We start from the raw sequence: 56086 nt of genomic DNA on the forward strand, positions 1-56086 counted from the left end.
GTCGCTCCCTGCGGCCTCGCCCAACTGTTTCTGCCTGAACTCGCCTTCGACCCCGTCGTGTTCGACCCAGTCGAGGTCGGACTCGTTGATGGGATGCATGTGTACTAATGACGCCACGGATACATATTGGTCAGGGTGCGTTGAGCGGTGCGTCGCGGACGAACGCAACCCTTACCGCTGCGCTCGCGGAACGCCAATCCATGCGCGACCACTTCGAAATCCGTGACGGGGACCTCGCCGGTCGAATCGGCCGCTTGACCGTCCCCCGCGCGGGGGTCACCGTCGAGACGCCGGCCCTCCTGCCGGTCGTCAACCCGAACATCGACACGATTCCACCGGAACGACTCGAATCCGAGTTCGGCGCGGAGATTCTCATCACCAACTCCTACATCATCAAGAAGAACGACCACCTCCGCGAGGAGGCACTCGACGTGGGGCTCCACGAGATGCTCGACTTCCACGGGGCCATCATGACCGACTCGGGGTCGTTCCAACTCGCCGAGTACGGCGAAATCGACACGACGACCGAGGAGATTCTGCAGTTCCAACACGACATCGGCACGGACATCGCCACGCCGGTCGACATCCCGACCCCGCCGGACGTCGACCGTGAGCAGGCCGAAGACGACCTCGAAGTCACGAAACAAGCGATTGCCGACGCCGAAGCGGTCGATACGGGCGAGATGCTCGTCAACGCACCAGTTCAGGGCTCGACGTACCCCGACCTTCGTGAGGAGGCCGGTGGCCATGCGTACGCCTCGGACCTCGACGTGTTCCCTGTCGGTGCTGTGGTCCCGATGATGAACGCCTACCGCTACGGCGACATGGTCGACGCCGTCGCCGCCGCGAAGCGTGGTCTCGGCGTTGACGCGCCTGTCCACCTGTTCGGCGCAGGCCACCCGATGATGCTTGCCCTCGCCGTCGCACTCGGGTGTGACCTGTTCGATTCAGCTGCGTATGCACTGTACGCCCGCGATGGTCGGTATCTGACGGTCCGTGGCACCGAACACCTCGAAGACCTGGAGTACCTGCCGTGTACCTGTCCCATCTGTACCGAGTACACGCCCGACGAACTCCGGGAGAAGGGAGACAAGCAACAGGAGAAACTCCTCGCCGAGCACAACCTGCACGTCACGTTCGCTGAACTCCGGCGCATCAAGCAGGCCATCCGCGACGGCGACCTGATGGAACTCGTCGAAGAGCGCGCTCGGTCGCATCCAGCGATGCTCGACGGCTACCGTGCGCTCCTCGACCACGCCGACCAACTCGAACGAGAAGACCCCGCCTCGAAAGGCGCGTTCTTCTACGTCTCGAACGAGAGCGCACACCGACCAGAAGTCGCTCGCCACCACGACCGAATGGACCGACTGACTGCCGAAGGAAACGTTCTCCTCACGGAGGGTGGCATGCCCTCTGGCGACGAATTCGACGCGGCGTGGCGCGTCGTCCCGCCGTTTGGTCCCTTCCCCCGCGCACTCTCGGAGACCTACCCACTGACCGCGGAAGTTCCGGAGCGGCTCGACCGTGACGCCTACGAACAGGCCGCCCGGGGTGTCGCCCGACTGGTCGAAGAGAACCCCGACGCGACGTTCACGCTCGCCCACGACGACTGGCCGGCGACGGCACTCGACCTCGTCCCCGAATCCGTCGACGTGGAATCGCTCGCAGAAGTCACGGCGCACTTGGCAGAAGCCGCTGCGTCGGAGTCGCAGTCGGAAGACGACACGGCAGAAGAATAACCCCAGAACGCTTCCCTGCGTCTCTCTCGCACCTCTACCTCGCCTCTCGTATGAAAAACTAGATACACGTTGCAGTTTCACCTCTCGTATACAACGATGAGAGGTCACAGTGGGGGGCGAAGGGTGTGGTAGGCGAGCAGTTCGTGCAACTGTTCGGTGACAACCCCGTCGTCCACGGACTCGTCGGCGGGTTCGTCATCGCAGGGTTCAACCTACTTGGTGCCTCGCTCGTGTTCGTCTGGCGAAATCCATCCGAGCGTGCACTGAACGGTGCGCTCGGGTTCGCGGCGGGTGTGATGCTGGCGGCGAGTTTCACGAGTCTCATCATCCCCGGAATCGAGGTTTACTCGAACGGCAACCCGATTCCTGTCCTCGTCGGGATGGCGCTTGGGGCGCTCTTTTTGGACCGCTCGGACATGCTCGTTCCGCACGCGCACTACCTGCTCTCTGGGAGACGACGACTCGACGCGGCGAACCCAAGTGACAAGAGCCCAGTCACCGACGAGCGGCTCGCCGGCGTCGTGTTGTTCATTCTCGCGATTACACTCCACAACATGCCCGAAGGACTCGCAGTCGGTGTCGGCTTCGGGAGTGGTGACCTCTCGACGGCGATTCCGCTGATGCTCGCCATCGGTATCCAGAACATCCCCGAAGGACTCGCGGTGTCGGTCGCGGCCATCAACGCAGGACTGGACAAACGGTTCTACGCCGCGTTCGCGGGGATTCGGTCCGGTGTCGTCGAGATTCCACTGGCAGTGCTCGGCGCGTACGCCGTCCAGAGTGTCTCGGCGTTGTTACCGTACGCGATGGGCTTCGCAGCAGGGGCGATGCTGTTCGTCATCAGCGACGAGATCATCCCCGAGACGCACACGACGGGCCACGAGCGCATCGCAACGTTGGGTACTCTCGTTGGTGCCATCGTGATGCTCTACCTCGACATCTCGCTCGGCTAATTCGCGAGACGTAACCCGGCCCCTCGTGAAGGTATACCAATTCTGGCGACCTATCCCTGAGAAATGTACGATGCAATCCTCTTTCCAACAGACGGCTCGGAGGGGTCCGAGCGGGCGCGAGAACACGCCCTCGCGTTGGCTGCCGACCAGCACGCGACGCTTCACGTTCTCAACGTGGTCGAGGCGACCGCTCCGGGCGCTTCGCTCCACGAGTTAGTCGCCGATAACTTGCGAGAACTCGGCGAGGGAATCGTCAGCGAAGTCGCGGAGATGGGTACGGATCGCGGCATCGACGTCGAAACGACCGTGGTCGAAGGGGACCCAGCAAGGACGATTGTCGCGTACGCGGAATCGAACGATATCGACGTCATCGTCATGCCGACGCACGGCCGTCCAGAGTTGACGAAAGCGATCGTCGGGAGTGTGACGGACAAGGTCATCAGAACCGGCGACGTTCCAGTCACCGTCGTTAAATTAGCGGAGTGAGTCCATAAGTGACAGAAATACCGTATGTTGCCGTGCTCCTGCTGGCGGCCCTCTCCGGTCTCACGACACTCATCGGTGTCACATTGGCGCTCACACTCGGACGGAGCGAGCGCGGTGCAGTCGCGGGGATTGGATTTTCTACCGGTATCATGGTCATCATCTCAGTTCTCGAACTCATACCAGAACCGGCGACCGTCGTAGGAGTGTGGAAGACGTCAGGAGCAGTGGCACTTGGTCTCCTGTTCGTCGCGGTTGCCGACCCGTTGATATCTCACTTCCACATCGTGAAGGAAGAAGGAGTCTACGTCTCTGGCCACGAGTTGCTTCCGATAGCACAGAAATACGGGCGGATGCAACTCTTCGGTCTCGGACTCGTGCTGAGTGTTGTCGCGTACTTGGGACTCCAATTGCTCTTCTAGGTGCCTCGTGGTTCTGTGACCTCCTCCCCGGCGTAAACGGCGGGGCTTCCCACGAGCAAAGCCCGCTGAGTTGGGAGATTTACGGTTTAACACCCGACAAGTGCTGGAAGGGCCACGCTACCGTTACTCCTATCCTACGAAGGACTCGGAGTTATCTTGTTATTTTGCGTCGGTTGGGTCGTCCGAAGGCTTACTTTTTGATGAGGCAAACACCAAGTCAACTGCCAGTTTTCGGACAGTCAATCACGATGGGATACCATCGCAACGACATCCACAGAACCGACGTGTGAGAACTTGTACGTTCGGGTCACAGTGTTCACAACCAGAGACGGTGCTGTATCACCGCCCTGAAGGGCGAGGTTTTAGCACCTGCCAATTAGATAAGGCTCCCGAACGTATCAGCGAAAACGATGGAGGCTGTCCTCTGGTACGTACTCACAGGAACCCGAGGTGGTGAGAACCGCGTGCGTATCCTTCGGATGCTCGAGGCACAGCCACGGAACGCGAATCAACTCGCCGAGAAACTCGACCTCGACTACAAGACCGTTCGACACCACCTCGACGTCTTACTCGACAACGACGTCGTCCAGCGGAGTGGTGACGACTACGGGGCAGTCTATCTCCCGTCGGCACGCTGTCGGGCCAACTGGGAGACGGTCGAGACGATCATCGAGCGAATCGACTAACAATGGAGGAATTTGGGAACATGTACATCAGACAGTCACGGAACGCGGTGAACGAATGAGTATCTGGGTAGACGTCGCGCGGGTCGCAGCCGCACTCAACGTCGTCGTACTAGTCGTCCTGTCGGCGGTTTGGGCTCGAAACTACCTGACGTTCCGGTCGAAACACGCGATTGGACTGCTCGTCTTCGGCGTGTTTCTCCTCGCGGAGAACGCGCTGGCGCTCTACATGTATATTATTGACCCGACGCTCTCGGGATGGTTCGCCACCGACGTCCCCGTCATCGCGTGGCGACTCATGATGCTGCTTCACGTCTTCGAGACGTTCGGACTCGCGTTCCTCGCGTGGATTACGCTGGACTGAACGACTGCCAGCCTCGCCAAACGGGCTATCGCTTCGGCTTTCGCTCGTGGGTCGGGTGGTCCGAGATGAAGACGCTCGTGTTGTCAGGGACGTCTTCTGCGACCCACGAGTTCGCTCCGATACTCACGTGGTCGCCGATGGTGACCGCGCCGAGAACCTTGCTGCCGGCACCGATGACGACGCTGTCGCCGATATCTGGGTGACGTTTGTACCCCTTCTTCAGCGTGTGTTCGTCGTCTTCTTCCTCTTCGAAGTGGAGGGCACCGAGAGTCACGTCCTGATAGATTCTGCCCCAGTCACCGATGTTCACCGTCTCACCGATGACGACGCCTGTCCCGTGGTCGATGAAGAAGTAGTCGCCAATGTTGGCGCCCGGGTGGATGTCGATTCCGGACTCCATCTTCGCGTATTCGGTTAGCTCTCGGGCGTACTCCGGCGCCCCTGCCTCGTAGAATGCGTGTGCAATCCGTTGGATGACGATGGCCTGTAGCCCGGGATACGACCGAATAATCTCGATGTAGCTTCGGGCGGCGGGGTCACCTTTGTAGGCTGCTTCGACGTCTTTCTTCAGCGTCTGACGAATCTCTGGAAGGCGGTCGAAGACGGATTCGACGATGATGGTGGGGTCCTCGTCGGTGTAGGGTACGATGCCGTCGTAACAGAGGGCAGCGAGTTCGACGACTGCTTCACGAAGTTCGCCTTCGTTCTCGGTGTACGACCCGGCGTTCCAGCACCGTGGAAAGATGAGTCGTTTGAACAGGTGGACGTCGTCTCGAAGGTGCTCACGTCGCGGGAAGTTCAAGGACGTGTCCGTTGGAAACGGCTCGTCGTCCTCACGGTACGACGCGGAGAGAGCGAGATGCGCGTCGCCAGTGTAGGTGTAAGACATGTGTTGTCCGTACTTGGACGCCAGCGGCTATTTATTGTGTCATTCTACGCCGGAGTGTCTCCTCCGAGCGATGTTTCGTGACGATTCGACTGGTCATTCTCTCGGAGAAATTGGGATACTGGGGGCACATCGGGGAGAGATTTGGGTGGGAGTTCGGAAAATCTTCTTTTAAATACTGCTCCTAGACTGCGTGTGAGACGAAGGGTACACTGTCTGTGACACTCGTCGTCGCACGGCGTCGCGTCCCTCGCTGACTTCGTATCGGCCTCCAAACGCTCGATTTTCGTACGCCGTGTGGGCACCAAAGCCACCCCTGCACGGCACCCGCCCGCATGGGCATCTTTTGCGATACTGTGGCCGACCCACCAGTCGCAAAGGCTACTTCGACTGGATAGTGAGGTGAACGCATGTCCGGCGTCGTGATTCCTCGTTCGTGGACCGACCCAGATCGTCTGGCAACTGCCGTCGGCGTCCTCGCAGTGGGGATTCTGTACGGATACAGTGCGTCGGCCGAGAGCGGTCTGACTACGGGTGACGTAACTGTGGTTCTCGTCAGCGTGTTCGTTCCGATGTGGGTCGTTCGGTACCTCGCTCGCCGCCTGCGGTGAAGCACACCTTAGCGTGTCGTCTCCATCCGATTCGCGTAGTCCCACGTGTGCAGTTTCGTGGGCCGAATTCGAATCGTCACCTCGTCGCGTTCGGGTGAGAGAAGTCGCTTCGCGAGCGCGCTGTCCGTGTCGCCGAGATATCGGTGGAGGAGTCGAGAGAGGACTGCCTTCTCGTCGTCGGGTTCGATGGTTGCGGTCCCCCGCCCACGAACACCCCGATAGGGTGGGTCGTTCGTCGATATCTCGAACGCCACCTCGTCGTGGGCGCGAAGGAATCGCACCACGTCGGCGTCGGCCGCAGTCGCACACCGGAGTTCGGGTACCTCTGGGTCCCATTCGTACCACAACGAGAGCATCCACGGGTCGTCGGCGGGCGTCCGACAAGAGAGCCGGAGTGGAATCGTCGTCGACGTGAGGAACTCGTCGAGACGGTCACGCGACCACGGGCCAGAGGGCTCGGGGGAGTCCATGGGTGGTGTTCGGAGGCAAGGGGCTAAGTCGTGTCTGCTCGGGTGAGAGTTCGCCACCGAACCACGCCCGCAGAAGGCAAGTTAATTGCCCGTCGGGGGCCGAAAGCGGGTATGACCGACTACTTCGAGGTTCACGCGCGCGACGGCGCCGCCCGAATCGGGGAGCTACGCCTCTCCGACTCGGTGACGACGCCAGCAACCGTGGACGACGTTCTCGAGGACACTGGAAGCCTCTGGGCGGCGGAACGCGAGCTGCCGGAGGGGTCCGAAGACGTGCTGACCGTCCTCCCACACCGTTCGCTCCCCGCCGGCAGTGCAGACGAAGTCCGGGAGTCGTTCTCGGTGGACTACCCCGACGTGGACTATCCCTCTGTTGCCACCGTCACCGCGGACACCGCCGCCGACTACGGCGCAGACGCGTACATCCTCTCCGACGCACAGGGATTCGTTGGCCACGCACGTGCGTTCCGTGACAACATCGTCGAGGCAAAGTCGAACCTCCCGGCCGACACCGCACTGATGCTCTCCGGTGTCGCAACTCCCCGAAACGTCTCGTTGCTCGTCTACGCTGGTGTCGACCTCGTCGACGAGAAACGAGCGCGAGCACGCGGACTCGAAGGATTCTACCTCACGACTGACGGCGAGTACTTCCTCGAAGACCTCGACGAATTCCCGTGTGCGTGTGCAGCGTGTCAGAAGCCTGTTGCCGAGTTCACTCGTGCCGACGCTGCCGACCACAACGCGAACGCCCTCAACGCAGAACTCGCTCGTGTTCGGCGTCGCATCCGTGATGGCCGGCTCCGTGACTACATCGAGGGTCAGGCCCGTCACAATCAGTGGTTGACGGCTCTGTTCCGTCGGTTCGACCAGCAGTACTCGTACATGGAAGAACGGATTCCCGTCATCCGTGATTCGGAACTCATGGCGGCGTCCGAGGAGTCCATCGACCGAGTGGAGATTCAGCGGTTTGCCGACCGTGTGACGTCTCGCTACACGAACCGCTTCGACAACCCACTCGTCTTGCTGCCGTGTTCGGCGAAGAAGCCCTACAGTGAGTCGCAGAGTCACCGCCAGTTCCACGAGGCCGTCCAGTACCGGGCACACATGGTGTCGATGACCTCGCCAATCGGCGTCGTCCCGCAGGAGTTAGAACTGACTTACCCTGCACAGCACTACGACTCGGTCGTCACCGGCGACTGGTCCGAAGACGAGAAGTCGTTCGTCGCCGAGGTCCTGCGTCGATACCTCACTCGCAACGACTACTCGCGCATCATCGCCCACGTTCCGCCGGGCGCGTACACTGAAATCGTCGAACGGGTCGAAGCCGACCTCGACCTCGACGTCGAGTACACCGTCTCCGAGCATCCGACGACGACCGAATCCATCGGCAACCTCATGCGGACGCTCGACGGCGAACCGAAGTTCTCGCGAGATGAACGCGAACACAACGTCGTGAAAGCACTCGCAGACTACCAACTCGGGCCAGAGGCTGGTGACGCGCTCTTCGAGAACGTCGAACTGGAGATGACGAGTCGGTACCCCAAGCTTCAGGTGTGGAACGGCGACGGCGAGCAGTTAGCGACCATGGTACCGCAGTACGGTGTCCTCTCGTTCACACTGGAAGGGGCGAAAGTCTGGCGCGACAGCGACGCGCCGACGAAGACCGTCGAAATCGACGGGTTCGTCCCGCACGGGTCGGTCCTCGCACCGGGTGTCGTCGACGCTGACGACGACATCCGACCGGGTGACGAAGTCATCGTCGAGGGTCCCAAAGCGTTCGCAATCGGCCGTGCCGAGATGAGTGGGACCGAGATGGTCGACTCGACGCGTGGAATCGGCGTCGAGATTCGCCACGTCGAAGAGAAATAGGGCAGCGAGAACTCTCCATAGCTGACTCGCCGGTGTCTTTCGGTCGGGGTGTGGTACTCGGGGAGGACGGCAGCAAGAGTAAACAGCTATTCAATTTCGAACAGTTTCCGGTGGGCACGCTATCTCGGTGAACTGGGCGTTCTGCTTGCCTATGCATTATCGTGGGTATTGTACTCTCGCAGAATTATCAACGTGACATAATTTTAAATACTATTCAGGGTCAACAGGTTACACGATGACAGAGCGACGAGAGGGGAAGTCGGAAGAATTCAGGGAGCTTCCTGACGATGGGGCAGTGGCATGGACGATCACGAAGGCACTGTTGGAGGCGAGCGACGCGACATCACGGGCGCTCGAGATGCACTTGATGCAGACACAGTACGACGCCGACGCTGACACCGACACAGCGAGCATCACGCAATACATCGATGCAGCAATCGAGCAGCACCAACAGATCATCGAGGACCTTCGCCTCGCCCGAGACGGCCTCGATTACGACGGTACCCAATAACTCGCCACACTGAGGCTGCCCTTCCGGTCCCCTCTGCAGTCTGGCGATTATCCATTTTTCAGTATTACATGCTTATTTACCATTTGCCGCAAACATGTGTCTATGAAGTTGGCCGTCCCAACTGACTTCGATATACTGGAGGCGCTCTCCGACGGGAGGCGGAACACAGCCGTCAACCTCTCGTATATCCTCGACAAGAACCGCTCGTACATCAACACACGATTGCCGATACTGGCAGACTACGGACTGCTGGAGCGAGTCGGGCCCGCTCCGAAGTCCGGACTGTACGAGATTACAGAGAAAGGAGTCGTGGTCACCGAGAATCGTGACCAGTACCGAACTGACGGCGTCGATTTCGACGAACTCGTCGCGTCCGAACTCAGGGCACGGACCGACGACGCTGACGAATAGCTAGTCAACTGCGCGCCACAACCGGAGGTCAGGGACGGCCTTCGGAGGCACCCCGGCGCGTTTCACGCGTATTTTTCGGAGAATCCGACTCTTCGGACCCACGTGTGGTGGGTGTACTTCGACAGACCATGACACGGCGTCGCCGCCTTTTTGCTATCTGGTCACTCACTGCACAACATGACTGTGGAAGAACTCTCGCTTGGTGTCCCGAAACCGATTATCGATGCGCTCCCCGAGTCCGATGGAACGGCTGCACAAGACATGCAGAAAGCCGTCGAAGGGCTCGAAACGCGGTTGAATCGCGCGATTTTGAACGCCGAGTCGGAGGCAGACGCCGCAGAGTACGTCGTCGACGCCATCGAACGCCTCGAAGACCACTACGAGAAGTACGACGAGTTCGTCCCCGAACTCCGCGCGTGGGGACAGTCGCCGATTTACGCCATCGCGTGGCGCAATCTCCAGGGCGACCTCATCTTGCAGTTGCAGGAGTACGACTGGCTGAAGCCACACATCGACCGTGAGCGGAACCTCCGAATGGTCGAAGACGGAATCCGCTTCGGAAAGCGCTGAGTCGACTTCGGAGACACGCTTCGATTGCACTCATCGTTTTCAGTGGGAATTCACCCTCGTAGGAGTGGTGCATTTCGGCGATTATAGTTCAATACTATCACAATACTATTTTGGGGAGGGAATATCTGAGAATGCGATTCTCAACGTCTTCAACCGAGTTTGAACCAATATTTCAGTAAATAGTTCTGGGCCTGTCGATTAACAATCTATAAATTGAATTATCTGCGCCCGATGTGGTTGTGATTGTGGTAAAGTGGATTCTAATCTGGAAATAAACTCAGAATTATGGCCTACTTGGCCTAAATATTGGGCTAATTAATTCCATGCCCTTCACACACTCTTGCAACAATCTAGCTTTACTGGTTCTGCACATCTCCCTCTCTCATTCGGTGTCGTCGCTCGTACTCGTCACGACGCGACGTACCCATCACGAGTCAAGTAGTGACTGTACACAGTACAGCTCCCCTACATGACTGCTCACAATCGGTAGCTCGTGCGGAACAGTGGTTGTCCCCCCAATTCGACCCGCTCATACCAAGTTTTATTTTTGTTGTCATACATGTTCTTGTATGGACTACAACGACGAGACAGAACCAGACTCATCCACGTCTGGTTCTGAAGAGGGGGGCTCGTCGTCGCTTTCGGACCTTGCTAAGGACGCGATTTCATCCGAGCCTGCGGCGGACCTATCTGATGCGCACACGCCAACAGAGGGGGGAGACGCGACGACCGAACGAGCGACTGGGGCATCGCTGTCGGACCTCGCAAAATCTGTTCGTGAGAGGGGTACCGCCACGAAAGATGGCGACCAAGGAGAACGAACGTCCGGGGAGTGGGCTTCTATGGTCTCAGACGATGGTCTCACAGAGCCATCAGCTGGGTCTCTCGAACTGAATCCCGACACTGACGACGTGTTCGACCTCGTCGCCGACGAGACCAACGTCTTGCTCCTCGGTCCGAGCGGTACTTCCGCCGAGTACAGTCTCTGTGAACGCGTGATGAAACCAACGTCGCCGACCGGGAACGAACATCAACTCTTGATCTCTATCGACGTCCCACCCGAAGAGCACGCCGAGAACCTTCGCTGCATTCGGAACGATTCGGTCACCAAACAGGTACTCGTCGACGCGCAGTCGTACACCCACTCGACCCCAGGGGAAGACTACGGTGACGGAGTAGAGGTGATGAACGTCGCAACACCGAGTGACCTCCGCCGGATTGGGATCTTGGTCACGAAGGTGTTGACGAAGTGGAGTGACGAAGACGTGCCAATCACGGTCTGTGTGCGGTCGCTGTCGAACCTCCTCGATGCTGTCGGTGACCCCCAGCGAGTGTTCCGCTTTTTACACATCCTTCACGGCCGCGTTCGCGCTGCCGGCGCTCGTGCACATTTCCATATGGACCCCGCGCGTCACGACGAACAGACCGCTCGCACGTTCTACTCACTGTTCGACGCACGACTGGAGTTCGACGCCGACGGGTCGGTCTCGCTCCACTAATCACCAAGCGAGCGGGAGAATAGTCGTCGGGGAAGTCAGGATTGCCACTCGAATTCGCCCTTGTTCGGCGACGAGGCTGTCGACGCCTGGGCGGTTTGCGTCACCGTTTTGCCGTCATCAGTTGTCGTCTCGTCTTCGGTTTCACCAGTGTCGTTTTCGTCGTCGGCCGCACTGACATCGTCGGCGGTTGCATCCGTCTCGTCGCCGGTCTCACTGGTCTCGTCCTCACGTTCACGCTGTTCGGTAGAGTCGGATGTCGAGTCGGGGGCGTTTGCGGGCGATGGTGTCCCGGTCGTCGCAGTGTACCTCGACAAAAAGAGCCACTTCGTCTCCGACTCGACGCCTGTCAGCGTCCGCCCACAGTTTGGACAGTTAGGTTCCGTGAGAAGCGCGAAATCGATGGTCTCACCACACCGTTCACAGTCTGCGGTGTACGTCCCGGCGTCACGTGCATCCTGTCTGATGCGCCGGAGTTGGGCACGCTCGGCTCGAATCTCTCTGAGTTCTGCTCGGTACTGTATCTGGGTCTCTGTGAGTCGGACGTCGAGGCTATCACCCGTCTCTACGAGGTATTCGAGAATCGTCCTGAGGTTGTCGAACTCTTCGTCCAGTCGGGCTTGGAGTCGTTCCTGCTCTGCTTCGAGTGACGTCCGGACGTCCTCGACCGTGTCGGAGACTTCGTCCACCGACGCGTGTTCACCTTCGAACTCGTCGAGTCTCTCCGCCAGCGACTGGACGTCTTCTGTCAGTGTCGACCGTCGCTCAGACTCGGTCTGGAGCGTCTTGTGGAGCGATTCGACGCGTTCGACCAACTCCCCAAACTCGTCTTCGGTCACTGCGGCGCCCGCGTGGGGCGAAGTTTCGCGGTGTGCATCGTCCGACTCGTCGATATCCGCCCCGACGGCGGCCGAGTCCCGTCCGTTCACGACCTGCGTGACCTCCTTGAGCGTCCAATACGAGTCGAGTAACTGTTCGAGAACGTACTCTCGTGAACTGTTAGTTTCGGCTGCCTTCTGGTCTAACCAGTCCTCGAAGGTCGTCGTGGCTATCTCCCGGTCACTGCGGTCCGACGGCTCGTTGGACATGGTTTGGAGACTCTCTCTCTTCCCTGATAGTTCAGCTTCTAGGACAAAAGCTTTGTTGCGCGTTGACATAGACGCAGGTAATGACACCGATTCGTCCAGAACTACGTACACGACTAAACAATGGCTGTTGAAGACCGTCTCAAACTGTTCGTCACACAGCAGGCACGGCCGCTCGTCGTCCTCTTCGCAGTCGTCGGTATCTGCTGTCTCGTCGGCGCGGGCTACGTCTATCTAACCCCGGAGACACAGACCGTCTCTGAAGAGGTCAACGTCCAAACCATCGAATCCTCGGTTGGGACGAGTGCAGTCGTCACTGGTAACTCGACGTTGTACGAGCGAGGAGAGACACTCGAAAACCGGTCTGCGTACTTCGTTCCAACGACGCCGAACCTCTCGTTCCACGTCGAAACGACCGTCCCGTCAGACCAGGATGTGATGGTCACACAGCGACTGACGATGGAGACTGTCGGCGTCCGCGACGGAAAGCCGTTTTATCGGTCTGAAGAGACGCTCCTCTCCGAACAGCGACGTGTGTCGGACGGGAGCACTGTCGCAGTCAGTTCGATAAACGTGTCTTCGATGCGCGAACGACTCCAGACGAAACGGGCCGAAACCGATGGTCTCGGTCGATTTCAGGTCCTACTCACGCTGAGCGTGACCTACCAGACTGATTCGTACGAGGGGACGCTCACGACGAGCGCTCCGTTCGTCATCTCGGGGACAGCGTACTACCTCGATGGTCCAGTCGTCGAGAACCAGACCCATTCGACGACGGTTCAACGCGACGTTCAGCGACCGTCTGACCCCACAGAGTACGGTGGGTTGGCACTCGGTGCGCTTCTCCTGTTCGGACTGTGCGGTGTCATCATCCGCACTGAAGAACACAGTGACCCCGAAGAACTCCGAACTCGAATCTCGCACAGTCGGCACGACGAGTGGATTTCGCGTGGTGAGTTCCCGACAGAGTCAGACAAGCAGTACATCTCGATTCTCACGCTGGAAGACCTCGTCGACATCGCGATCGACACGAACCGTCGTGTCATCTACGATCCGGACATCCAAGTGTACGCCGTCATCGACGGGAGTGAAATCTACTACTACTCTATCGACGACCTCCACGCACACGCCTGGCTCAATCTGTAAGCGTGCGCGGCGGAGACTCTCTATACTCCGCGATTGGTCGATAGCTGGTCTCGTTGTTAAAGCGGCTCGTCGAGATTCTCGAACCGATAGCGTCGATTCGTGAGTGCGTGGTACGCTGCTGAGACGGTGAACAGCACGACGATGACCGTCGGATACGCCAGCATTGGGACCGTCCCCGTCGGGAGCACGCCGGCCCAGAGAGCACCGATGACGAGACTGGAGAGAAGAGAGAGGCCGAGATAGTAGACGCCCCACGGAACCGAGTTCTCGGGGACGATGTCGAGGTAGATGTCGAGTCGCTCCGTTTGATTCGTCAACTCGACTTCGCCGTCTTCGTAGGTGATGATGCCGGCGCGTTCGAGTCGGGGGAGGTGTGTCTGCTGAAGCGACGTGTACACGGTCTTTCGCTCCGCAGACCCGAGTTCGTTTATCGATTTGTCTTTCTCCCACGCCGCAACCTGTTCGGCCAGGTCGGAGAGTGGAACCGCTCCGTCTGCTTGCTTGCAGTGGTGGATAGTGTACCGCCGTCGGTGATTACTCATGAGATCGAAGATCTCGTCTTTGGGGAGGCCGCCACGCTCTTTGGTGGGTTCCCGACTGAGCAACCCGCCGGCACCGCTCTTACTCATCTGTCACCAAATTGTATAGTGTGCGAGTATATATTTTCTCGCTTGAGTGATTGTTTCGACACGCCGTCCTGTGCTCAGTTGTCCGGCCACTCGGTGTGGATTCGGAGTGTCACGTCGTAGTCGTCGCTGTGTGGGAGGTCTTCGAGCGTCTGGGCGTCCCCAGATGGAACGAGGTCGACCTGCAATCCAAATGGGACTGCTTCTCCCGGTTCGAGGACACCGTCGGCGACAGCGTCGACAGGGCTCACAGAAAGGAGGTTATCTCCAGTCGTCCCCGTCGAATCGAGTGTCTTGCCTGCTGTGGTCACCTGCAAGGAGGCCTCTACTGCGTTGAGCGTCGCTGCTGAGAGTACGTCGCTCGTCGCCTCGAACGAGAAGTAGACACCCAGGAGATCTGCTGTTGCGACGTTCGTGAGCAAGACGATGTCTTCGAACCGCGTCACTGCGCGTGTGTTGAGGCCGCCGTCGACACCACCGGGTGTAATCGCACTCACGAAGCCATCAGCGTCTGTCTGGACGTGGACCGGTGGGTCGTTCACCGGAGTCAGTTCGATATCGTTGTCGCCCGTGTCGACGACGCGGAACGACGAACCAGAAGACGACTGGACAACCCCTGTTGCCCCAGACCCAGCGATTCCACCGGCGATGAAGAGATTGCCCAGTGCGAAGAGTGTCTGGCGGCGTGTGGGCATGTGGACTCCGGGAGAGGGATTCGGGTTTACAGTTGGTTTGCGATTGCCGTCACTTCGTCGATGAGGACCGTACTATCGCTGTTGCCGGTGAACGAACCGGCTGTCACCGCGTTCTCGATGCTACTCATCTTGTTCACGTACAGCCCGATAGTTTCGGGCGACCCCGGTGACACAGTCACGAAGTTCGTAGGGTCGTTGTCTTGGTCACCCGAATTTGACGAGACGACCGTCGAGCCATGCGTGAATTCGAACGTGTCGATGACGTCCGACTGTGGAATCGTTCCATCGTCGACCTTCGGACCGAATCCCGTGTAATCGAAGGCAACCTCGTAATCGATGCCGTCGGAGTTGTTGTTCGTGATTTTGAGGATGTCGCCGAAGTTGTGGGCCTCTGCTGCCGTCACCGCGACTTGAATCGTGACCATCTGCCCGTTGTTCTCACTGACAGTCGCCACGGGGAGGTCGCTCGGTTCGAGGCTTCCGAAGTCGATGGTTTGGTTCTTCAGGACGTCCGCCCCCACCGAATCCGCCGGGTCGATTCGAATGTCCGCTCCCGGCGAGACGACGCGGAAACTGCCGTCGCTGTTACTCGAGACCACGTCTACTGCGCCCGTTCCGAGTGCTGTTCCAACCCCGAGGGCGAGCGTTCCGACTGCGGTGAGGACGTTTCGTCGTTTCATGGCACGTTGTTACTGGTTATGTGTCCTTACTGCGAGACTGCGATGATGGTAAGCTCGTCTTCAGTACCACTGAAATCGGTGTTGCCAGTCGTATCAATCTCGACGTTGACAGTGGCGGATTCTCCAGCGGTAAGCGGTACCGCGGGTGTAGTAGAGCTACCAACAGCGGTATCCAAGTAGAACGTCACTCTCGCTTCCTTACCGTTTCCGTCATCGAGCGTCACGGTCGCTTTTCCAGACGTTGGAGTAGAAGGTGGTGAATCGCCTGCCGTGGGGGTGGTCGTTGAGAAGCCGACATCGATGGTTGGCGCACTCCCACTCGAATCTGCTGCAGCGTTGTTCGTTATCGTCAGCACATTGTTGAGTGTCGTTATTGCATCGTCGTTGAAGCCAGAACTCGCCGTATTGTTACCTTCAGCGGTCAGACTAATCTCGAGTTCGTTCGTTCCGGTGTCGTCTACAACGTAGTTGCTACTCGATTCGATTTCCAGATATGCACTCCCATCACCGGTTGTGTTCGCGGTCACCGACCGCGCCGCACTCACGCTACTAAATGCACCAGTTCCGATGAGTGCGCCACCGCCGCCAACAATCGCTCCAAGCCCGAGTAGTATGTTACGTCGATTGATTGCCATTTTGTATATCTCCGTGACACACTGCTGTGTGTCGTTATGCGAACCCTGGTACCCTACCCACTTTGTATTCACGTGCTTGAACAGGTCGCCGTCACCGAGTCAGTGATTCAAGCCCGCCTTTCTGACCTCAAAAACTCGCCTCTGTCTGTCGATTTTCGGAGATAGTGTGCAATTTTGTTCATCGGTGTTTTATATTGCGATGGTATATACTGACTGTCTTCTCTGAGTTGTCACCGTCGCGCCTTCATCTGCATCAGTCACTCCCGAATCGGTCGCCGTCGATTCGACGCGGCATTTTATCATGTCGTCCGACATAACGTTCAGTAACGCGTGAAGGTCTCGGAGCTCGTCGAATACGCGGTGATTGCCGTCCTCCTGCTAGCCGTCGTTGCACTTCTGTTTGGACAGGCACTGGGCCAACCCATCTTGCTCGGCTACGTCGAGACCGGAAGTATGGAACCGACCATGGAACCCGGCGATGGGTTCGTCGCCATTCCATCGGTCCTGACCGACGCCCCGGAAGCGGGGGATGTCGTCGTCTTCCAAGCCGAGGAACTCCATGGTGGCGGGCTCACGACACACCGTGTGGTGAGACACACCTCAGAAGGGTACGTCACACGCGGGGATGCCAATCCGTTTACTGACCAGGACAACGTCGAACCACCGGTCAGAGAGTCCCAAATCGTCGCCGAAGCACTCCAACTGAACGGCGAGGTTGTCGTCATCCCCGGCCTCGGAACCGGTGTGCAGGCACTCCACGGTGCAGTCGGTGCTGTCGCCGGTGTCTTTGCTGGGCTTCCCGGACTCAGTTCGCTCCTGCGTGGAGAGTTCTCGCCGATGCTCCTCGTCGGAATCGGTGGTGGACTCATCGTCCTGAGTCTCGTCGTAGACGTGTTCGGGAGTTCCCGCCCTGCTGGGACACGAAGTCGACGCAGGCCGAACTACCTCTCTATCGGAGTCATTCTGCTCATCCTCGTCGTCCTCATCTCCGCTCCCGCGACTGTGAGTATGGTCCTCGGGTCGGGGACGACGACAGTCGACATCGTCAGTTCGCAGTCGCCGAGTGAGAACCCACTCGTCGTCTCTCCCGGTGAGTCGGCGACTGTCGAGTACCGTCTGATCAACAAGGGGTACGTCCCGATGATGACCGTCGTAGAGGCAGGTCACCCCGACGTGACGTTTGGGCAGACGGTATTCGTCGTCTCCGGGCAAGAGAGTGCCACGACGACACTCACGATTCGTGCGCCCCAACAGACGGGCGCCTACACGCGAGAGATTACAGAACAGCGGTACCTTCCGATTCTTCCGCAATCACTCATCCTCACACTGCACGCGATCCACCCGTGGGTCGCAATCGCCGCCATCGACGTCCTCCTCGTGGTGGGAGCACTCGCGCTCGGAATCGTCACGTTGGGGATGAGTCCAGTTCGACTGCGGACAGTCGGCCGCAACATCTCGTTCGTCGAGCAACTCAAACGCCGCTTTTTGTAGCCGAGATTAGGAACTGACCTGTCCACTCTTGGGAGTACCATCGACTGTCACTCCAGATGGTGTGTAGACGAGCGTGTCGTCTGTATCACTGATGTCCGTTGCCCGAACTTCGAGCGTCGCACTGGTCGTTCCAAGGTCTGCGGTGATGTCACCTTTCGTCGACTTGACCGTCGAATCGTTGAGCAACATGTCGCCCGACGACGCGAGACTGATGTTGTTATTTGCACTGAGAGTGGAATTTCGTGCGTCGAGTGTGCCGGTCGTCGCTTGAACCGAGACGTTCCCATTCGTCGATTTGAGCGTTGTACCTTGAATCGTAACCGATGCTGCGGTGATGTCGATGGAGTTCTGTCTGTTCACACTCGAATTGATGACGACTGCGGCGTCGGTATCGGTAAACGTCGCGAGTTGTGACGCTGTCAGCGTCGTCTCACCCGAATCGTACCCTCCGTTTTCGTTGGCATCGACGAAGGCGACCGTTTTGCTATTACCAGACTGGCAGTCGTACGTCACAGTCGTCGTTACGGTCCCGTCGGTAATCGTCGCCCCGGTGGCCGTCGCTTCGACTGCGATAACCAGTGTCGTCTCAGCGGGGCCACCGCCACTGTTCGGCCCGCACTTGGCCGTCAAACTGACACCGTCCCCGCTCGCGAGGTCCGTCGTAATTGGTTGATTCCCGTTGGTCTTCACCGTCAGCGCCCCGGAGTCGACCACCTCGTACGTGACCGTCGCCAACGAGTCGAGGTTGTTTCGGAGGGTTACACTCACCGGACTCCCTTTGGATACCGTTCCGGTCGCTCCTTCGAGTGCAATCAGTGCGCTGTCGTCTGCTGCAACGGAGACACCGACAGAACGCTCCCCTGCGATGGTGCTGTAGCTTCCCGTCGGAACGATGGCGAACATCACCCCGAACACGACGAACACGACGCCAATCCGCCACAGCGTTTTATTCATGAATCTACGACTGTCGTTCGTTGCGAAATATCAGTCGTCCATCCTCTTGTACACTTCGGGTATCGTGGCTGTACTCGCAGAGGTTGGACTAGTGAAACACGCGTAAAGCTGTTACAGTAGACTAGGTCTCCCAGATTTCAGTAGAACAGCACTCGACTACGCGCCCTGTTTTTCGAGCCACTCGCTCGCGTCGGTGACGACGCTGAACAACTCCTCAGGGAGTGAGTCGTCCGTAGAGAGTTCGACACTCCACGTTACCTTCGCTTGTGCAGCCTGGAGGTTGGTCATGGTATCTTGGTGGTGCGTCGTGAGGACGATTGGAACCCTCGCATCGAACCGACGGACCGCCTTTACCGCCTCTATTCCGTCGAACTGTGGCGGTGCATGAAGACAGATAATCAACTGTGGTGACTGCGTCGTCAACGCTTGTGCTAACTCGTGACTCGAGCTCGTGTATCGAACGTTGACGTCGCTGTCCACAGTCCACGCTCTGTCGGGAGGTGCCCCATAGACGAGGACCTGTGGAGTTACCTCTACAGTGGTTTCTGACACGCGTCAGTAATTTCTCAAAGAAGCTATATGATGCTTTCGCTGGTCGACAGTACTGCCGTCGCCTCACCGAGTCTCGGGTGACTGGACAGACACATCGTACGCTGCGACGTCACCCTCGAGTGTGGCGTCGGTGAGAGATGGCTCGCTGTCGAACCGAGCGCTCGTAAAGCGAGCAGGTCCCCGAACGACGGTTTCTGTGAAGCCAGCACGCGCAGAGACGTACGTGTACGCGAAGTCTAACCGCCCGCCGATCTCGACACCGAATTCGAGAGCCGTGACGGTGCAGTCCGAGAAGTCGACGTTGTCGTTCACTCGCAACGCGTTCCAGTACACTTCTCCACCGAACGAGACGTGGTCGCAGACGACGTTCCGTCCCACTCTGGTTTCGACCATCCGAAACGGCGACTCCGGAGTGAATCGCGCTCCAGACAGTGTGAGTGTCCCCGTGATGGCAGCACGAACGAACGACACGGTTCCGCCACTGAAGTGGGCGTTCTGGAACGAGAGGTGTGTGCTGTCGATGGTGACCGCATCGAAGTACACAGCGGCGTCGAACCGGGCGTATCCAAACTCGAGGTGGCCACCAGTGGCAGTGAACTCGGTGAAATCGACCTCGCCGTCGAATTGGCTACTCTTCGCGTCGACGCCGTGTGCGACGTGCAGGTTCGTCGCGTCGAACGTCCCGCACACGTGAAGATGGTCGAGTAAGAGTTCGGCTTCGACTGTCGAATCCCGGAGGGCGACGTCACCCTCGACCCGGCAATGTGCGAGCGACAGTCGGTCGTGATACACTGCTGCTCCAGTGTCGAGGTGGCCGCCGATGTCGGTGTGCGAGAGCCAGACCGGTCCGTCGACCGTTGCTTGTGTGAAGTCGACCTGTTCGTCGACCGTTCCCTTCCTGACCGAGATGCCGTCGCCGACGTTGACTCCTGTGGCGACGAGTGACGTGCCACTGAATCCGAACGCGTCGAGCCTCCCACCGATTCTTGCATCGAAGAGCAACCACTGACCAGCGGTCTGCAGGTGTCGACACGAGATGTCGCCACTCGTTTCGAGTCGCTGCATGGACAGCGTTCCGCCGACCGATGCCGCGTCTAACTGAAGTGGGGTCTCGATGGTCGCCTCACTGAGGTCGATGTCGTTCCGAACGATAACCTCCCGAAGGTCGACTGCGTCGTCACCACCGAGGCGTTCGCCTGCGAGATCGAGCGCGTCGAACTGTGCACCGATGAACGTCGACGGTTGGTCGGGGTCGTTTATCGCCTCGACGAGCGCTGCAGTGACTACGTCGGTGTCCTTGTCTTCGATTGCTGTGTGAAACAGACAGTAGTCGGTTTCGTCGCTCGCGGGGTGAGGACACTGCCACACTGACTCGTCTGCCGTCTGTGTGTGGTCACTCCCATCAGACCCCACGTCGTGCTCGTACGCACAGCGAAGCGACTCTCCCACGGTTACCTGCAGTTACGTGGGTTCTCACAAATACGTTGTCATGTGTGTGGATTGACTCGCTCGACTGGGCCACGACAGGTGCTGTAACTCCCACACTAGTGTTATAGTTGGGTGCTCACAGAGGCCCTCATCTCGGCACCACATTATCACCTCTCTCGACTGCTCAGGCCGGGCAGCTCAGTTGTTCACCGTCTGCGATGGTCGTCGAGAACACGACTGCAAAGCGGTGGTCGCGTTCGGGGAGGGTGACTGACTCGATGGGTACTCCCGACTGGTTGTGGAGGCAAATGGTCGTCCGGTCGTCACCGAGGTCGATAGAGTAGCCGATTATCGACGGGCGCGAGAAGTGAATCGACCGAAACGACGTGACGTCTTCCGTCGTGGTGTGGTCTGCGGGGTGTTTGAGTTCGACGAGACGGGTGTCGGTCAGTATCACCGTCATCTGGTCGTACTGACTGACCGAGTGGAGGGTCTCGTGGTCGCCAACGAACTCGTGAATCGATTCGTAAACGCTCACACGCTATCCTTCCAGCCAAGACCTATCAATGTGTTCACATGCGGTCGGTGTTCACTCACGCTATTTCGGGGGTACGTGAGGACAGGTTGTCGACATTGAATATTGCCGACGCCAAAACGGAGTACAGGTCTTACCACATGTGGACAGTAGGGAAACGTTCCGTGCATCCCATTGATGACACGATATCACGTTTCGCACGGCGTTTCCCTTTCTGCCATCGAGCCTCGCGTCACTCAGTCGTAAACAGTCTGGTATCACGGAATGTTTATATTGTAGACAATTGAAGCCGAAAATGGTCAGGCGCTTACTAGTCTCGGTGTTTCCCCCTCCCCCCACACACTGAGGCACCTGGCCGTTCTCAGAGCACCAAACACGTTTCCCCTGCCCTGGTCTGTTCTGACCAATCGAACGAGGGAATTCGTTTCTTGGGATTCGTGGATCCCACCTTCGATGCTGACGGCTCGACGTATCTCGAAGTCAATTCCGATTGGTGCAGCCATCGATGTGGTGTTGTCACACCTTCCGACAGTACCGCCTGCAACTACATCGACGCAGATACTTTGCCTATCTTGTTGTTTTGTTGCCACGAACTGTCGACGAAGATACGCTCGGTACCGTGGGTACGCTCGTCACGATGCCAACTCTCTGAGACGAAGCGTTCATTGTACGATAGAAGAACGTTGACACATGTTCGGAACGAGTGGTGTACGCGGTCCTGTGGGGGACCTGATTACACCCGAACTCGCGACGGCGCTTGGGCATGCACTCGCAGTATGTGGTTCAGAGCGTGTCGTCATCGGCCGCGATGCACGAACGACGAGTCCACTACTCGCCGATGCTGCGAGCGCGGCCCTCCGGAGTGCGGGTGTCGACGTCGTCCGTGCTGGTGAGGTGTCGACGCCGACGCTCGCACGTGGTGTCGCATGGACTGATTCGGATGCTGGACTCATGATCACTGCATCGCACAACCCACCCGAAGATAACGGATTCAAGCTGTGGGAGCCGTCGGGGCAGGCGTTTGGTGAAGACCGTCGCGACGATATCGAGCGTGCCCTCGACGCGGACGAACGGGCTCATGCACCATGGAACGCCGTCGGCAACGAGCAAGCCGACGAGCACCTCACTGCGCGACACGTCGATGCACTCTGTGATGCAGTCGATATCGACGGAGAGTGTTCGGTCGTCGTCGACCTCGGCAACGGTATGGGTGGGGCGACTGTCGAAGCCTTGCTCCGCATGGGGTGCGACGTCCAGACGCTGAACGCAGCACCCGATGGTCGCTTCCCCGGGCGGCCCAGCGAGCCCACTGCTGAGACGTGCGAGACGCTGTGTTCTGTCGTGGCGAACACCGACGCCGATATCGGGATTGCCCACGACGGCGATGCCGACCGGATGATGGCTGTCGACGAGACAGGCTCGTTCGTCGAGGGCGACGAACTCCTCGCACTGTTCGCCCGTGAGGTTGTCTCAGATGGTGAGCGTGTTGCTGCCCCTCTGAACACGAGTCTCGTCGTCGACGACGTCCTCGAAACCCAGGGCGCCTCGCTCACACGCACGAAGGTTGGTGACGTGTTCGTCGCCGAAGCGGCCCGTGACGACGACGTCGTCTTCGGTGGTGAGCCCAGTGGCGCGTGGATTTGGCCTGAAGAGACGCTCTGCCCTGATGGCCCACTCGCTGCGTGCAAACTCGTCGAACTCGTCGAACAGCGCGGGTCACTCGCTGCGCAGCGTGACGCGTTGGCGGCGTACCCACTCCGGCGAACGAGTGTGGAGACCGAGCAGAAGGTGGAGGTCATGGCCAGTGTTCGTGACGCACTGTTGCGGACGTACGATACTGACCAAGTCTCGACGCTCGATGGCGTGCGTGTCGAACTCAACGATGGGTGGTTCCTCGTTCGTGCCAGTGGAACACAACCGCTCGTCCGGTTGACTGCCGAAGCACGTGACGAACAGCGGGCAGACGAGTTGTTGGCTGAGGCCCGAGAGTTCGTCGAAGACGCTCGATAAGACGCCGACTTCGGCACCGCTTTTGGTGCTGTACACCCGTGGATTCTCCCGGAAGTAAGCGGTTGATTCACCCGGTAGTGTGGCAGCCATCGAGACACCACACCTGGTGGCCATCGCACACCCCACATTGGCCGTTCTTCGAACCCCTCCTTCAGGTCGAGCGAACGTCACCGAGCGAGGCTCTCGCGTCGAAACACGGGGTGTGAGCAGTCGTCGTGACAGGAACCTGGTAGCTGCGACAACTGCCAAAAAACCGGCTCATTCCCGAATTTCTACTCACCCGATACACCCCACTAACGATGGGGTGTACCGGGGTTTCAGCAACTCGGGCCAGCTCGACGATAGCTAATTCGCGGGTGAATCGACGTTGCGCCGACTTCTTCAGAAATGCAATAATCGGGTTCTACGGGCGCTCGCAGCCAGATATGGGGAATCGACGAAAGCGCGAAATTGGGTGGACGACGTGATTCCAGGGAGTTCGGTACACCCCTGAAGGCGCAAAATCGAGTACACCCTTGCGGGAAAATGGCGTCTGTGTACACCCCTGGAATCCGGGGGTGTAGCGGGCGAGACGGAGCCACATAAATACGCAAATGGGTGTAGAAAACGGGCCATTTTGAGCAACCCTGTAGGTGAGTACAGCGGAAAATCGGACCAAGGAACGCAGCAAACCGTGTAACGAATCGCGTCTGATATCAGTCAGAAATCAGATCTCACTCGCACAGCCACCGAGACTACGAGACGACTTCGAACCGGCCGACAGACAGGTCGAGCGCGAGTTGCTCGCGTGGATAGACGAACTCCTGGTTACCGCACGTCGTCCGAACAGCCTGGTCTGCAATCTCGACGACCGTCTGCTCGTTGCAGAGCGTCGAATGCCGAATCGTCGACCCCTCAGTAATCTCGTGAGGAGCGACTTCGAGTGTCTGAGACATTACTAAACTAGTACTAAGATAGCGGTAAGTAGCTTGGGTCTCACAGAATATTCTCCGCGCTGAACCCCACAATAGAGGGTCTTTTCGGGTCCAACGACCGGTTTTCATCGTTCGTGTCGAACATTTAACCGTGTGGACGACTAGCAAGGGAATATGAACGGCCCAGATACCGTCGACGAAGCAAGCTACTATCTCGACTACGAGATGCAAGTCGACGCGACACGCGATGCCGTGTCGAAACTCGCTCGTGAGGTCCTCCAGTACGAGTGGGCCGACTACCTCCGCGCATACCCACCGGACGGCCCACAGACGTGGGAACACCTCGACTCGGGGAAACCGTGGGGACGCGTCATGCCGCAGGCGTGGGACATCGGCCGTGATCAGGGGTTCGACTTGCACTTCGAACACTATCCCGACCCGCAGGCCCTCCAGCGTGGTCACCTCCGGTTCGAGATGCACCTCGAAGACGGAGTCCACGGAGACGCCGACTTCTCGGGCGACTCGCCGTACGCGGCGCTCCGCGAGCGCATCATCGACGAGCTGACGGCATTCATCGAGGAGTCAGGAGACGTTCCCGAGGGAGCGTTCGGCAGGGGTCGGACGCTCTGGAGTGCCGACTACCGGTTCACTGCAGGCGACACCGTCGCGTACTACGAAGCGCTTCGGTCTGCGCTTTCGGACCACGCAGTGTTCGTGAGCGTGGTGCGTGAGGCAGTGGAGGGCGCAGTCGAGCAGAACGAATAGTCCGCCATCGTGCGTGGTATCTCGCCGATAATGTGATTCTAAGAAAACATTAACTGGATATACCGTGTACGTCATACATGGAACCCGCTCGAAAGCCTGAACTTCACGAAGAACACAACGACGAGGCCGAAATCGGCGAAGTAGCCGACGAAGAGGCAACCGAAGAGTCTGAAGAGCTCGAGGTCGAGCGAGAAGTTATCGTGACCTACTACGACGACGCGATGGCACGGTGTGGCCTGTGGGGCGACGCACGCTGGCGTGACTAGGTGGAAAACACCTCGTCGTCTGCGTGGTCACGAAGTAGCCGTGCGACGTTTTGCTGTCGCTTTCGTTCGTCTTAGCGTGACTCCTGTCTGTGCCGAGCGCGAGTCACGAGCGTCACTACGACTGCACTGACGCCGAGCACGAGTGCGGGCAGCATATCCGTACTCAGATAGAGCCCTGGCGTGGGTGGGTAATACCTCGTCAGCGGCCAGAGCAGTGCGTACGACTGTCCGGTCGGCTTCAACAAGAACGCATCTGCAATGAGGTGTGACGCGGCACCGACTGCGAGGAGTGAGGCGACGCGCACTCGTTCGTTGGAGCGGACTAAGAGGACACCAATGAGGACTGAGCAGACGGCTGCACCAGTCGTGTGCAGTCCGAACCAACTGAACGGAATGCCGAGAAGTTGTTCGACCCGCGCGCTCGAGAACACCAAGTCGACTTTCGCCATATCGGGGATGAACGCCCCAGCCATCGCCACCGTGACGTAGGGGCGAGTAATCCACTCGTAGCGCCACGAGGCGAGCAAGGCGATGGTGTAGGCCAACAACGCGTGTGCGAGCAAGTCAGGCATCGTGGTCCTCCGTGGACTGGCGGGTGTCGACAAGGCCACGACGCAGCGACAATGGGCTCTCTCGAGGTTCTAACGACCACGTCTTCCAGTCGAGTCGCCAGTCTCGAGCGAGTCTCCCGAGCACCCACAGGCCGGCGAGGAAGGAGACACCGTACATGTAGACGTAGTTGGTCGACGGGACGGTGTAGGCGTTGAGTGCCCGGATCGTGTTGTCTGGCTCGACGACGCCGTACAGTGCGAGGGTTTCTCCTTGCTGGGCGTCGACGTCGGCGTCTGTGACCTGGAGGCGAAGGAGCTCGCCAGTCCCGTACTCGCTCACGATGGTGAGTGGGTCCGTCTCGACCACCGTTCCCGTCAGACTGGTCTGTTCACCCACCCACGCATCGTACTCGGGTCCGAGATCTTCTGAATCTGGGTAGGCACCGACCGACGGGTTGGGCGCGAGCGACCCGTACCAGACCAGGAGTCCGAAGAGACAGCCCAGTAAGACGAGGATGCCAACGAGGCGTCGAACCGATGTGGTGGGCATTGGCGTTCGGTACGGCGTCGAGCGACTAAGTGTTCTCGTTGCTCGGCTTGGGTATCTCTGTCATCTCTCGGTCACAGTCACGAAGCAGACGCTCGGCGTCGAGATGCTACTTCTCCGCGATGTACAGCGTATCACGATGACACGGAAACGACTGCTGTCTACCCAAACGGCCCCATCTGATTTGTTTCTTCGAGATGGGCGTCCTCCCACATGCGTCGCTCACGGATTGCGGCCTCTCCCTTTTCACTGAGGGCATAGTAATTGGTGCGGCGGTCGAGATCGCCTTTCTCGAGGTAGCCGCGCTCGACTAACACGTCGAGATTGGGGTAGAGTCGACCGTGATTGACATCTGAGAGCGACGTTATCTCGATGAGGTGTTCCTTGATGTCTTGCCCCGAAGGGTGTGTCAGCTCTGCACTGGCGTATAGTATGTCCCGCTGGAATCCTGTCAGGGCAAACATAGGCCGACAATACGTACTATTTCACCATCAGTATACGTCGCTTTCCTGTAGTTAGTCTGTGACATAATCGAGGGAGGCTCAACCTAACGTAGCTGGGGTCGCTTCACTGGCAGTGAACCGCCTCGGGGTCAAGCCCCGAGGAACTCGCCTTGTTCTTCCTGTAGAAACATCATCGAAATATCAATACTTGGGTGGCCCCACCGAGATCCCTCGTGGTCCGATTTTTCGGATGAGAGTATTGTTTTCAAGTTGAATACTATGTGTGGGCCAGGGCCCTCAACAATCGAGTTTTTGGATATTTGTGAGAGAATATCTGCAGTTGGGAAACAGAACGGGCGACCTATCTGAAAAAAAGCGACTGATTTTAATATCAGAGTAGACCAGTATTGTGTGAATTCACACATATTGTGTTGGCTGTGACGCTCAATCGTTACCGATTTAGCTCTGATAGCTTCTCAGAACTGTAATATTTAAGACAAACTACAACGGAACGGTTCGCAGCCTGTATTAGACATGGATTCAACAAAATATGCGAAAATAAGTAGTTCAACGACACCCGTGGTTCTGGTTTCTCATCATTCAGAAAAACCGTTCTAGTCTTCCTCACGGTGTCGGATTCGAAAATCGCGAGCCAAGAGCCTTCTCAGACCTACGCTGAGCGAACATAAGACACACAACAGAACCCAAATCCCGATATGATGGAAGGGCGACCGAAGGCAGGTTGGTGTGACCGTACGTCAGGTCCACCTTCGCTGCTACGAGGTGCGTTCGAACTCGTCAGTGACCGATGAGAGGGCACCGCCCGTATTGAACAGGAACCTACTGAGGAGAATCCATGTGGGTATCCCGAGAGCGATAAGGACGAGCGTACTGACAAGTGGCGAAAGTGGTGGGAGGAGTCCCCGATAGAACCACACGATCGCGAACGTCAGAGCGATGCGAAGCATCGGCTTCACAGCGATATTCACTGTTCGCCCTCCCCGCTTCCGTCGGCCGCAAGAGCCGGCTCTGCATCGAAGTTCTCGATACTAAACCGTTCGTCGACAGCTTGCTTCATACTTTCCACACCAGCGCCGCGGTCGAATTCGTCGACGTGGATACACGCAGCCTTGTGGCCGCCCGTCGCACCACCGACGTCGTCAAGCGTCGGGTCGACCGTGGTGCACTCTTCGGTTGCGTCGGGACAACGTGGATTAAACGAACATCCCGATGGCGGATCGAGTGGCGACGGAACCTCTCCTTCGAGAACCTCGCGTTGCCGAGCAAGTTCTGGGACCGGTTGTGGAATCGCTTGCAGTAGCGCCCGGGTGTAGGGGTGCTGGGGATTCGTGAAGAGTTCGTCAGCATCCGCGATTTCGACGATTTCACCCAGATACATGACTGCCACCCGGTCACAGGCGTGTCGAATCACACTGAGGTCGTGTGCGATGAACAACAGCGTCAGGTCGAACTCGTCCTGAAGGTCTGTCAGCAGATTGAGTATCTGTGCCTGGATAGACACGTCCAGAGCCGAGACAGGTTCGTCAGCGACGATGAACTCAGGGTCAACTGCGAGCGCACGGGCGATGCCGACGCGCTGGCGTTGCCCACCGGAGAACTCGTGTGGGTACCGGTTCGAATACTGTGGCGGTAACCCGACGGTCTCCATGAGTTCGTTGACCCGGGCGTCGCGCTCGCCCTTGTACAGGCCGTGAATCTCCATCGGTTGTTTGATGATTTGACCGACTGTCTTGCGTCGGTTGAGACTCGATGCAGGGTCTTGGAAGACGATTTGGACCTGCTTACGCATCTCTTTCATCTCGCTCTCCGAGAGCGACGTGAGGTCCGTGCCATCGTATTTGACCGTCCCAGACGTCGGTTCGTCCAGTCGAAGCACGGATCGGGCGGTCGTGGATTTCCCACTGCCAGACTCGCCCACGAGACCGAGGGTCTCACCTTTCGCAATCTCGAAGTCGACACCGTTGACGGCCTTCACCGTTTCGTCGGCACCGAACAAGCGGTCGATGAACCCATCGTTCTGTGTGAAGTGCTTGTGGAGACCGGAAACCGAGAGGAGTGGATCTGTGTTACTCATGGGATTCACCTCCATCGGAGGTGGCTGTCATCTGTAGTCGACCACGGCCTGTCTGTTCTTCCTCGACGACCGTTTCAGAACCGTATCCCTTTGCGCGAATGCACGCAGCCTCGCGGCCGGGTTCGACTTCTCGCAGTTCGGGGTCGACCTTGCGACACTCTTCGGTCGCATGTGGGCACCGCGGATGGAACGAGCAACCGGAGGGAAGGTTGACGAGGTTCGGGACGTCACCTTCGACAGGCGTCAGTCGGTCAGTATCGTCGGTCAGACGTGGAATCGACCGCATGAGGCCGCGCGTGTACGGATGTCGTGGATTCTCGAAGAGGTCGTCGACACCTGCACGTTCGACGATGCGTCCACCGTACGCAACTGCAACACGGTCACACGTCCCGGCAACGACACCGAGGTCGTGCGTTATGAGGATGATACTCATCCCATACTTTTCCTGCAGCTTATCGAGGACATTGAAGATCTGCGTCTCGATAGTCACGTCGAGCGCTGTCGTTGGTTCGTCGGCGATGAGGACGTCGGGCTCACAGGAGATTGCCATGGCGAGCAGTGCTCGTTGACGCATTCCACCACTGAACTGGTGAGGATAGTTGTCAATGCGGGAGGTTGGCTCAGGAATACCGACGTCTTCCATGAGCTCGATTGTTCGCGCTTTGGCTTCTTCGTCCGAAACGTCTTGATGCGTTCGGATGACGCGAGATATCTGGTCACCGACGGTAAAGACGGGGTTCAGACTCGTCATCGGGTCCTGGAACATCATCGCGATATCGTTGCCGCGAATGGAGCGCATCTCCGATTCGCTTTTTTCGAGGAGGTCTTCCCCACGGTAGCGGATGGTTCCGTCGACGATTTGTCCTGGACTGTCGACGAGTTGCATCATCGACAGTGCCGTCACGCTCTTGCCACTCCCACTTTCGCCGACGATACCGAGGGTCTCTCCCTCATAGAGGTCGAATGACGACCCATCGACAGCTTTGACCGTGCCTTCGTCAGTGTAGAACTGCGTGACGAGGTCACGAATTTCGAGTACAGGTTCGCTTGTGCTCATTTTTCTGCCTCCTTGGAGTACCGTGGGTCAAGCGCATCGCGCAGCCCATCGCCGAGTAAGTTGAACCCGAGGATGGTGAGGACAATGACGAGACCGGGGAACACCGAGTACCACCACTCGCCACTGTACAGGTAGCCACGCGCATTCGACAACATCAGACCAAGGCTCGAATTTGGTGGCTGGATTCCGAGTCCGAGGAACGACAGTGCTGCACTTGCTAGCACCGCCGTACCCATGTAGAGCGTCCCTTGGACGACGACCGTCGGCAACGTGTTCACGGCAATATCTTTCACCAAGATGTGCTTGTCACTCGCACCGAGTGATTTCGCGGCGTCGACGTAGTCTTCTTCCATCTCTTTGAGGACAGACCCACGCATGACACGCGCGAAACTAGGGATGTAGACGACCCCAATGACGATGATGACTTTGAGGATGTTCGGGAGCACGAACGAACCGTACTCCGTGTCTCCGACCCCGAGGACCCCGAGCACGGCAATGGCGAGGATGAGACTCGGGAACGAAAAGAGGACGTCCATGAAGCGCATGATGATCTCGTCGATCCACGAGTTACGGTAGTAGCCCGCAATTGCGCCAGCACTCACACCGATTCCCATCGCGAACAGGACGACACCAAGTGAGACGGTCATCAATGTCCGCATGCCGTAAATAATCCGAGAGAGGATATCGCGACCGTGGTGGTCGGTGCCGAGGTAGGCCGTCATCGTGCCGATTTCCTCACCGGCGTTGTTCTCGACGATCATCTCGGTCCCCATCGGCATCGGGTTGTGCTCACCTTCCGGTGCTTGGAACTGAGTCGTCGGGTCCTGCGGTGCGATGAACGGTGCAAACACTGCAGTCAACAGCATCGTGAGGATAATTGCACTCCCCACAAGCGAGAGGGTGTTCTGGCGGAACTCCTTCCAGAACATCTCGAACTGAGAGTGATGCTTGTTGGGTGCCTGTGCGCTTGGGACCGTCTCGGTTGAAGATTGATCTTTCGTTGCCATGTCAGTTCCCACCTTCGTGTCTGATTCTCGGGTCGAGGTAGGCGTACAGGACGTCCACCGCGAGGTTCGCAAACACGAACACCGACGAGATGAACAGGATTAACGCCTGGATGATTCGGTAGTCACGTCTGTCGATTGCCAGAATCAGTAGCTTTCCGACGCCGGGAAGGTTGAATACCGTCTCGGTCAAGATTGCGCCGTTCATCAGTTGGCCGAGGCCGACACCGATTACGGTCACGACAGGAATGAGCGCATTCTTCGAGGCATCTTTGAGGACGACCTCGCGAGTGCTAATTCCCATCGCACGGGCGGTTTTGATGTAATCTTGGCCGAGTGTGTCCAGCATCTCCGAACGCATCATCCGTGCGATGAGTGCCGAGTACGCTGTCCCCAGCGTGATGACAGGGAGGAACAACTGCTGGAGGTTCGCAACCGGGTCGACCCACGGTGGTGTCCACCCACCAGTCGCCCACGGGAACGAAAACTGCACTGCGAAGATCATAATCAGGATGATGCCGAGCCAAAAGTCCGGAATCGAGATGCCGGACAGGGCCGCAACCCGTGCAGCATGATCTGCTGGTTTGTCCTTCCTGATTGCACTGATGATTCCCGCCGGGATGGCGATGAGGATTGCAGTGATCATACTGAGAATGGACAGTTCCACCGTCAGCGGAACGCGCTCCATGATGATGTCCGTCACAGGGGCGCCTTGCTTGACGGTCCATGAGACGCCGAAATCGCCCTGCAGGGCGTCGACAATCCAGAGGCCGTACTGCATGTACAGCGGCTGGTTGAGGCCCATCTCACGGCGAATCTGTCTGACTAGCTCTTCGTTACTGAGCGGGCCGAGCATCACTCGGACGGGACCCCCCGGTGCTAAGTGCACCAATGCGAAGACGACCAGACTGACCCCGAGGAGCACCGGAATACTCAGCAGCAGGCGCTTGAGGACGAATCTGTTCATACTCATGACTGGGACACTCCCACAGCAGCGGAGGGGGCGGACACCAGTCTCAATCTACAGCACATGGAATCTTCACTCGCCCTTCGAGATGAATTGGTAGTTGTCTTCGAACGTACCCACCTCGTAGTCGTTGATGCTGTTGCGCCACGCCTCCAGTTTGTTCACGTAGGCGATGTCGATCTGGATACCGTGTTCGACGAGGTACTCTTCGAGCTCCCAGACGATTTCTTTCTGCTTCTGTTCGTCCGTTGCTGCCTGTGCTTCGCGAAGCTTCGAGACGTACCACTCGTGGCCGTTCGAGAAGTCGCCCTCAGCGTCTTCCGGCGCTGCTGGGCCGCTCGGAGCGTAAATGTCTTCGAGGTCCTCGGAGGGGTGGTGCCAGTTGTTGTGGTTGTGGTTGTTATCGGCGTATCCGGCGTCGAGCCACGACGTGGCAATCGGAATCGACTGCGACCAGTCTTCCATCGCGGCGTGCCACGTACTCGTACCGTAGACTTCGTTGAGAAGGGTGGACTTGTCGACGGCGGTGACGCTGGCTTCGATACCGATTTTCGAAAGCTGGTTCTGGATGACGACAGCTTCGTCTTTGAACCACGACCCCTTCGTCGCGATGATGTCCATCTCGAAGCCATCGGGGTTGCCCGCGAGCTCGAGTTCCTTCTTTGCTTTCTCTGGGTCGTACATGTCCATCTCCTTGAGCTTGGGAGAGGTCCACTCGCTGTCTGGGTACCACGGCCCAGATTGGACTGCGCCTTCTCCGTAGAAGATTTCGTCGAGAATCTCCTGCCGGTCGATGCCGAAGAGGACGGCTCGACGATTGTGACGGTTGCTCATCGGGTTGCCCTCAGCTTCCATCATGTTCACGTACAGAACTTGGGTGAGGTTACCTGGGGCAGATTCTGTAGTGATGTCGGGCTGGTCGCCGAGACTCTCGAAGTCCTTCGGTGGAACCTTGTTGGTCAGGTGGAGCTTCCCAGACCGGAGATTTGCGAGTCGCGTCGAATCCTCGCCGATGAAGTTGAATTTGATTTCGTCGACTGCCGGCGCACCGTCTTTCCAATAGTTCTCGTTCTTCTCGAGGAGGACGTGGCTGCCACTCTTCCACTCGACGAACTTGAACGGACCAGTCCCTGCGCCGCTTGGGTCTTTCGTGAGGTCGGTTGCGAGACCGCTCGGGCCCTTGCCTTCTGCTGTATCACCGCGCGAGCCCTTCGGGACGATTGCCTCCAGACTGCGAGTAAGCCACCAGTTGAGCGTCCCGAACGGCTTCGAGAGGTTCAATCGAAGCGTCCGGTCGCCGACGATTTCCGTGCTCTCGACGAACGGCATCCGGCTCTTGACCGGGGAGTTGTTCTCGGGGTTCAGAATCCAGTCGACGGAGTACTTGAAGTCCTCGACTGTCACCTCGTCGCCGTTGTGGAACGTGATTCCCTCGCGAAGCGTGTATTCGAACGCTTTGCCCCCGTCGATCGGGTCTGGGACTTCGGTTGCGAGTCCCGCCTGGAGCTCCGAATCGGGCGTCAGTTCGATGACTTCGTCGTAGATGAGTCCACCAATCGTGCTCGTTGCAGTGTCCGTCCAGAGTGCAGGGTCGAAGTTCCACGCCTCTGCTGCGATTGCAACGTTGACTCTGACACGCTCGTCTGAACTCGCCGCAGTCTCACCGTCACTGCTCGAAGAGGAGTCTGAGCCACCACCCATACAGCCTGCAAGTGACGCTCCGCCAATCGCGCTTGCCGCTGCCATAAATTGCCGCCTGTCCAAATTAATCTCGGTGAGGTTGTCGTCTGACATGGTTATGTTAGATCGTTCGTACCTTCTACTGGAATGGTACGTATGCTATCTCAGAACATGGAATACCCTTATTTATAACTTTGGTAAGCGCCCTCACAATTGCGATAAACTCACAGGAGTGTGTATCGTTGTTTTTGTTGTGCTACCGCATCCCGAACAGTTTTATCGGGCGATTTCAATCTCGGGGCATGGCGTATGCCAGTTCGCTCTCGCTGAGAGAGTTACGACGAGACATCCATGCCCATCCTGAGTCCGGGTGGAAGGAGTTCCGAACCACTGCCCTCATCGCTGCTGCACTTGACGACCGAGGGTTCACCCTTCATCTCGGCGACGACGCCGTCGTCCGAGAAGAACGACTTGGGGTCCCAAGTGACGACGTGGTGGAAGCCGCCATCGACCGTGCACGTGAGGAAGGCGCACCGGAAGCATATCTAGACCAGATGGATGGCGTCACCGGTCTGGTTGCAGAGAAGACGTTCGGTGACGAATCTGGCCCGACCGTCGGTGTACGCGTCGACATGGATGCACTCGAGCGGAGCGAGTCGACGGACGAGGCCCACCGGCCCGCAGAGATGGGCTTCGGGAGTACCCACCCGTCCGAGATGCATGCATGCGGACACGACGGCCACACCGCGATTGGGCTCGGAATCGCTCGTGAACTCGACGACAGTGGTGGGTTCGACGGGACGCTGAAACTCTTCTTCCAGCCTGCTGAGGAAGGAGGTCGCGGTGGGAAACCGATGAGCGGGACGACCCACCTCGACGATATCGAGTATTTCATGGCACTTCACCTTGGCCTCGGGAATCCGACCGGGACCGTCATCGGTGCGTACGAAAACCCACTTTCGAACGCAAAGCTCGACGTGACGTTCGAGGGCGAACCGAGTCACGCTGGTAACGCTCCCAACGAAGGTCGAAATGCGCTTCAGGCGGCGGCGACTGCGATTCAGAACCTCTACGCAATACCGCGTCACGCTGACGGTGCGACTCGTATCAACGTCGGGAAGGTCGAGTCAGCTAATCCACAAAACATCGTCGCAGAAGAGGCCCGGATGCGTGTTGAGGTACGCGGCAGTAGCGCCGAATTGAACGAGTACATGCTCGAGAAAGCCCGACGCGTGCTCACGCATGCTGCCGGTATGCACGATGTCTCGTTCGAGACGTCACTGTATGGGAAGACCACAACGTTCAGCGCAGACGACGAGATGGTCGATACGGTCGCCGACGTTGCAACATCGCTCGACACTGTCTCGGAGGTAGTCCCGCGAATGGATATCGGGGGGAGTGAGGATGCATCGTATCTCATCCAACAGGTACAGGAAAACGGCGGGAACGCAACGTACGTCGGTATCGGTGCGAGCAACGAGTTTGGCCATCATACTGCGCGCTTCGACATCGACGAGGACGCACTCGCGATCGGTGTCGACGTGGTCAGTCAGACGATTCGCGCACTGTAAACCTTGGAAACACCCCGGTTGCACTGGGTGTTCGAGGTGCCACGAAATCGACACCTCGGACTGCTGAACGGAACTGGGTGGCCGTAGAAACTGCCACCATACCCAAAGGTTATTAATAATTATTTCTGAATTCACCAGAACATGCAGGTTGACCAGCAGCGACTCCGTGAGGACATCGAAACCAACGCCCAGTTTGGCAATATCGACGCGTCGGAGGGAATCGGCCGTACTGTGTTGACTGGGAGTGAGGCAGACCGAAAGGCCCGTGAGTACTTCGTCGAGCAACTGAACGCTGCTGGCCTAGACGTGCGGGTCGACGCGGTTGGAAACATCGCCGGTCGATGGGTCCCCGAGACGGCCGACCCCAGTGCAGCACCAGTTGCGGCTGGGAGTCATCTGGACTCTGTCCCCACCGGCGGTATCTTCGATGGGCCGCTAGGTGTCTATGCGGCACTCGAAGCCGTTCGAACCCTCCAAGAAGCCGATATCGAACTCACCCGACCAATCGAGGTCGTCTCGTTTACCGAGGAAGAAGGTGCACGATTCTCACACGGGTTGCTCGGTTCGTCTGTCACGACGGGACAGCGTGAGACTGAAGAAGCACTCTCACTCCGCGACAGCGAGGGAACTTCACTCGAAGAGCACCTTCGTGCAATCGACTTCCTGGGCTCAGACACGATTGCAGCTGAATCATGGGACTCGTGGGTCGAACTCCACATCGAGCAGGGAACGGTTTTAGAGGACGCAGGGGCAGCCATCGGCATCGTCGATGCGATTACCGGAATCACCACCTGCTCGGCTGAAGTTGTCGGCGAGGCGAACCACGCCGGTGCCACGCCGATGGACGAGCGGAGCGATGCGCTGGTTGCAGCAAGTGAATTCGTCCTCGACTTCCGCCATGCGGCCGAAGCAGTCGTTGACGCCGAAAGTTCGACTGCTGTGGGCACGATTGGACAGTTATCAGTGGCTCCGAATGCCCGAAACATCGTCCCCGGTGCTGTCGAACTGCAGATGGACATTCGAGACGTCGACTACCAGGCCATGAACACGATCGCCGAGCGTGCCGAACAGAGCCTGACACGACTTGAGACTGCACAGCCAGTCGAGACCACGTTCGACCGCTATCGTGACCAGCAACCGAGCCATATGAGCGACGACTGCGTCGAAGCCGCGATACAAACTGCGACCGAGGCGGGAATCGAATTCAAGCGGATGCATTCTGCGGCGATGCACGATACTGCAAACGTCGCCTCGGTCACCAACACCGTGTTGCTGTTCGCGCCGTCTCGTGATGGAATTTCGCACAACCCGCGAGAATGGACGGACTGGGCCGATTGCGCAACCGCGACGACTGTGCTTGCCGGAACACTCGCACGCCTCGCACAAGCGTAGACCTCGCTGCCAGCGGCTATCTCGTCTGTCGTTTTCCGCCCTTGAGAGGGATGTTTTGATATGTGACATCCCGAACTCTGGCATCTCAAAAAGCCGATTTCGAACGATTCTGGGCCACTGCTATGGTCTTAGCCGGGAGCGGCATTGATTTCGAAATGACTGGATTCACGCTGCGTGGCCTCTACAAGCGGACTTCGATTTCACATTCCCCGTAGCACTCGTGTTGTGGGTCGAACGCCAGTCATTGTCACTAAATACAGCGGTCGGTTGTCGACAGTACACCGGGTTCCACGTTGGTGGGTACCTGTTCTCCTTCGATAGGCCGGTTTAATCGATTCCATAGATGTGACACTGTATGCGTTCGTGTGGGTACATCTACATTCACGGTGTGTACGCAGAGTTGTCGGGACTGACCCGGATAATTCGTTGGTATCTGGCGTTCTTCGCGTCGTAGCGCTCGGTGTCTCGATGAGCGACGGTCTCCGGTGTACTACTGTTGAGTGCTAGTACAGACGTTTATACAGTATATAGTGTGATTACGACCTAGTTGCAATATATCCGGAAAACCTAAACCGGATGGTACTAGTTGACATGCTATGACCGAAAGCCCAAACACGGACGCCCCATCTCGAACCTTGAGCACGGTCGATATGTCGGTCAACGTCATCCGGGCACTCGAAGAGTTGAACGGGGCGCGTGCTGCCGATCTCGTAGAGCATCTCGATATCTCGAAAAGTACGGTGTACAACCATCTTGCAACACTCAGCAAGAACAACCTCGTCGTGAAAGAAGATGACACGTATCACCTCAGTCTCCAATTTCTCCTCCTCGGGGAGTACGTTCGTAACCAACAGCTCCTGTACCAGGTCGGCAAAGAAGAGGTCGAATCTCTCGCTGAGAAGACGGGCGAATATGCACATCTCTCGACTGAACAACACGGCCTCAGAATCAGTCTGTTCAAAGTGCGTGGTGAACAGGCAGTTGGGGGTGAATACCAGCGGTCGAAGACACAACGGCCGGACAATCTGCACACGTCGTCGACTGGCAAAGCCATCCTCGCATATCTCCCTCGCAGCAGAGTCGAAGAGATCATCGACCGTCACGGGTTACCCAAGAAGACGGATGCATCGATAACCGACCGTGAGGAACTGTTCGATGAACTCGATACCATTCGCGACCGCGGCTTCGCCTGTAACGACGAAGAAGAGATCGAGGGACTCCGTGCCGTGGGTGCACCGATTCGGGACCGAAACGGGACTGTACTCGGTGCGCTGAGTGTCTCCGCCCCCACTAGCCGAATGAAAGGTGACCAGTTCCACGACGTGATTCCCGGGATGGTCACGAGCACGGCTAACGTCATCGAGGTGAATATGAATATGGCCGTGCGGAGTTCGAATCTGACCCGGTGACTGATCACCAGCCGTCTCGCTTCAGTACCCATGACATCTGTAATCTTGTAATGGGCTTCACAGAAATTCGAGGAGGAAGCCGACATTCTCATCTTCATCTCAGAACGGCGTTTCCGTTACATCAATACACATGTAATTTCAATCGGATAAGTAGTTACTCGACGAACTCTCTTGAAGCTCGTAATGAACGCAAGGCGGAAACCCGCGACTTTAGGCGCGGGAGGAAGCCGACAACCCGTTACACAATCCACGTGTGTAGGCAGGCCGACTCCCCCCTCACGCCAATCCGTGCTATTATAAATACAAGCGTCTACATATGAAATACAGATGGTGGGCGATTTAAGCACTCGAACCGTGCCCATCAAACTCGATGTGGACGAGAGTGCCGCTGACCTCCTCCACCAGACAACCGACCACTTTCTCGACGCCGCCAACTACGTCGTAGACGTCGCGTGGGAACCAGACTGGAAACTTACCAGCAAACAAAAACTCCACAACCTGACCTACTACGATGTTCGAGACGACTCCCCGCTTCCGGCGAACCTCGTGCAAGCCGCACGAAACCGCGCCGCAGAAGCAGTCGATGGTGTCGTCGCACGATGGAAACAAGGCAAGAAAGCCTCGAAGCCACACTTCACGTCACGGTTCGCTAGCTACGACGCTCGAACCGTCACCGTCAACGACGACCACGCCACACTCGCTACGATTGACGGGCGAGTCACCGCAAAGTTCGTCCTGCCCGACGAACAGCGTGACACGCCCCATTCAGCGTACCTGTTCAACGACGACTACAAGGTAAAAGGAGCAACGCTCCACTACGATGATGTTGAGGACTGTTTCTACCTTCATGTGCGGACAAAGCCCGCCGTGGAGAACGATGATGCCGGACAAGGCGATGCCAAGCACGTCTCCGTCCTTGGTGTTGACCTCGGCATCACAAACATCGCAACCATCTCAACCGGACGTTTCTGGAGCGGTAGCGAACTCAACCACTGGCACCGAGAGTACGAGAAGCGCCGAGGTTCGCTGCAACAAACCGGGACTCGGTGGGCGCACGAAAACGTCCAACGAGTTGGTCGAAAGCAAACCGGACGCTTCGAGCAGATGCTCCACACCGTCTCGAACGAACTCGTAGAGGAAGCCCTTGAGAACGAGTGTACGCATATCGTGTTCGAGCAACTCAAAGGCATCCGCGAACGCCTACCGCACGCAAAAGCGGTTCACAAGTGGGCATTCCACCGCTTGTTCGAATACGTCACGTACAAGGCCGAGTCGGAAGGACTTGTGGTGAAGCAGATTAATCCAGCGTACACGAGTCAACGTTGCTCAAAGTGTGGGTTCACCCACGAGGATAATAGGCCGACTCAGAATGGTCAGGATGTGTTCGGTTGTCTGAAGTGCGGGTACGATGTTCACGCGGATTACAACGCGGCGAAGAATATCGGCCTGAAGTATCTCCGCGACCAGCAAAAGTCTGGGCGTGGAGGCGCACCCGTAGGCGTGCGCTTGAACAGCGGGATGTTGAACGTGAACGGCGAGTATTCGTCTACTGTGTTACACAGTTAGAACGGGAGTCCATGCTGAATGCCACGCCCTTCAGGGCGTGGTCGCTTACTCGAAGCAATTGACGCTGCCCACGGCTTGTCGGTTACTTTGCGGACTTCGCCGCACTGCTCGAAGAAGACGCCCACGCGTCGACGGTACGTACCCGCGGTTCCCACCAGGATATGCGCACCGTCTCTCCGTTTTTGAACGGCTATATGACATAATTTAAAGATAGTTGGTATTCATACATCTTGTAACTCAGATGACGCTCTGTAAATAGGACTGAGATTTAAATATTGGCTATAGACTAATTTCATGTACTCAATTGTGGTGTTCTTCTGTCTAAATTAGTTGCTTTTCCCGAATATAGTGGAAATATATGGTTTATCCAAATTATGGGGGGTTTGGGGCTGCTTGATGAATACAGGTTGCACTGTGAGCCGCTTAGACTTGGGTTTTTAGTGGCTAAAGCAGTCGATGGTGAGTATAACTACCTACTCTGAAGAGAGTAACTTATTATAGGATTTCTGGTTGTTTGGCTAATTGGTAATTTATTGTATGTTTATAGAATACGTAGATACTCGACCACTGTCTGCACAATGTCTATCCTTCGAGTAGGCAAGCTCTCTTTCAAAATGGGCGACTTCTCCCACGGCTAACGAAGCGCTTTCGCGATATGTTGAGCTGCTTTCGAGATTAGTGAATCGGTCTTTGTCTGAAGCTGGAATCGACCAGTCGAACCGCTCCATGGTGTATCGACCATATGCTCGTTATACCTCGCACCACGGAGCGTTCAGGCCAAACACAAACAGAAAAGTCGTGAGTCAGTCCGCCACTGCCGGCGACGGATTAGCGCAAGCACGACGAAGAGTGCGCCAACGAACGTGAGGGTCGACAGGGTGCTTGATTCACGCTACGGAAGCCGTCACATCTGGTCTCACAACGGATTCAACTCTGGGTGGAATATCGTGTAACCGGAAATTCAGATATACTTATGATTTTGCCAGTACTCCCAGTAGCTAGCTATTCATGAGTATTGGTAACACACAAAAACGAACACTCTCACGTCGAGACGTGCTCCGAAAGAGTAGTGCTACAGCGCTTCTGCTTGGGCTCGGACTGACAGGCATGTCAGGGCCAGCTGTGGCAACGAGCAAGCCAGAACTGGTTGAGGCGATTGCAACCGAGTCCGGTCTCTCAAAGGCCGATGCCAAGAGAGCAGTAGACTCCCTCCTTTCTACGACGACGAAGGCACTCATAGCAGGGAAGAGTGTCACCGTGGTCAGTTTTGGGATGTTCAGCATCTCGAAGCGATCTGCACGGACGGGACGAAACGATTCCACAACCCGTTCGTCGTTTAGCTTCGAACCGTGCCCAAAGTTTGCGACTGCCCTCGACCTCACTCCAGGGGTGGGTGACGAGCATCGGAATCCGTCCAGTTACCGGTGTCACGACGGTGATGTCGTGGTCGACGCAGAGCAACTGGCACGTGAACACGAGAGACGTGACGCTGACAGCGGGCTCTCGAAAGCTGACGCGAAGCGAGCGCTCGATGCATTCGTCACTGCAACGGCCAACGCGCTGGTCACCGGCGATACTGTTTCCTTGGGCGAGTTTGGGTCGTTCAGTATCTCGAAGCGGTCTGCGCGGACGGGTCGGAATCCACAGACCGGGAAAGAAATCAAGATTCCAGCCAAGAACGAGGTCAAATTCAAGGCTGGTGCTGAGCTCTCGAAATCGGTCAACTAATTGGGATTATAATCCCGTCGAGACACTTCTGCAGAAGAGAGGGCCGTTCAGGAGCTAACGGGTTGCTTATTCGTGGCCGCTGACCGGTGCGAGGAGCAACTTCTTGTTTTCGGCCGCGACGTCCGACCAACTCACACTTCCTTTCTCGACGATTTTCTCAGGGGCCAACGCGGGGTCGCTCAGCACCGTTCCGGCCGTGAATTCGGGTGGTCGTGCGCGCTCGCCACCGGGTGCTTCACCGACCGGGTTTGCACCAGGCCCGGTTGCCGAACCAACGACGATGCGGCCGACCATCCCGAAGAGTTCGTGGGGGGCACACGTGATGTCGTGGACTCCTTCAGTCTCGAACGTGTAGTACCAGGCGTCGCCTGCAGTGAGCACCGGCGACGAGTACGGTGGCGTCTCTTCTGGAACGCGCTGGCGGTAGCCGAAACGAGGGTGGTACGCGTTGATATTGTGGTGTGGTGTTGCAACGTTGAACTTCACCGTGTCACCAGGTTCGATGTGGAGGCCCGTGGGCTCGAAGAAGAACTCCGGAATCTCCACGTTTTCGCGTGGCTGGATGTTCAACTGGATGGTATGGTCGGGTTCGACTGGTGGCTCGTTTCCTCCTTGAGCTTCTGCTGCAGTCTGAACGTACCCAAATCGCGGATCGACGTTCTCTGAATCTGCGGTTACCTCAAATGAAGCCCTCCAGTTCGTCGGTGCAAAACTTGGTGAATTCTGCTTCGGGGATGACATCGACAAACTCGACCTCGGTGATCAGCGGCTGACGTTCTTCGGGGCAACGATTGAGCGCGTGGTCTGGAAAAACCTCACGGTGCGGGCTGGAGTCGTCGATTTCCGGGCAGTCTCGGTCACGGATTCGGCGCGGCTTCAATACGTCACCTTCGATTGCGAGACTGAACTCCGGGGAGCCACTTTCGAAGGGAGCGCCAATTTTCATGATTCCGAGTTTCGGGATGACTTCATGTCTCCGCTTGTGAATTTTCGCACGGGCGCATCCTTCAGAAAGGCGAGCTTCGACGGAGCGCGTACCAACTTCTCCGGGTCAACGTTCGGCGGGAAAGCCGACTTCAGTGAAGCGGAAGGGTCGCCAAACCCCGCACGGTCTCGATATGCCTGTCACGGAGGGGAGGATGTCACACTAGTTGCAGGTATCGAACGAGGCCCCCATTGGGACGAGTGGCAATCCAGCAGCTGTGAGAATCTCTTTTTGCTGTGACATACTTCGAAGGAGAATCGGAACGCCACCGTCCCAGTCTTCACTCCTAATCTTTTGCTCGAATTCTTCACTAATACCCATTCTATTCATCCCTTCGCCATCGACTACAAACTGTAACCACGACCTGAGTTTTACTGGTCGCGAGTCTCGATCTAAATTGTTGAGTGCTTGCCTCAACACGTCAATTCCCAAGTCATTTAGATAGGTCATGAGAACTGGCATATCGTACTCGCCGACGTACGTGAATTCGAACCCTTGACTGTTGTCGATATGTTTGGCAGATAACAATGGTTCTGTCTCTACTACAGTTCTGTCACTCGACAGTTTTGTAACGTGACGAAGCTCTATTAATTCTAATAGCGGGACAGCAGGGGAGACATCTTTAGTTGCCGTGAAAATGAATCGCTGTTCAGAATCTTGAATTCCTTCCGTGACAGCTATTTGGTCTTCATCCAGCGAAACCTGGTCTCTGATATGTGTTATAAAACTTGATTGGAATTGCTCGGTCAACCTCGGTCCGAGGCCAGGTCGGATTTTGTCTGGCTCTAGTTCTGTCGATTCTTCAATCGATTTCCGGAATTCAGAAATGTCTGGTGATCCCCATACGAGGACCACATATGTCGCTGGAGAATTGTCGTACTTTTCTTGATAAATTTTGACGTCTTCATCGGGCGGATCTTCCAAGTTTAACGAGTTTAATACGTTTTCACGGCTCAAATCACCGGGTAGCCGCATAGTTATCGCTTCAACGCTGATTGTGATTGCACTTTGCGCGTCGTCCAGTTCACATCGTGAACTCCCTCCCCCGAGGTCAGGCAGGTTTGAGCTTTGACTTGAGCCTGAGCCTCCACCGGATGTAGCGCCTCCTGAGCATCCTGAAATGGCTGCCATTCCAATTACACTTGCCAATAGCTTCCTTCTTCCTAACATATCAACGTAGAGAACATGATGCGTTATGTACTTTTTACTAAGTATAGCCCGTTCGACAGTTCTTCCGTGGTTATTTGTTGCCCGAATCTGATTGTGATTTTATAAATCAGGCTGTTGCCTCGCACGTAGAAATCACACCCGTTGTGATATCCCTCGTCTGACTCCCCACCGCAAACTCGTTTCTATCTCTTCAACTACTCCTATCCACAGAGGGGCTTTCTCCAGTGCTGTTGCTCATCATACCGTCTTCAACCGTGCTGGTTGTCGACGACCTATGGGGAAGAGTCCGATATTCTCCCGGCTATCACACGCCTCTCAACGCCACCCCATCACAACGTCTGTGATACTCCGCGACGTTGGCGATGTCCCCGCGAGTTCTGAAACTGCGTGCTCGGTGAAGATGACACGCTTGGTTCCACGGCGTTTCACGATTTTCACGGACTCCTTCCCGAAATCATCGAGAAAGTCCATGACGCGCGAGACAGTCTGGGTGTGGGGTGTCCGGCCCTCCTTTGCGTGCAGAACTGTGCGAATCGTACTTGAATCGAGTGCGAAGCCAGCGGGAACCTTGGTCGCGTATTCTTTGATGTCCTTGGCGATGAACCGGGCGCGTTCCTGGTTGGCAGTGAGTTTGGAGACGGCTTTCGGGGGGAGGCGGATGAGTTGGTGGAGTGGGGACGTGGGTTTGTTGACTTCGGTGTTCGTGGTATCTTCTGACTCCAGCGCGTGCAGGCGCTGTTGGAGATGCTTGCGGTGGTCCGTTGCCGAGTCCAGTTTGGTTTCGAGTTCCTGAACACGGGTTTTGTATTGGGTGAGTCGTTCGCGTTGGGACTCAATCGTCGCGGCTTGGGCTTCGACCGTGTCTTCGAGTTGTTGGTTATCCGTTTCGAGGGCATCGACATGATCTTCGAGCTTGTCAATCCGGGCAGCGAGGTCCTCGATGGTGGACTCGGTCATTCGTGGCCCTCCGTAGTGCGGGGTGGCTGTGCGACGAGACCTTTTTGCGTGGGTGGTGTGTTCGGTGACATGCGGTTGAGTTGCCTTTGACCGCACCGGATCCGTGCTCTAACACGGGTCCTTTCTGAGAGGACCAGGTGATCCAGTGAGTCGTTATCCTATTCGACTCAGTCTAACTACTTCAATTTGGTCACTAATTAGTGACTGTTGTCTACATTTCAGTGATTATTATCTAATATATCGGTTCTGTTAACAGGATGTTCTGAATTGGGTCTGTATGCGCAAACGGGGGGATTGGATGAAGCCGACGGATGATCAGATTCTAGAGATACTGGGTGACTCCGGTCTCGTGTTAACGCCTACTGTTATTGCATTCAATGCTGGGTTCGATCGTTCCCATGTGAATAGACGCTTGTCAGAATTCGTCGAGAAGGGACTTGTGACACGCGTTGAACGAGGAAAATACGAAATATCAGACAAAGGCCTCGGCTATCTGTCTGGGGACGTCGATGCATCTGAATTGTAGTAGCTGAGCGATTTCCCCTCCTTACTCTTCTCGTGGATCACTCACGAACTCGAAGAGTCGCGTTGGCTCATGAATGAGCTTCACGTAGCCACGGGCCTCGAGTACTTCGAGGCGGTTGTACACACTGTTTCGTGAGAAGTCAGTTTCGTCGACGAGATAGCCCTTCGTCGCAATTCCCCACGGATCTTCGCCACCACGTCCTCGTTTGAGCACGTCGAGAATTGCTTTGTCTGTCCCAGTGAGGTTTGAGCCACTCATGCTCCTGCTAGATGTGTGTATGCTATAAAGAATGGCATTGTAAATGTGCAAACTAACTATGCATTATGCATAGTATTAAGCCGCTCAAGAACGTAGTTGTAACTGAGAAGCACTGGGTTCGTCTTTCGCAGAAAGGCCGCGTGCTGTAACACGCGACCGGTGGCTTCTCGATTGAGGCAAGAAAGCCAATGTCAACTACGCACACCGCGACACAAGAGCGTACCGTATCGCTAGCCGGCCAACTCACCAACGCCCTCGCACGCTCATTCTCTCTCGGCGTCGACAACGAGGGCTTCACACACCACTACTACCGCCCAGCCGACGCCGTCGTCGTCTCCAATGGCCGCACCCTTGATCTCTACCAGCCACTTGATGGACGGCCTCTTCGCGAATGGCAGGCGTTCGTCTCTCAGAAGCGCGGATGGGCCTCAATCGGCCAGCTTGCACACATTGGACTCCGTGTAGATGCACAGCGCAAGGGGACTCACGCATGAGCGCCCGCGAAGAGTTACAAATGCACCTCACACAAGCGCTGACGCGAACTAACGAGCCTGAGGTGCAAGCACATCTGTATGCAGCGTTGGAGACTTGCAAGGAGTTGCCGGCGACGTTAGGGGAGTGTCCCGTGTGTGAGAAAATGGGGTTGCCAGAACGAATTGAAATACACGACTGTGAGTTAGAATAGCTCCTAACCATGCCGTTCCGTATTCAAATCCCATCATGTGAGGAATTTCAATCGACCTCTCTAGTGACCAATTAGTTTATTTACTGATTGAATAACTATTGCAGAGAAACATCTTGTGGACCGTATGAACCGGAGACATTACATTGGACTCTGTGGTGGGGCGCTCGCTGGTCTTTCCGGATGTACGAGTGACGAACAGCCCGAACAGGTTACGAACACCCCGGAAACGACAAACGGTGATTCGAGCGGGAATCAAGGTAGGGCAGAGGGAACGACGGTAACGCAGACTGAGACGCCGACAGAACAGGTCGCGGAGGCGAAGATAGGCGAAGTGGTGGAAGACAATACTCTCGCGATGATCGTCAAAGGAGTTGAGAAGACCGAGAAAATCGGTAGGTTCCAGGAAGCGGACTCTGGGAAAACTTACGTTGTCGCCGATCTCGCAATCAAGAATCGCACGTCGGACGAGTTTATCGGCTTTTCGGGGCTTCTACAAACGCGGCTCAAGGATGACGAGGACTACACCTACGACCAGACGTTCGCGTCAACGGGGAAAAACCTCGATGGAGGGCAAATTGCGCCTGGAGAAGTTTCACGAGGCGACATCGTCTACGAGGTTCCAAAAGACGCCTCAGGACTCATCATGCAGTTCGATTTCCAAGCCGTTTCGCTGTTTAAATTCTCCCGTGTCGAAATTGACCTCGCTCAGTCGGCAGACAGTATCGCGGAGCTAGAGCAGAATCTACAGGTCGATATGTACGGACCCGGAGATTCCGTGAAATTCAACGAGACAGTCGTAACGGTCAACGGTATTGAGACAGAAACGAGTCTCGGTTCATTCGCAAAGGCTGACGAAGGAAACGAGTTTGTCATTATCGACATAACGACGACGAACAACACCTCGGAGGAACTCAACATCTCGACGCTCCTTCAGATGCTTCTCAAGGATGGCGAAGGATATAGTTACCCAATGAGCATCACCGCACTGTCAGCACTTGACCGTGGCTACGAGCAGGGAAGCCCACTCGCATCTGGGGAGACTCGACGTGGAAAAGTACCATATGAAGTTCCGGAAGGCAAGAGCCCACTCTACTGGGCCTTCGAGTTTAGCGTGTGGGTTGACGGGACGAAGACGTTCTGGCAAGTTCGGTAAATGATTAGAAAATAGGAAACGTTCGGTTCAAAGACAGGTACTCAATCCCCAGAGGGGTGCAGTAATCATCTTGTCCTTTCGAGCTGATGTCTGGGGATCAGATTCCCTATTGGACACTCCTATTAACGCAACGTACCGAAACTCACCGTCGCAATATTATAATTGCAAAATCGGTTCTACAACCTCTGGAGAGTCGAAGCGTTTTCGTCGAATCACCACGCGCCCGTGTGGGTATATCTGTACGATTAAGTCGATTGGACGGCCACGCACGGCATGGACATATTCAACACGGAAAAACCGATTATCGGGATGGTACACCTCCCGCCCCTCCCGGGGGCACCCGGTTTCGACGGTGACCGACACGAGATTCGCACGCGACTCCGACAGGATGCAGCAGCACTCGAGTCGGGCGGTGTCGATGGGATCATGCTCGAAAACTTCGGTGACGCCCCCTTCTACCCAGACCGTGTGCCTCGCCACGTCGTCGCTGACGTCGCGGCACTCGCTGCAACGCTTCGTGAGCACGTCTCGGTGCCGTTTGGGGTGAACATCCTCCGGAACGACGTCCAAAGTGCACTCGGCATCGCCGCTGCAACGGACGGTGCGTTCGTCCGCGTAAACGTCCACACCGGTGCCCGACTGACTGACCAGGGCCTCATCGAGGGGATGGCCCACGAAACCTTGCGACTTCGTGAGCAACTCGATGCTGATGTTGCCATTCTCGCTGATATCGACGTGAAACATTCTGCGCCACTCGCTGAACGCTCACACGATGAGGTGGTTGGCGAACTCGTCGAACGCGGCGGTGCCGACGGAATCATCGTGAGCGGGACTGGCACGGGCGAAGCGGTCGATACGACCGCGCTCGAGCAGGTGGTCGACGCTCGCGATGCTCGCGGTCTCGACGTCCCTGTGTTGATCGGAAGCGGTGTCACACCCGAGACCGCACCAGAGTTGCTCTCGGTCGCCGATGGCGCAATCGTCGGAACGGCCCTCAAGCAGGGTGGCAAGACGACGAACCCCGTCGACGAAGCGGCAGTCGAGCGTCTCGTCGAGGCCGTTCGGTAGATTCCTTTCTCCTAGCTCTGTGGGAATCTTCAGAGTTTGACACGAGTGACGTGCTGAGTTTAGAGGGTGAGTTCAGCACACACGGACTGCGATTCATTCACGTTTCGGAAACTCCGCACGGCTGTGCTTTCGATGGAAGGCTACTATGGCGGTGCTACCGGGTGGCGATGATGACACCGGCTGACTCAGTGATGATCTCGATATCGGTGAGCGTGAACCCTGCCTCAACGAGGAGATTTGCGACGGTTCCCATCGGTGGCAGCGTCTCGTACTCGCTTGGCGACTGCACCTGCCCGAAACGCATCTTATCGGCCACGACCAGACAACGCGGATTCAATGCCGCGAGCCCGTCGACAGCGGCGCGTAATTCGTCCTCGCCCCCTTCGTCGAAGGCCATGTAGAGGGCATAGCTGGCCACGATGACGTCCACCGGTTCGTCAACGTTGGGGTCACGGAACGACCCGTGGCCGAACGAGACGTTCTCGATGCCGCGTTGCTCAGCCTTTTCGCGGGCGTATCGAAGCCACTCGCCGTAGATGTCTCGTCCGAACACGTGGTCGCACTTCGACGCAAGTTCGAGAGCGACGATGCCGGTACCCGTACCGATGTCGAGCACGATGTCGTCAGACTCGATGGGCGCGTGTGCGAGGAGATACGACAGACACATCTGGTACACCTCGTCTGCCTCGCTGTCCGCATCGTAGTCCATCGGGGTGTAGCCGTGGTAGTCGCGTTCCGTGTTGGTCATCCGTAGGGCAAATAGGATGTGCTGATGGATAAGGATCTCAAGAATCATCGCTGACACATACGACCGACTCGCGCCCTGTGTTCAACACAGTCTCAACAAACTATCACCAATTGAGGATCTCAACAGACCTGCTCTCCTCTACTGACTCTCCAAGAACTCACGGACAGCGGATACAGACGGGAGATACCCACGTGCGCCCAACGCAGTACAGTTGAGTGCGGCCGTGGCTGCGGCAAAGCGTCCGGCGTCCCGTGCCGAATAGTCGTTGAGGAGCCACGTGTGAATCAGCCCCGCCGTGAATGTGTCTCCAGCCCCGGTCGTATCGTTCACGTCCACGTCGAACGCCGGAATTTCGGTCACTGTCTCGCCTTCGAGAAGGAGTGCTCTGTCCTTCCCTCGTGTGAACGCAGCACGAGTGGTATTTTGTTCGGTGAGTGTTGCAATGGCTGCTTCTGAGTCGCCACCGAAATACGAGCGTGCCGCAACCTCACCCACCACAAATAAATCGACAACAGGGAGGAGTCGGTCGATCGTTTCTGGTTTCGTTCCTCGGCCTTCGAGCTCTGGGAGTGGACCAGCGAGATCGAAGACGAGTGTCGAAATCCCACCGCGTTCGCGCGCGGTCACCAGCCTCGAGACCGCCTCATCGGGAGCGTAGGCGCTGGTGAAGACGACGTTGGCTTGGCTTGCGTACTCAATGTCCTGATCATCGAGTCGAAGGTTCGGCACGCTCTGGCCACCAGCGACAATCATTCGTTCTCCATCCGGCCCACGCAGAATCAACGTGTACGACGACTCTTCGGCCCCTGACTGAATCCGCGTGCAGTCGATATCGCGTGCCTGGAGGTCAGCTTCGATCTCGGCGGCGGTCTCTTCGCCGACGCGTGTGATGACTCCCGTGTCGTTTCCGAATTCAGCGAGTCCCGAGGCGACATTTGCAGCGACGCCTCCCACATCGGTCGTGTGTTCACGGGCGAAGGCACCGCCATCGGGTTTCGGCAAGTTCGAGAGCGAATAGCTGTGGTCGATCACGGCACTGCCGACCGTTACGACATCGAGTGACGACATTGTGTGTACTCAGCAGTCGGCCTTCTTGAACCTACAGGGGTTGGTGTGCCCTGTGTCTTTTTCGGGGGCTGTCGAATGCCGCAGTCACTGGGCGGGTGGTGAAGCCGTGGTGAACACAGGTCAGCGAAGATTTGAACACTCCCACGCTCGACGTAGCGGTATGAAAATAAGCCAAGAAGACCTCCACGGCGTGCTCATGATCTTTGGGATACTGATGCCCGGAGCGTTTATTTTCATCTTCGTTGGGAATCTGGCGGGCGCATTCCCCGAGTTTGAACTCTCAGTCTCCTTTCTCCGAGGATACCTGATTGCAGTGACGCTGTTTTGTACGGTGTTGTCGCTCCTTTGGATCGGGATCAACCACAGCTCCTCGAAATACATCAACTGAATCGAGCGGTGTGGTCGTGCGTCGGCGTGAGTGGGTCAGTGTGAGAGGGACGCCCGCTTTATTCAGCCCGCGATTTTGGCCACGGTATGGACGATGACCAGCCGCCGGTTAGACGAGACTCTTCCCTTCGAACGCCGCGTCGACGTCGACCTCCATCAGGTCGAGGAGCGTCGGCGTGATATCGTAGAGGTCCACGTCACCGCTAATCGTCGCGTCTTCGTCGTCGATGACGAGCGTCGCGTTGTCGAACGAGTGCATCCCGTTGCGTGGGCCAGTGCCGAACACGTCGTCGTGACCCTTGAAGCCGGACTTCAGGTCGAAGCCGTGGTTCGGGATGACGACGAGGTCCGGAGCGAGATGGTCTTGCGCACCGTGGAACGCTTCTTCTTTGGTGACGACGCGCTCTGCGACCTTCGTGCCGTTCGGTCCTTCGAGTGCTTCGAGTTCAGCTTTCAGCTCGTCGCGGACTTTCTCGTACTCGTCCTGGGGAACAGCCCCGCGTGGGTCACGCCCTTCGAGGTTGATGAAGAAGCGACCGGGGATGAGCGAGTACGCCTTCGAGTCGCCGCTGATGTCGGACAGGGAGTCGTGGTCCTCACTCTCGTAAGAGAGCCAGCCGTTCTGTTCGAGCCAGGTGTTGCAGTGGACCTCGTAGTCGAGCGAGGTGAACCCGTGGTCAGAGGCGACGACGAGGGTCACATCCTCGGGGAGGGAGTCGTGGAGGTCACCGATGTACTCGTCGACCGTCCGGTAGAACTCGAGGAACTCGTCGCTGTAGGTTCCATCTTCGGCGTAATCTTTGAAGAGGAAGTGGTTGACCCGGTCGGTGGTCATGAACACGCCGAAGAAGAGGTCCCAGTCGTCCTTCTCGATGTAGCGCTCGAACGCCTCGTAGCGTCGCTTGAGTGTCTGATGCGCGTTCTCGATGAATGATGACTTGTCGTCGTCGTGGCCGAGCTTGGCGTCGGCGTCGATTCGGTAGTTGTTCGCGTCGAGGTCGTCGGCGAACGACTGTGGGTGAGCGGCCTTGCCGACGCTGGGCGAGAGGAACCCAGAGACCATGCGCTGGACGTCTCGCTGTGGGGGGAACGTCACAGGGACGTTCATCACCGTTGCTTTGCGGCCGGCGTCGGTCACGCGGTCCCAGACACGCGTCGCCTTTACGTGGCTTCCCATCGGAACGTACGTGTCGTAACTGCCTGGCTCGCGGTCCTGGAAACCAAAGACACCCGTCTCACCGGGGTTGACGCCCGTCGTGAGTGCGGGCCAGCAGGCACTCGATTCTGGGGGCACGATGGAGTCGATTGGGGCGCTCGCACCCGCTGCAGCGATTTTGGTGAGGTTCGGGAAGACGTCGGGGTTGTCCTCGATGAGTGAGTACGGTACACCGTCGATGCCGAGGAAGGCGACGCGTGGATCGTCGCTCCCTCCGGTCAAGCGGTCGAAAAGTCCCATGTCGGATTGGTTAGGAGACTGGCGTATGGTCCTTTCTCTTTCTTTGTCTGGTTGTGGAAGGTGCCCTCCGGTGCTTTGCCAGAACGATAGTGCGCAGATGTCTACCGATGTCGTCCGATACGTGTATCGACCTCCCCAGAGCCACACTTCACTTTGCGTAAAACTTGATCGTGACGGGCTTCGTCGCGTACCGACCCACGACTTGGCCCAGTTCGGCGTCAGTCGGCACGTGGTTCTCGATCTCGTTCAGTTGGTAGTCGTACCAGTGGACTTCGAAGTCGAACTCGCTGTACTTCGGAGCCGTTCGAACCTCTGCATAGTCTGCATCAGTCTCGCTCTCGAGACGAATCACCGCGTCGGTGTCGCTGGTTCGGATGGGTTCGAGTTTGAACTCGGTTACGTAGTACACCTTCGCCTTGCCGACGTGTTGAGACTGGATGTAGTTGTGTTCGGCCACGACGATGTCAACGTTGTCGAGTACCGTTTGCCTCGACAGCGGCACTCGGTTCGTGATATCCTCCACTGTGGCGAACTTGTTGTCCTCACAGATAGCCCGGATAGCGACCTCGACTTTCTGTTGTTCGGGGGTGAGTGCCATGTTCGGTGGTGTACCCCTCAACCGTTATCTCTGTTGGCGCAACGTTCGAGGGTTTTCGTAGCAGTCGAACCTCACCGCAGCCGAGTGCAGACTCAACTCCTGTCTCCCAGACCGATCTGAGCAACTCCTGGTTCGGGATTATCCCAGGAGCCAATGTCTGGAGATTCGGGATCGATGTCCGCAACAAAGCGCATTGTCGTGATGTTCATGGCGAGCCCAAGCACCCCGCCGCCGATGATGCCACCTACGAGCCCTATCACTGGGACAGTAACAACGAACGCCGACGCAAACACCGAGATGAAGAGCACGAAGCCACCGTATCCAAGAAAGTATGACAGATATGGTCCGCCTCGAACGGCGAACGAGACAGACCCTCGAATTGCCTCCAGAAGGCTGGTGTCTCGGAGAACAACCAGGTACGGTGTCGCGTACAGCAGATACACTGAGATGAAAAAGAGGACGATGAAGACGCCAATGATGGCGACGAAATCTGTTGGGAGGGTGGTCGCGTTGAGCCCGATACGCAGTGCGAACGGGAGGACGACCACGAATGGGACGATCGTGAGGACGAAAAATGGCGCAAAATAGGACCGCGCACTGGCGACAAAGTCGTACTCTCCTGTCGTGAGCTGGCTTTTGATACTTCCAAAGTAGCCCGCAGCGAGTGCTGCTTTCACCAGGAGCAAGCCAATCACAGAAAGTAAGACCGCTGGACGTCTCCCTACTGGAACGCCGAGGTAGACGTTCAGTCCACTGTTGGGTGGGTTGACGAATTGCCAGACTGTTCCGACCGACATCGGGATTCCGAACGTCAATCCGATATGCAGGCCGTCGGTGGCGAGTACAGACTGAATCTTCGAAACCTCTGTACTCGCCGAATACGATGGGAACCAAGATGAGTGTGAGAGCGTCGAGCGCTCGTTCCCACCCATCTGTGAATCGTTCGTAGAACCCCGGCATTAGTTCAGCACCCGGCGATGCCGCAGACGGTTCATGCACGAGGACTGTGGGGGACTGAGTGGAGAGTCGAGAGGGCATTATTCTCGAACACTCATGTCAACGGCAAATATGGTTCTTCTTTAGTTGGGGAGTCACAGCGTGTTCGTCGAGTCAACACGTCCGTGTGATTTTGCGTCGGAGATTGGCATTACGCTGTTCGCTCGTGGGTTTTTGGTCGAAATGATGTCGTAACCCCATTCTATCTGTTCAAGTCAGTGGCCAGCCTCTTTGAAGTCTGATTGTCCAAGAGGTTGTTCACCATTTGTAACGATGGTTCTGTGCCTCGTTCGGCACGTATTTGTCACTTCGTGAGAGGGCCGACATATGGAAGGCAAACGTGTCCTCGTCACCGGCGGGGCCGGCTTTATCGGGTCAAATTTAGCGAACCATCTCGCCGAGGAGAACGACGTCGTCGCCATCGACGACCTGTATCTTGGCACGCCCGAGAATCTCGATTCGAGTGTGGAGTTCCACGACGTGAGTGTGCTTGACGACGACCTGCCCACTGAGGGTGTCGACGTAGTGTTCCACCTCGCGGCGCTGTCGTCGTACAAGATGCACGAGGAAGACCCGGCGAAGGGTGCCCGTGTGAACATCGAGGGCTTCGTGAACACGGTCGAGCAGGCACGAAACGATGGGTGTGACACAGTCGTGTACGCGACGACCTCTTCGATTTACGGGTCGCGGACCGAGCCGTCGCCGGAGAGTATGGACGTCAAAGCGCGGACGGGCTACGAGGCGTCGAAGTTGGCTCGTGAGCGCTACGCCGAGTACTTCCACCACCACTACGATATGCAGCTGGCGGGGATGCGCTTCTTCTCCGTCTATCAGGGTTTCGGTGGTGCTGAGGAACACAAAGGTGAATTTGCGAATACGGTTGCACAGTTTGCGCATCAGATTGCGAACGGCGAGTCGCCTGAGTTGTTCGGCGATGGGTCGCAGACGCGTGACTTCACGCACGTCGACGATATCGTTCGAGGCCTTGAGATGGCTGCAGACGAGCGACTGCAGGGAATCTTCAATTTAGGGACGGGTGTGAGCTACGACTTTAACGAGATGGTTGGCATGATCAATGAGGTTCTGGGTACGGATGTCGACCCGGTGTATATCGAGAACCCGTTCGAAATCTACGTGCACGACACGAAAGCGGATTACTCGAAGATGCACGAGGCAACCGGGTGGGAGCCGGAGATTACGTTTGAGAAAGGTGTGGAGAAGGTTTGTGAGCCGTATCTGGAGTAGGTGACCTCGGTGTTGTGAGAGAGTACATTTCGTATGCTTTTCTCTACGCTGTCGTTTGATTTTGATTGGTTGACTGAACACACGAAATGCACTGTGCTCGGTTCGTACTCGTGTCTCTGGTCGCTCTGTAACGAGTGAGACAGTACGTTTCGTGTGCTTTTCGTAGTATCGTCGTGCGCTTTCACCGAGGATATGAGCATGCGAACTGTACTCTCGAACCTTCGCCCTCCCCCCACCACTTCATCTGTTCTTTGACCGAGTGAGGGTTCCACTCGTTGCGTGTGGTCGGTTGGTCAAGATTAGGGAATCTACCTGCCAAGATGCTGTATTTCGCCTACAGAGTGTCTGGAAAGCTGGAAAACAAATGAAGACATGGTGTCCTGTGTATGCTGAATCCACTCCATCAGACTGTTCCTTTGAGTCTGATGGGTCTCTTGAGAACAGATGAAGTAGAGGGGCTAGTAAGTATATAAACTCCAGAAACAGATGAAACAGATGAACCGCTGGTTATAATTACTATCAGTGTATCTAACTGGTATGGTTTCATTCGAGTTTTCACAATCAAACGACATTTTCAAAAATCGGGACGTCTTGCGGGAAGATTATACCCCCGAAGAGTTGGTAGGCCGAGACGAGGAACTTGGGGAGTATCATTCTGCACTCCAACCAGTAATCAACAATGAGTTGCCCTCGAACATCTTTCTCTACGGTAAGTCTGGCGTCGGCAAGACAGCAGCAACACGATTCTTGCTCGGCCGACTCCAAGATGCTGCAAGGTCGATAACTGAATTGGACCTCCACGCCGTTCGTGTGAACTGTGACGGACTCAACACGAGCTATCAAGTTGCCGTCGCAATCATCAACCGACTTCGTGACCCCGAGAATCAGATACCAGTCACTGGTTACCCACAATCGAAGATTTACCAGTACCTCTGGGAAGAACTCGACCGATTCGGTACGATACTGATTATCCTCGACGAGGTTGACCACGTCAACGATGACTCGCTACTGTACCAGATCCCACGGGCCCGAGACAACGGGTACGTAGAGTCCGCGAAAATTGGATTGGTCGGCATTTCGAACGACCTTTCGTACCGAGAAGGACTCTCTGCCAAAGTCCAGTCGAGTCTGTGCGAAAAGGAGGTGTACTTCCCCCCATACGACGCCGGTGAGCTTCGTGAAGTGCTCGAACAGCGCACCCAAGTCGCGTTCCACGAAGATGCGCTCTCTGACGAAGTGATTCCCATGTGTGCCGCATATGGTGCGAAGGACTCTGGTGATGCACGGCAGGCGATTAACCTTCTCCTCGAAGCGGGAGATATTGCACGAAACGAGAATGCTCCACAAGTGGCGGGCGAGCATGTCGAACAGGCCAAACGAAAACTTGAGTCAGATCAGATCACGACCGGAGTTTCGAAGCTCACCGAGCACGCTCGCATCACGCTGTACGCACTGACGACCTTCGCTGCGGACGGTGAGACGCCAGTAACCTCGCCAGTCATTCGTGAGCGGTATCTCGCGCTTTG

The 56086-nt window shown here is 57.0% G+C and carries 60 protein-coding genes (2 of these 60 running past the window's edge); 29 read left to right on the top strand and 31 right to left on the bottom strand.

Features of this window, described 5'->3' with window-relative positions; genetic code table 11:
• On the bottom strand, window positions 1-99 hold the beginning of the coding sequence (locus GJR98_RS05175) for a cupin domain-containing protein (protein ID WP_151136119.1). The gene continues 360 nt to the left of window position 1, outside the view; only the first 99 of its 459 coding nucleotides appear in the window; it begins with the start codon at window positions 97-99; its stop codon lies off the left edge, out of view.
• 101 nt (window positions 100-200) lie between these two features.
• On the opposite strand from GJR98_RS05175, the gene tgtA reads away from it, so the two are divergent.
• From tgtA to GJR98_RS05205, 6 genes are all read left to right on the top strand, one after another.
• Entirely contained in the window at window positions 201-1739 is a 1539-nt protein-coding gene (gene tgtA / locus GJR98_RS05180; RefSeq protein WP_151136121.1) for a tRNA guanosine(15) transglycosylase TgtA, read from the top strand.
• A gap of 125 nt (window positions 1740-1864) precedes the next feature.
• Window positions 1865-2692 (top strand): ZIP family metal transporter, encoded by an 828-nt coding sequence (locus tag GJR98_RS05185; protein ID WP_151136123.1) that lies wholly within the window; start codon window positions 1865-1867, stop codon window positions 2690-2692.
• 63 nt (window positions 2693-2755) lie between these two features.
• Window positions 2756-3178, top strand: coding sequence for a universal stress protein (locus GJR98_RS05190; protein WP_151136125.1), 423 nt, complete (start codon window positions 2756-2758; stop codon window positions 3176-3178).
• A gap of 8 nt (window positions 3179-3186) precedes the next feature.
• Window positions 3187-3597, top strand: coding sequence for a hypothetical protein (locus GJR98_RS05195; protein WP_151136127.1), 411 nt, complete (start codon window positions 3187-3189; stop codon window positions 3595-3597).
• A 410-nt stretch (window positions 3598-4007) separates the two neighbouring features.
• On the top strand, window positions 4008-4283 hold the full coding sequence (locus tag GJR98_RS05200) for an ArsR/SmtB family transcription factor (RefSeq protein WP_151136129.1): 276 nt from the start codon (window positions 4008-4010) through the stop codon (window positions 4281-4283).
• A gap of 55 nt (window positions 4284-4338) precedes the next feature.
• Window positions 4339-4644: a hypothetical protein gene (locus GJR98_RS05205; protein WP_151136131.1), complete on the top strand. Its 306-nt coding sequence runs from the start codon at window positions 4339-4341 to the stop codon at window positions 4642-4644.
• Window positions 4645-4669: 25 nt separating this feature from the next.
• On the opposite strand, the gene epsC is transcribed toward GJR98_RS05205, so the two are convergent.
• Entirely contained in the window at window positions 4670-5533 is an 864-nt protein-coding gene (gene epsC, locus GJR98_RS05210) for a serine O-acetyltransferase EpsC (RefSeq protein ID WP_151136133.1), read from the bottom strand.
• A 407-nt stretch (window positions 5534-5940) separates the two neighbouring features.
• Here epsC and GJR98_RS05215 point away from each other — a divergent pair, with 407 nt between their 5' ends.
• Entirely contained in the window at window positions 5941-6141 is a 201-nt protein-coding gene (locus GJR98_RS05215; RefSeq protein ID WP_151136135.1) for a hypothetical protein, read from the top strand.
• An 8-nt stretch (window positions 6142-6149) separates the two neighbouring features.
• On the opposite strand, the gene GJR98_RS05220 is transcribed toward GJR98_RS05215, so the two are convergent.
• Window positions 6150-6611 carry a pyridoxamine 5'-phosphate oxidase family protein gene (locus GJR98_RS05220; protein WP_151136137.1) on the bottom strand — a complete coding sequence of 154 codons (462 nt, stop codon included), beginning with the start codon at window positions 6609-6611 and terminating at the stop codon, window positions 6150-6152.
• Window positions 6612-6722: 111 nt separating this feature from the next.
• On the opposite strand from GJR98_RS05220, the gene arcS reads away from it, so the two are divergent.
• The 5 genes from arcS (at window position 6723) to GJR98_RS05245 (ending at window position 11471) form a co-directional block, all read left to right on the top strand.
• Complete coding sequence (gene arcS / locus GJR98_RS05225; protein ID WP_151136139.1) at window positions 6723-8480, top strand: archaeosine synthase subunit alpha; 1758 nt, start codon at window positions 6723-6725, stop codon at window positions 8478-8480.
• A 235-nt stretch (window positions 8481-8715) separates the two neighbouring features.
• Window positions 8716-8991 (top strand): hypothetical protein, encoded by a 276-nt coding sequence (locus tag GJR98_RS05230; RefSeq protein WP_151136141.1) that lies wholly within the window; start codon window positions 8716-8718, stop codon window positions 8989-8991.
• Window positions 8992-9093: 102 nt separating this feature from the next.
• Window positions 9094-9402, top strand: coding sequence for an ArsR family transcriptional regulator (locus GJR98_RS05235; RefSeq protein WP_151136143.1), 309 nt, complete (start codon window positions 9094-9096; stop codon window positions 9400-9402).
• A gap of 177 nt (window positions 9403-9579) precedes the next feature.
• Window positions 9580-9972 carry a TraB/GumN family protein gene (locus tag GJR98_RS05240; RefSeq protein ID WP_151136145.1) on the top strand — a complete coding sequence of 131 codons (393 nt, stop codon included), beginning with the start codon at window positions 9580-9582 and terminating at the stop codon, window positions 9970-9972.
• A gap of 569 nt (window positions 9973-10541) precedes the next feature.
• Entirely contained in the window at window positions 10542-11471 is a 930-nt protein-coding gene (locus GJR98_RS05245; protein ID WP_151136147.1) for a DUF7504 family protein, read from the top strand.
• 35 nt (window positions 11472-11506) lie between these two features.
• Here GJR98_RS05245 and GJR98_RS05250 read toward each other — a convergent pair whose 3' ends face one another.
• Window positions 11507-12556 (bottom strand): hypothetical protein, encoded by a 1050-nt coding sequence (locus GJR98_RS05250; RefSeq protein WP_151136149.1) that lies wholly within the window; start codon window positions 12554-12556, stop codon window positions 11507-11509.
• Between the two features lie 120 nt (window positions 12557-12676).
• Here GJR98_RS05250 and GJR98_RS05255 point away from each other — a divergent pair, with 120 nt between their 5' ends.
• Window positions 12677-13699, top strand: a complete 1023-nt coding sequence (locus GJR98_RS05255; RefSeq protein ID WP_151136151.1) for a DUF5305 family protein — start codon at window positions 12677-12679, stop codon at window positions 13697-13699.
• Window positions 13700-13755: 56 nt separating this feature from the next.
• Here the strand turns inward: GJR98_RS05255 and GJR98_RS05260 are convergent, their stop codons facing one another.
• The 4 genes from GJR98_RS05260 to GJR98_RS05275 all read right to left on the bottom strand — a co-directional run bounded on the left by GJR98_RS05260 (window position 13756) and on the right by GJR98_RS05275 (window position 16335).
• Window positions 13756-14328, bottom strand: a complete 573-nt coding sequence (locus GJR98_RS05260; protein ID WP_151136153.1) for a DUF7344 domain-containing protein — start codon at window positions 14326-14328, stop codon at window positions 13756-13758.
• A gap of 74 nt (window positions 14329-14402) precedes the next feature.
• Window positions 14403-15020: a hypothetical protein gene (locus GJR98_RS05265; RefSeq protein WP_151136155.1), complete on the bottom strand. Its 618-nt coding sequence runs from the start codon at window positions 15018-15020 to the stop codon at window positions 14403-14405.
• Window positions 15021-15046: 26 nt separating this feature from the next.
• Window positions 15047-15700 carry a hypothetical protein gene (locus tag GJR98_RS05270; protein WP_151136157.1) on the bottom strand — a complete coding sequence of 218 codons (654 nt, stop codon included), beginning with the start codon at window positions 15698-15700 and terminating at the stop codon, window positions 15047-15049.
• 26 nt (window positions 15701-15726) lie between these two features.
• The gene (locus tag GJR98_RS05275) at window positions 15727-16335 is read right to left on the bottom strand and encodes a hypothetical protein (protein ID WP_151136159.1); all 609 of its coding nucleotides are present in this window, start codon (window positions 16333-16335) and stop codon (window positions 15727-15729) included.
• A gap of 330 nt (window positions 16336-16665) precedes the next feature.
• On the opposite strand from GJR98_RS05275, the gene GJR98_RS05280 reads away from it, so the two are divergent.
• Window positions 16666-17826 (top strand): signal peptidase I, encoded by a 1161-nt coding sequence (locus tag GJR98_RS05280; protein ID WP_151136161.1) that lies wholly within the window; start codon window positions 16666-16668, stop codon window positions 17824-17826.
• 6 nt (window positions 17827-17832) lie between these two features.
• Here the strand turns inward: GJR98_RS05280 and GJR98_RS05285 are convergent, their stop codons facing one another.
• From GJR98_RS05285 to GJR98_RS05300, 4 genes are all read right to left on the bottom strand, one after another.
• Window positions 17833-18780 (bottom strand): hypothetical protein, encoded by a 948-nt coding sequence (locus GJR98_RS05285; RefSeq protein ID WP_151136163.1) that lies wholly within the window; start codon window positions 18778-18780, stop codon window positions 17833-17835.
• Window positions 18781-18936: 156 nt separating this feature from the next.
• On the bottom strand, window positions 18937-19332 hold the full coding sequence (locus GJR98_RS17925; protein ID WP_151136165.1) for a response regulator: 396 nt from the start codon (window positions 19330-19332) through the stop codon (window positions 18937-18939).
• Window positions 19333-19395: 63 nt separating this feature from the next.
• Window positions 19396-20781: a hypothetical protein gene (locus GJR98_RS05295; RefSeq protein ID WP_151136167.1), complete on the bottom strand. Its 1386-nt coding sequence runs from the start codon at window positions 20779-20781 to the stop codon at window positions 19396-19398.
• Window positions 20782-20944: 163 nt separating this feature from the next.
• Window positions 20945-21298, bottom strand: a complete 354-nt coding sequence (locus tag GJR98_RS05300) for a hypothetical protein (RefSeq protein ID WP_151136169.1) — start codon at window positions 21296-21298, stop codon at window positions 20945-20947.
• 687 nt (window positions 21299-21985) lie between these two features.
• On the opposite strand from GJR98_RS05300, the gene glmM reads away from it, so the two are divergent.
• Window positions 21986-23305 carry a phosphoglucosamine mutase gene (gene glmM / locus GJR98_RS05305; RefSeq protein WP_151136171.1) on the top strand — a complete coding sequence of 440 codons (1320 nt, stop codon included), beginning with the start codon at window positions 21986-21988 and terminating at the stop codon, window positions 23303-23305.
• 734 nt (window positions 23306-24039) lie between these two features.
• On the opposite strand, the gene GJR98_RS05310 is transcribed toward glmM, so the two are convergent.
• A complete protein-coding gene (locus tag GJR98_RS05310) occupies window positions 24040-24240 on the bottom strand; it encodes a hypothetical protein (RefSeq protein WP_151136173.1) in 201 nt (66 codons plus the stop codon).
• Window positions 24241-24393: 153 nt separating this feature from the next.
• Here GJR98_RS05310 and GJR98_RS05315 point away from each other — a divergent pair, with 153 nt between their 5' ends.
• Window positions 24394-24984 (top strand): acetyltransferase, encoded by a 591-nt coding sequence (locus tag GJR98_RS05315; RefSeq protein WP_151136175.1) that lies wholly within the window; start codon window positions 24394-24396, stop codon window positions 24982-24984.
• Between the two features lie 77 nt (window positions 24985-25061).
• Entirely contained in the window at window positions 25062-25250 is a 189-nt protein-coding gene (locus tag GJR98_RS05320; RefSeq protein WP_151136177.1) for a hypothetical protein, read from the top strand.
• A 71-nt stretch (window positions 25251-25321) separates the two neighbouring features.
• Here GJR98_RS05320 and GJR98_RS05325 read toward each other — a convergent pair whose 3' ends face one another.
• The 8 genes from GJR98_RS05325 to GJR98_RS05360 all read right to left on the bottom strand — a co-directional run bounded on the left by GJR98_RS05325 (window position 25322) and on the right by GJR98_RS05360 (window position 33708).
• Window positions 25322-25822, bottom strand: a complete 501-nt coding sequence (locus GJR98_RS05325; RefSeq protein WP_151136179.1) for a metal-dependent hydrolase — start codon at window positions 25820-25822, stop codon at window positions 25322-25324.
• Window positions 25815-26351 (bottom strand): hypothetical protein, encoded by a 537-nt coding sequence (locus GJR98_RS05330; protein ID WP_151136181.1) that lies wholly within the window; start codon window positions 26349-26351, stop codon window positions 25815-25817. Before GJR98_RS05330 ends, GJR98_RS05325 begins: the two co-directional genes overlap by 8 nt.
• A gap of 158 nt (window positions 26352-26509) precedes the next feature.
• Complete coding sequence (locus GJR98_RS05335) at window positions 26510-26812, bottom strand: PadR family transcriptional regulator (RefSeq protein WP_151136183.1); 303 nt, start codon at window positions 26810-26812, stop codon at window positions 26510-26512.
• 964 nt (window positions 26813-27776) lie between these two features.
• The gene (locus GJR98_RS05340; RefSeq protein ID WP_151136187.1) at window positions 27777-28886 is read right to left on the bottom strand and encodes an ABC transporter ATP-binding protein; all 1110 of its coding nucleotides are present in this window, start codon (window positions 28884-28886) and stop codon (window positions 27777-27779) included.
• Complete coding sequence (locus GJR98_RS05345; RefSeq protein ID WP_151136189.1) at window positions 28879-29943, bottom strand: ABC transporter ATP-binding protein; 1065 nt, start codon at window positions 29941-29943, stop codon at window positions 28879-28881. Before GJR98_RS05345 ends, GJR98_RS05340 begins: the two co-directional genes overlap by 8 nt.
• The gene (locus tag GJR98_RS05350) at window positions 29940-30950 is read right to left on the bottom strand and encodes an ABC transporter permease (RefSeq protein ID WP_151136191.1); all 1011 of its coding nucleotides are present in this window, start codon (window positions 30948-30950) and stop codon (window positions 29940-29942) included. Before GJR98_RS05350 ends, GJR98_RS05345 begins: the two co-directional genes overlap by 4 nt.
• Window position 30951: 1 nt before the next feature.
• Window positions 30952-31914 carry an ABC transporter permease gene (locus GJR98_RS05355; protein ID WP_151139388.1) on the bottom strand — a complete coding sequence of 321 codons (963 nt, stop codon included), beginning with the start codon at window positions 31912-31914 and terminating at the stop codon, window positions 30952-30954.
• Between the two features lie 72 nt (window positions 31915-31986).
• Window positions 31987-33708, bottom strand: coding sequence for an ABC transporter substrate-binding protein (locus GJR98_RS05360; protein ID WP_151136193.1), 1722 nt, complete (start codon window positions 33706-33708; stop codon window positions 31987-31989).
• A 188-nt stretch (window positions 33709-33896) separates the two neighbouring features.
• On the opposite strand from GJR98_RS05360, the gene GJR98_RS05365 reads away from it, so the two are divergent.
• The 5 genes from GJR98_RS05365 (at window position 33897) to GJR98_RS17930 (ending at window position 41260) form a co-directional block, all read left to right on the top strand.
• Complete coding sequence (locus tag GJR98_RS05365) at window positions 33897-35165, top strand: amidohydrolase (RefSeq protein ID WP_151136195.1); 1269 nt, start codon at window positions 33897-33899, stop codon at window positions 35163-35165.
• 141 nt (window positions 35166-35306) lie between these two features.
• A complete protein-coding gene (locus GJR98_RS05370) occupies window positions 35307-36557 on the top strand; it encodes a M20 family metallo-hydrolase (protein ID WP_151136197.1) in 1251 nt (416 codons plus the stop codon).
• Window positions 36558-37153: 596 nt separating this feature from the next.
• The gene (locus GJR98_RS05375) at window positions 37154-37966 is read left to right on the top strand and encodes an IclR family transcriptional regulator (RefSeq protein ID WP_151136199.1); all 813 of its coding nucleotides are present in this window, start codon (window positions 37154-37156) and stop codon (window positions 37964-37966) included.
• A 327-nt stretch (window positions 37967-38293) separates the two neighbouring features.
• A complete protein-coding gene (locus tag GJR98_RS05380) occupies window positions 38294-39532 on the top strand; it encodes an RNA-guided endonuclease InsQ/TnpB family protein (RefSeq protein WP_151136201.1) in 1239 nt (412 codons plus the stop codon).
• Between the two features lie 1008 nt (window positions 39533-40540).
• Window positions 40541-41260: an HU family DNA-binding protein gene (locus tag GJR98_RS17930; protein WP_151136203.1), complete on the top strand. Its 720-nt coding sequence runs from the start codon at window positions 40541-40543 to the stop codon at window positions 41258-41260.
• A 66-nt stretch (window positions 41261-41326) separates the two neighbouring features.
• Here the strand turns inward: GJR98_RS17930 and GJR98_RS05390 are convergent, their stop codons facing one another.
• The 4 genes from GJR98_RS05390 to GJR98_RS05400 all read right to left on the bottom strand — a co-directional run bounded on the left by GJR98_RS05390 (window position 41327) and on the right by GJR98_RS05400 (window position 44372).
• A complete protein-coding gene (locus GJR98_RS05390; RefSeq protein WP_225316367.1) occupies window positions 41327-41830 on the bottom strand; it encodes a cupredoxin domain-containing protein in 504 nt (167 codons plus the stop codon).
• Between the two features lie 109 nt (window positions 41831-41939).
• Window positions 41940-42206 (bottom strand): hypothetical protein, encoded by a 267-nt coding sequence (locus GJR98_RS17445; protein WP_191965495.1) that lies wholly within the window; start codon window positions 42204-42206, stop codon window positions 41940-41942.
• Window positions 42207-42407: 201 nt separating this feature from the next.
• Entirely contained in the window at window positions 42408-43415 is a 1008-nt protein-coding gene (locus GJR98_RS05395) for a hypothetical protein (RefSeq protein WP_151136208.1), read from the bottom strand.
• Window positions 43416-43730: 315 nt separating this feature from the next.
• Window positions 43731-44372: a hypothetical protein gene (locus GJR98_RS05400; protein WP_151136210.1), complete on the bottom strand. Its 642-nt coding sequence runs from the start codon at window positions 44370-44372 to the stop codon at window positions 43731-43733.
• A gap of 298 nt (window positions 44373-44670) precedes the next feature.
• Between GJR98_RS05400 and GJR98_RS05405 the strand changes: the two genes are divergently transcribed.
• The gene (locus GJR98_RS05405; RefSeq protein ID WP_151136212.1) at window positions 44671-44898 is read left to right on the top strand and encodes a MarR family transcriptional regulator; all 228 of its coding nucleotides are present in this window, start codon (window positions 44671-44673) and stop codon (window positions 44896-44898) included.
• Window positions 44899-44919: 21 nt separating this feature from the next.
• On the opposite strand, the gene GJR98_RS05410 is transcribed toward GJR98_RS05405, so the two are convergent.
• Entirely contained in the window at window positions 44920-45156 is a 237-nt protein-coding gene (locus GJR98_RS05410) for a MarR family transcriptional regulator (RefSeq protein WP_151136214.1), read from the bottom strand.
• Between the two features lie 188 nt (window positions 45157-45344).
• Between GJR98_RS05410 and GJR98_RS05415 the strand changes: the two genes are divergently transcribed.
• The 3 genes from GJR98_RS05415 to GJR98_RS05425 all read left to right on the top strand — a co-directional run bounded on the left by GJR98_RS05415 (window position 45345) and on the right by GJR98_RS05425 (window position 48062).
• Window positions 45345-45650 (top strand): hypothetical protein, encoded by a 306-nt coding sequence (locus GJR98_RS05415; RefSeq protein ID WP_151136216.1) that lies wholly within the window; start codon window positions 45345-45347, stop codon window positions 45648-45650.
• Between the two features lie 315 nt (window positions 45651-45965).
• A complete protein-coding gene (locus GJR98_RS05420) occupies window positions 45966-46994 on the top strand; it encodes a DUF4352 domain-containing protein (RefSeq protein WP_151136220.1) in 1029 nt (342 codons plus the stop codon).
• 273 nt (window positions 46995-47267) lie between these two features.
• Window positions 47268-48062 (top strand): BtpA/SgcQ family protein, encoded by a 795-nt coding sequence (locus GJR98_RS05425; protein WP_151136222.1) that lies wholly within the window; start codon window positions 47268-47270, stop codon window positions 48060-48062.
• A gap of 154 nt (window positions 48063-48216) precedes the next feature.
• Here GJR98_RS05425 and GJR98_RS05430 read toward each other — a convergent pair whose 3' ends face one another.
• Together GJR98_RS05430 and GJR98_RS05435 are read right to left on the bottom strand one after the other, a co-directional pair.
• Window positions 48217-48858 carry a class I SAM-dependent methyltransferase gene (locus tag GJR98_RS05430; RefSeq protein ID WP_151136224.1) on the bottom strand — a complete coding sequence of 214 codons (642 nt, stop codon included), beginning with the start codon at window positions 48856-48858 and terminating at the stop codon, window positions 48217-48219.
• A 90-nt stretch (window positions 48859-48948) separates the two neighbouring features.
• Window positions 48949-49878 (bottom strand): carbohydrate kinase family protein, encoded by a 930-nt coding sequence (locus tag GJR98_RS05435; protein WP_151136226.1) that lies wholly within the window; start codon window positions 49876-49878, stop codon window positions 48949-48951.
• A gap of 160 nt (window positions 49879-50038) precedes the next feature.
• Here GJR98_RS05435 and GJR98_RS05440 point away from each other — a divergent pair, with 160 nt between their 5' ends.
• Window positions 50039-50266, top strand: a complete 228-nt coding sequence (locus GJR98_RS05440; protein ID WP_151136228.1) for a hypothetical protein — start codon at window positions 50039-50041, stop codon at window positions 50264-50266.
• A 108-nt stretch (window positions 50267-50374) separates the two neighbouring features.
• Here the strand turns inward: GJR98_RS05440 and GJR98_RS05445 are convergent, their stop codons facing one another.
• From GJR98_RS05445 to GJR98_RS05455, 3 genes are all read right to left on the bottom strand, one after another.
• Entirely contained in the window at window positions 50375-51721 is a 1347-nt protein-coding gene (locus GJR98_RS05445) for an alkaline phosphatase family protein (RefSeq protein WP_151136230.1), read from the bottom strand.
• Between the two features lie 148 nt (window positions 51722-51869).
• Window positions 51870-52319: a hypothetical protein gene (locus GJR98_RS05450; protein WP_151136232.1), complete on the bottom strand. Its 450-nt coding sequence runs from the start codon at window positions 52317-52319 to the stop codon at window positions 51870-51872.
• Window positions 52320-52411: 92 nt separating this feature from the next.
• Window positions 52412-52996 carry a hypothetical protein gene (locus tag GJR98_RS05455; RefSeq protein ID WP_151136234.1) on the bottom strand — a complete coding sequence of 195 codons (585 nt, stop codon included), beginning with the start codon at window positions 52994-52996 and terminating at the stop codon, window positions 52412-52414.
• A gap of 646 nt (window positions 52997-53642) precedes the next feature.
• On the opposite strand from GJR98_RS05455, the gene GJR98_RS05460 reads away from it, so the two are divergent.
• On the top strand, window positions 53643-54560 hold the full coding sequence (locus GJR98_RS05460; RefSeq protein WP_151136236.1) for an NAD-dependent epimerase/dehydratase family protein: 918 nt from the start codon (window positions 53643-53645) through the stop codon (window positions 54558-54560).
• Between the two features lie 537 nt (window positions 54561-55097).
• Window positions 55098-56086, top strand: the 5' portion of a protein-coding gene (locus GJR98_RS05465) for a Cdc6/Cdc18 family protein (RefSeq protein ID WP_151136238.1). 241 nt of this gene lie beyond the right edge of the window; only the first 989 of its 1230 coding nucleotides appear in the window; its start codon is at window positions 55098-55100; its stop codon lies off the right edge, out of view.

Origin of the sequence: Haloferax marinisediminis (genome assembly GCF_009674585.1) — an archaeon.
Taxonomy (GTDB): domain Archaea; phylum Halobacteriota; class Halobacteria; order Halobacteriales; family Haloferacaceae; genus Haloferax; species Haloferax marinisediminis.

What these genes read in the sequence shown, in the direction of transcription:
- GJR98_RS05270 (WP_151136157.1), bottom strand. Translation starts at nt 15,700, where the DNA reads ATGAAACGACGAAACGTCCTCACCGCAGTCGGAACGCTCGCCCTCGGG.
- GJR98_RS05350 (WP_151136191.1), bottom strand. Translation starts at nt 30,950, where the DNA reads ATGGCAACGAAAGATCAATCTTCAACCGAGACGGTCCCAAGCGCACAG.
- GJR98_RS05190 (WP_151136125.1), top strand. Translation starts at nt 2,756, where the DNA reads ATGTACGATGCAATCCTCTTTCCAACAGACGGCTCGGAGGGGTCCGAG.
- GJR98_RS05355 (WP_151139388.1), bottom strand. Translation starts at nt 31,914, where the DNA reads ATGAACAGATTCGTCCTCAAGCGCCTGCTGCTGAGTATTCCGGTGCTC.
- GJR98_RS05400 (WP_151136210.1), bottom strand. Translation starts at nt 44,372, where the DNA reads ATGACCGAGTCCACCATCGAGGACCTCGCTGCCCGGATTGACAAGCTC.
- GJR98_RS05445 (WP_151136230.1), bottom strand. Translation starts at nt 51,721, where the DNA reads ATGGGACTTTTCGACCGCTTGACCGGAGGGAGCGACGATCCACGCGTC.
- GJR98_RS05230 (WP_151136141.1), top strand. Translation starts at nt 8,716, where the DNA reads ATGACAGAGCGACGAGAGGGGAAGTCGGAAGAATTCAGGGAGCTTCCT.
- GJR98_RS05440 (WP_151136228.1), top strand. Translation starts at nt 50,039, where the DNA reads ATGAAAATAAGCCAAGAAGACCTCCACGGCGTGCTCATGATCTTTGGG.
- GJR98_RS05405 (WP_151136212.1), top strand. Translation starts at nt 44,671, where the DNA reads ATGAAGCCGACGGATGATCAGATTCTAGAGATACTGGGTGACTCCGGT.
- epsC (WP_151136133.1), bottom strand. Translation starts at nt 5,533, where the DNA reads ATGTCTTACACCTACACTGGCGACGCGCATCTCGCTCTCTCCGCGTCG.
- GJR98_RS05370 (WP_151136197.1), top strand. Translation starts at nt 35,307, where the DNA reads ATGCAGGTTGACCAGCAGCGACTCCGTGAGGACATCGAAACCAACGCC.
- GJR98_RS05265 (WP_151136155.1), bottom strand. Translation starts at nt 15,020, where the DNA reads ATGCCCACACGCCGCCAGACACTCTTCGCACTGGGCAATCTCTTCATC.
- GJR98_RS05420 (WP_151136220.1), top strand. Translation starts at nt 45,966, where the DNA reads ATGAACCGGAGACATTACATTGGACTCTGTGGTGGGGCGCTCGCTGGT.
- GJR98_RS05410 (WP_151136214.1), bottom strand. Translation starts at nt 45,156, where the DNA reads ATGAGTGGCTCAAACCTCACTGGGACAGACAAAGCAATTCTCGACGTG.
- GJR98_RS05320 (WP_151136177.1), top strand. Translation starts at nt 25,062, where the DNA reads ATGGAACCCGCTCGAAAGCCTGAACTTCACGAAGAACACAACGACGAG.
- GJR98_RS05215 (WP_151136135.1), top strand. Translation starts at nt 5,941, where the DNA reads ATGTCCGGCGTCGTGATTCCTCGTTCGTGGACCGACCCAGATCGTCTG.
- GJR98_RS05250 (WP_151136149.1), bottom strand. Translation starts at nt 12,556, where the DNA reads ATGTCCAACGAGCCGTCGGACCGCAGTGACCGGGAGATAGCCACGACG.
- GJR98_RS05425 (WP_151136222.1), top strand. Translation starts at nt 47,268, where the DNA reads ATGGACATATTCAACACGGAAAAACCGATTATCGGGATGGTACACCTC.
- GJR98_RS17930 (WP_151136203.1), top strand. Translation starts at nt 40,541, where the DNA reads ATGAGTATTGGTAACACACAAAAACGAACACTCTCACGTCGAGACGTG.
- GJR98_RS05435 (WP_151136226.1), bottom strand. Translation starts at nt 49,878, where the DNA reads ATGTCGTCACTCGATGTCGTAACGGTCGGCAGTGCCGTGATCGACCAC.
- GJR98_RS05235 (WP_151136143.1), top strand. Translation starts at nt 9,094, where the DNA reads ATGAAGTTGGCCGTCCCAACTGACTTCGATATACTGGAGGCGCTCTCC.
- GJR98_RS05460 (WP_151136236.1), top strand. Translation starts at nt 53,643, where the DNA reads ATGGAAGGCAAACGTGTCCTCGTCACCGGCGGGGCCGGCTTTATCGGG.
- tgtA (WP_151136121.1), top strand. Translation starts at nt 201, where the DNA reads ATGCGCGACCACTTCGAAATCCGTGACGGGGACCTCGCCGGTCGAATC.
- GJR98_RS05220 (WP_151136137.1), bottom strand. Translation starts at nt 6,611, where the DNA reads ATGGACTCCCCCGAGCCCTCTGGCCCGTGGTCGCGTGACCGTCTCGAC.
- GJR98_RS05260 (WP_151136153.1), bottom strand. Translation starts at nt 14,328, where the DNA reads ATGAGTAAGAGCGGTGCCGGCGGGTTGCTCAGTCGGGAACCCACCAAA.
- GJR98_RS05310 (WP_151136173.1), bottom strand. Translation starts at nt 24,240, where the DNA reads ATGTCTCAGACACTCGAAGTCGCTCCTCACGAGATTACTGAGGGGTCG.
- GJR98_RS05375 (WP_151136199.1), top strand. Translation starts at nt 37,154, where the DNA reads ATGACCGAAAGCCCAAACACGGACGCCCCATCTCGAACCTTGAGCACG.
- GJR98_RS05345 (WP_151136189.1), bottom strand. Translation starts at nt 29,943, where the DNA reads ATGAGCACAAGCGAACCTGTACTCGAAATTCGTGACCTCGTCACGCAG.
- glmM (WP_151136171.1), top strand. Translation starts at nt 21,986, where the DNA reads ATGTTCGGAACGAGTGGTGTACGCGGTCCTGTGGGGGACCTGATTACA.
- GJR98_RS05415 (WP_151136216.1), top strand. Translation starts at nt 45,345, where the DNA reads ATGTCAACTACGCACACCGCGACACAAGAGCGTACCGTATCGCTAGCC.
- GJR98_RS05255 (WP_151136151.1), top strand. Translation starts at nt 12,677, where the DNA reads ATGGCTGTTGAAGACCGTCTCAAACTGTTCGTCACACAGCAGGCACGG.
- GJR98_RS05245 (WP_151136147.1), top strand. Translation starts at nt 10,542, where the DNA reads ATGGACTACAACGACGAGACAGAACCAGACTCATCCACGTCTGGTTCT.
- arcS (WP_151136139.1), top strand. Translation starts at nt 6,723, where the DNA reads ATGACCGACTACTTCGAGGTTCACGCGCGCGACGGCGCCGCCCGAATC.
- GJR98_RS05365 (WP_151136195.1), top strand. Translation starts at nt 33,897, where the DNA reads ATGGCGTATGCCAGTTCGCTCTCGCTGAGAGAGTTACGACGAGACATC.
- GJR98_RS05360 (WP_151136193.1), bottom strand. Translation starts at nt 33,708, where the DNA reads ATGTCAGACGACAACCTCACCGAGATTAATTTGGACAGGCGGCAATTT.
- GJR98_RS05380 (WP_151136201.1), top strand. Translation starts at nt 38,294, where the DNA reads ATGGTGGGCGATTTAAGCACTCGAACCGTGCCCATCAAACTCGATGTG.
- GJR98_RS05450 (WP_151136232.1), bottom strand. Translation starts at nt 52,319, where the DNA reads ATGGCACTCACCCCCGAACAACAGAAAGTCGAGGTCGCTATCCGGGCT.
- GJR98_RS05340 (WP_151136187.1), bottom strand. Translation starts at nt 28,886, where the DNA reads ATGAGTAACACAGATCCACTCCTCTCGGTTTCCGGTCTCCACAAGCAC.
- GJR98_RS05325 (WP_151136179.1), bottom strand. Translation starts at nt 25,822, where the DNA reads ATGCCTGACTTGCTCGCACACGCGTTGTTGGCCTACACCATCGCCTTG.
- GJR98_RS05240 (WP_151136145.1), top strand. Translation starts at nt 9,580, where the DNA reads ATGACTGTGGAAGAACTCTCGCTTGGTGTCCCGAAACCGATTATCGAT.
- GJR98_RS05285 (WP_151136163.1), bottom strand. Translation starts at nt 18,780, where the DNA reads ATGAATAAAACGCTGTGGCGGATTGGCGTCGTGTTCGTCGTGTTCGGG.
- GJR98_RS05335 (WP_151136183.1), bottom strand. Translation starts at nt 26,812, where the DNA reads ATGTTTGCCCTGACAGGATTCCAGCGGGACATACTATACGCCAGTGCA.
- GJR98_RS05200 (WP_151136129.1), top strand. Translation starts at nt 4,008, where the DNA reads ATGGAGGCTGTCCTCTGGTACGTACTCACAGGAACCCGAGGTGGTGAG.
- GJR98_RS17445 (WP_191965495.1), bottom strand. Translation starts at nt 42,206, where the DNA reads ATGAAAATTGGCGCTCCCTTCGAAAGTGGCTCCCCGGAGTTCAGTCTC.
- GJR98_RS05330 (WP_151136181.1), bottom strand. Translation starts at nt 26,351, where the DNA reads ATGCCCACCACATCGGTTCGACGCCTCGTTGGCATCCTCGTCTTACTG.
- GJR98_RS05430 (WP_151136224.1), bottom strand. Translation starts at nt 48,858, where the DNA reads ATGATTCTTGAGATCCTTATCCATCAGCACATCCTATTTGCCCTACGG.
- GJR98_RS05395 (WP_151136208.1), bottom strand. Translation starts at nt 43,415, where the DNA reads ATGTTAGGAAGAAGGAAGCTATTGGCAAGTGTAATTGGAATGGCAGCC.
- GJR98_RS05205 (WP_151136131.1), top strand. Translation starts at nt 4,339, where the DNA reads ATGAGTATCTGGGTAGACGTCGCGCGGGTCGCAGCCGCACTCAACGTC.
- GJR98_RS05275 (WP_151136159.1), bottom strand. Translation starts at nt 16,335, where the DNA reads ATGGCAATCAATCGACGTAACATACTACTCGGGCTTGGAGCGATTGTT.
- GJR98_RS05315 (WP_151136175.1), top strand. Translation starts at nt 24,394, where the DNA reads ATGAACGGCCCAGATACCGTCGACGAAGCAAGCTACTATCTCGACTAC.